Genomic DNA, 56533 nt, shown 5'->3' on the forward strand with positions numbered 1-56533 from the left:
TCTCAAGGATCGGATGCTCCTGCCTTTGGCCATCACGACCGCCCTGCAGGGCAACTTCTCTAACTTACCACTTCTTCGGTTCTTGTCAAGTCGAACCAGGAGCTGATCTGAGTGGACCGGAGTCCGTCTGATCCTCACCGCTTCGATGACCCGAGAGCTGGGAAGTTCCAACCTAGTCTTGAAGTGAGACGATCTCAAGTGTGAGTTTGACTCACGTGGAGATGCTCGGCTTTTGGCTGGGTATCAGTCCCACTTGAGGCCGGGAAGCTCTTCCGCTTCCCGCACCTTTGGGGTGACGAGTGATTACTTTACGCAGACCGCCAGGGGCTGGCAAATCATCGCTGCATCCCGGGCGTGTCGCCCGGATCCACGCGCTTCAGTCCCGATCAGCGTCACCGATGCCGAGGACGGCCGCTGAGCCGGAGCCGGCCGCGACGACCGTCGCGACGGCGAGTGGGCTTCCGCCCCAGGCGGTGAACGAGTACTCGTCTCCGGCGGAGTCGACCGACCAACCGCGCTCGCCCGTGGTCGCGTCGATGCCGACGAGCGTGCCGTCGAGCGTGAGCAGGAGGGTCCGGTCGCTGTATCCGACGAGGCTGCCCTCGGCGTCCTGCTCCTCGTATCGGATCTCACCGTCTCGAGCGCCGACCCCGGTGTATCCGCCTTCGCCGTCGCCGAGCATGATCGTGTCGCCCACGGTGTAGGCGCCGTCCCACGTGCTCGTCAGTCCGCTGCGCCACTCGACCTCGCCGGATCGCGGGTCGAGGCGGCGGACCCGCTCCCCCGACTGGTCGGCGACGACCAACAGCCCGCTCGCGTCGAGCACCACCGGCAGCGCCCCGGTCGCCTTCCAGCGCTGGGCGCCGGTGCGGTCGTCCACCCCGCGGATCGTGGTGTCGTTGCCGGAGTAGTCGATCGCGACGAGATCGCCGCCCACCTGCTGGTAGTACCAGGAGAGGTCGCCCTGCCAGTCGATGGTCGATCCGTCGTCGAGCGAGTAGACCGCACCGTCGTAGAAAAGCTTGTCGCCCGCGGTGGTCGCCCGCTCGCCGGCATCACCGTTGACCTCCCAGACCGGGTCGGTCAGGTCCGTCGACCGGTAGCGGCCGACCGTCCCGGTGCCGTCAGCCGTGGTCGACGAGATGAGCAGGTCTCCCTCGAGACCCGGGACGAACGCCGCCGGTGCAGCGAAGTCGGCGAAGCCGATCCCCTCGACACTCGAGTGCTCTTGCGAGGTGGACACCACGTGCCCGTCGCGACGGCTCACGGCAACCATGAGGTCACCCTGGCTGAGCACGATCGCGGCCGCATCCGGTGGGGAGACGACCACCGGTGCGTCGAAGCGGTCGAACTCCGGAGAGAGCTCGGTGACGCGACGGTCCCAGAGGGTGTGGCCGTTCGCCGTGTTCACCAGGGAGACCACCGTCTCGCCCGGAGCGTCGTCGAGGGTCGTCTGATCTAGTGGCCGGTCGGTCGACCACACGAGCAGCGCGGTGTTGGGGCTCGCGGTGTACCCGTTGAGGTAGAGCTCGTCGCCCGCGGGCACCTCGTCATCCAGCGGATGCGCGAGTTCCCAGGTTCCGACGGTCGGCTTCGTCGGGAGGTCGCGGAGGAGCGCGAGCCCCTCGACGCGGTGGGGAACGGCCGCGACCACGATGAGCACGACCGCGACGATCGCAGCGACCACGGCGAGCGCGAGTCCGCCGAGGAGGAACCATCGTCGGCGCGAGGTGGTCCGCTTGACCGTGGTGGGCAACGAATCAGGGTGCCAGAGGGCGCGGGGCGCAGTCGGTTCCCCAGGTGCCTCCCCCGCGGCGGTCGCCGAGACAGGTTCGGCCGCAGCGGCTGTCGCCGGGAGCAGAGTCGACGCCTGCGACGGCGTCGGGTTGGTGGACTCGGGGTCCGGGACCGGTGTCGTCACCGCGATCGCCGGGATCGACGTCGCGATACCGGGGGGCGTGGGCTCAGTGGTGTCGACGTCCGGCGACGGCAGCCGATCGGCTTCACCCGCCGGGGCATCGGTCTCGACGTGGGGTGCATCGGTCTCGACGAGGTCGCCGTCGTCGGCCGGCGTGGGCCGGTCGTCCGCCGACTCCGACTCGGGCTCGTCCGCCGGCTCCGACTCGGCCGCCGCCTCGGCCTCGGCCGGTGTCTCCACCGTCGACAGCTCGCCCGTGCGCAGCGGCAGCATGGCCCCACAACTCGGGCACACACCGTCGCGACGGTCGACGATCTCGGTCCCGCACGCCTCGCAGAGCTGCACTCGGAGCATCCCCTTCAGGTTCGATGACGACGACGATGCCGTCGTCGGCGGATCAGGCGGGCGCTCCGTCGAGGAACAGCCCGGCGAGGGTGCGCTTGCCGCGGCGCAGCACGGCCACCCCGCCCGTGAGGAAGCGGTCGTCGAGGGTCGCGTCGACGTCGTCGATCTTGCGGTTGTTCACCGAAACCCCTCCCTGGGCGACCGCGCGTCGAGCCTCACCGAGGCTCGAGCACAGCTCCGTGTCGACGAGCGCCTGGATGACGAGCGTCTCCGCGGCCACCCGCGCGTTCGGCAACTCCGTGACGGCCGACCGCAGCGTGTCCGCGTCGAGAGCGTCGAGATCGCCCTGACCGAAGAGCGCGGCCGACGCGGCGATGGCCGCATCCGTCGCGGCGACCCCGTGGACGAGCGCGGTGACGGCGTAGGCGAGGGTCTTCTGCGCCTCACGCTTGAACGGTTCCGACTCGGTCGCAGCCGCCAGTCGCTCGATCTCCACCCGATCGAGGAACGTGAACACCTTCAGCCGGGCGATGACGTCCGCATCGTCGGTGTTGACCCAGAACTGGTAGAACGCGTACGGGCTCGTCATGCTCGGGTCGAGCCAGACCGCGTTGCCTTCGCTCTTCCCGAACTTCGTGCCGTCCGAGTTCGTGATCAGCGGAGTCCCGATCGCGTGGACGGTCGCCCGCTCGACCCGGTGGATGAGGTCGGTGCCGCTCGTGAGGTTTCCCCACTGGTCGCTCCCGCCGGTCTGCAGGACGCAGCCGTATTCGCGGTACAGCTCGAGGTAGTCCATCCCCTGGAGGATCTGGTAACTGAACTCGGTGTAGCTGATCCCCGCCTCCGAGTTGAGGCGGGCGCTGACCGCGTCCTTCTTCAGCATCGTGCCGACGCGGTAGTGCTTGCCGATCTCCCGCAGGAAGTCGATCGCCGAGAGCGGTGCGGTCCAATCGAGGTTGTTGACCATGCGCGCGGCGTTGTCGCCCTCGAAGCTGAGGAAGCGTTCGATCTGCGCGCGGAGCGATTGCACCCACTCGGCGACGGTGTCCGGCGTGTTCAGCGTGCGCTCGGCGGTCGGTCGTGGGTCGCCGATGAGGCCGGTCGAACCGCCGACGAGCCCGAGCGGGCTGTGTCCGGCCAGCTGCAGCCGACGCATGACGAGCAGCTGGACCAGGTTGCCCAGGTGGAGGCTCGCAGCCGTCGGGTCGAACCCGCAGTAGTAGGTGATCGGCGCTCCACCGAGCAGACGCTTCAGCTCCTGCTGATCCGTCGACACGTGGACGAGCCCGCGCCAGACGAGTTCGTCCCAGACGTCCTCGAAGGTCGGATCGTTGCGCTGGTCAGGAAGAGCGAGGTTCGACACGCTTGCAAGGCTATCAGCGCGGCATCGGCTGCCGGATCGGGCGCATCGGCACCGGCGCGATCGCGGCGATCGTGGCGTGCAGGAATTCCTTTCATTCGGCAGAGTTGTGGAAATACCTGCATGTTGCGGCTAGGGTGATCGAGCCGACCACCGCCGAGAGGAGAGCCGTGTACGTGCTGACCGTCGATCAGATCGCGAGCCGGACCGGCCCTGATCGCGCTGCCGGTGTCATCGAGTCGATCAACGACCGGTTCCCGGAGAGCCTGCTCCTCCAGGCCGAACGCACGGCGGGCGACGAGTTCCAGCTCGCCACCGAGAACGCCGAGGTCGCACTCGGCATCGCACTCCACCTCCTCCGGGATCGCGGCTGGAGCGTGGGCATCGGACAAGGCGACGTCCGGCGTCCGCTCCCCGATTCGACCCGAGCCGCGACCGGTCAGGCCTTCTACGCCGCGCGGGAGGCCGTCACGCGGGCCAAGCGGGCGCCCTTCCGGTTCGCGCTCGAGGCGGCCGACCAGCAGGGCGGCGCCGACGTCGAAGCGCTCATCGTACTCCTCCTCCACCTCCGCGACCGGCGGACCGCCGGCGGATGGGAGGTCGCAGACCTGCTCGCGGCCGGCGTGACCCAGTCCGAGGCTGCGGCACGACTCGGCATCACCGAGAGTTCGGTCAGTCGCCGGGTCGCGGCCGCCGGAGTCCGAGCCGAAGCCGCGGCGACCACCGCGCTCATCCGCCTCCTGGCGAAGCTCGACCAGGACGCCTCCGTGCACCACCCCGACGACCGAAAGGACGAGCGATGAACCTCGTCACGCTCACGCCCATCACCTGGCCGACCGTCATCGGCCTCCTCGGAAGCGCGCTCGTCTTCCTCCTGCTGGCCCGGGTGCTGAGCGCGCGTCTCGCGGATCGTCTCATGGTCGTGGCGGCTGCCCTCATGGTGATCGGGGCCCTCCTGGTCGCGCTCGTCCCCTCGGTTCCGCCGACCGGTCCGGCACTCGTGCTCCTCGGCGTCTTCGTCCTCGCCGTCGCGGTCGCCGGCGGTGGTCCGATCGCCTCCTTCGTCCTCGCCCTCGCGACGAAGGGCAGCGTCGCCCCCGGGATCCACGGCGGCATCCTCGTGGAGCACCGGAACCCGAGCGCCTCGCAGGTCGTCGGACGTCCGATCGAAGTGCTGCGCGGCGGGACCGCGATCGGGATCCTGGAACGGCTCGCCCTCGTCGCCGCGTTGTTCTCCGGCTATCCGGAGGCGATCGCGGTCATCGTCGCGGTGAAGGGTGTCGGACGCTTCACCGAACTCGACTCGGCCGAGGCGCGCGAGCGGTTCATCATCGGCTCGCTGGCCAGCCTCCTCTGGGCTGCCGGGGTGGCGTCGATCCTGCTGCTCGCGCGAGGCTGAGCCGGCGGGTCAGTCCACGGCCCTGGGCGAGCGGCGGTAGGGCGAGACGGTCGTCTCGCCCGGGAGCACGAACCGCCACGGGTAGGCGGCTCCCCCACCGACCCCGCTGACGCCCGTCCGCGGACCGGTCGCCGAGGCGAGCGGGCGCTCGGGCAGGAGCAGGTCGAAGGGCGGCTCGGCGAGGTCGTCACCCGACTGGTCGAGCGCGATCCCGAGCGCCACGGTGAGCCGCGCCGGTCCTCTGGCCAGGTCGCGATCCGGCACCCGTTCACCGCGTCGCAGCCGCGCGAGCTCCAGGCCCGCGACGACCTCGCCGGCGCGCAGGAGGACGGCCGACGCCGTGCCGACCGGTGAGCACACGACGTTGATGCAGACGTGCATGCCGTAGCTGAAGTACGCGTACAGATGCCCGGGCGAACCGAACATCGGACTCGTGCGCGGGGTCGGACCACGGTGCGCATGGGATCCGGGATCCTCGCCGACCCCGAGGTAGGCCTCGACCTCGGTGAGACGGACCGACACGGTGCCCTCGGGCGTCGTGTGGGACAGCACCGCTCCGAGCAGCGCGGGCGCGACCTCGAGGGCCGATCCCGAGGTCAGCGCCCGCAGCGGACCGGCCGTCGTCATCGGACCCCGCCCCGTCTAGAGCGAGAGGGCCTGCGACAGCGCGCCCACCCGCCCGACGAGCGTCACGAGCTGGTCCTGGACCCGCTCCGGCGCAGTCCCACCGGCGCCGAGTCGGCTACCGATCGAGCCGTCGACGGTCAGGACGCTCCGCACGGCCGGCGTGAGATGTTCCGAGACACCCGCCAGTGCGGCGTCGTCGGGTTCGTCGAGTGCAAGGCCGCGCTCCTCGCAGTACCGCACGAGCTCGCCGCTGATCTCGTGAGCGTCGCGGAAGGCCACACCCTGCTTGACGAGCCACTCGGCGACGTCCGTCGCGAGGGAGAACCCCTCCGGTGCGAGCTCGCGCAGCCGTGCCGTGTCGAAGCGGAGCGTCGCCACCATCCCGGTGAACGCCGGCAGCAACACCTCGAGCTGGTTCACGGAGTCGAACACCGGCTCCTTGTCCTCCTGCAGGTCGCGGTTGTACGCGAGCGGCAGCGCCTTCAGCGTCGCCAGCAACCCGGTCAGGTTCCCGATGAGTCGCCCGGACTTCCCGCGGGCGAGTTCGGCGATGTCGGGGTTCTTCTTCTGCGGCATGATGCTCGAGCCGGTCGAGTAGGCGTCGTCGAGGGTCACGAACCCGAACTCACGGGTGTTCCAGACGATGATCTCCTCGGCGAACCGGGACAGGTTGATCCCGATCAGCGAGGTGATGAACGCGAACTCGGCAACGACGTCGCGGCTGGCGGTGGCGTCGATCGAGTTCTCGGTCGGGCGATCGAGCCCGAGCTCGTGCGCGACGAGCACCGGGTCGAGACCGAGGGAACTGCCGGCGAGCGCTCCGGAACCGTACGGCGAGGCGCTCGCCCGGGCGAGCCAGTCGCGGAGCCGTTCCAGGTCGCGGGTGAGCGGCCAGGCGTGCGCGAGCAGCTGGTGGGCGAGCAACACCGGCTGGGCGTGCTGCAGGTGCGTGCGGCCGGGCATCACCGCGTCGGGGTGTGCTTCGGCCTGGGAGACGATCGCGTCGATCAGGTGGATGACGTCGCGGGCGATCACCCGTCCGTGATCGATGAGGTAGAGGCGCACGAGCGTCGCGATCTGGTCGTTCCGGCTTCGTCCGGCGCGCAGCTTCCCACCGAGTTCCTTGCCGCCCCGTTCGACGAGCCCGCGTTCCAGCGCCGAGTGGACGTCCTCATCGCTCTCGGCCGCGACGAACGTCCCGTCGGCCACGTCGGCGTCCAGGACGTCGAGGGCGGCGAGCATCCCGCGAAGCTCGTCCTCGTCGAGGTACCCCGCCGACGCGAGCGCCTTGGCATGGGCACGGGAGCCCGCGATGTCGTATGCGGCGAGGACCCAGTCGAACTGTGTGGACTTGCTCAGACGGGCGAGTTCCGGCGACGGTCCGCTCGCGAAGCGTCCACCCCAGAGGGCCCCGGATTCGCCTGCTCGGTTCTGCTGATCTGCCACGATGGGCCTCCTGTAATGCTGACGTCCGGAGTGCTCCGGACTGGTCGGTCGGCCGCAGCCGGGGAAGGGTCAGGCCGCGGAGCCGGCGTGCTGCTGCTCGAGCAGCCACACGAGCAGGGCCTTCTGCGCGTGGAGGCGGTTCTCCGCCTCGTCCCAGATGATGCTCTGCGCACCGTCGATGACCTCGGCCTCGACCTCGAAGCCGCGATCGGCGGGCAGGCAGTGCATGAAGACGGCGTCGGACGCTGCGAGCCCCATGAGCCTGCGGTCGACGCGGTAGCCGCCGAAGATGGCGACGCGTTGCGCCTTCTCGTCCTCCTTGCCCATCGACACCCAGGTGTCGGTGATCATCACGTCGGCATCCGCCGCCGCAGTGTCGGGGTCGGTGGTCACGAGCACGGAGCCGCCCGTCGTCGCGGCGATGCGCTCCGCGTCGGCGACGACGTCCGCAGCCGGGGCGAACTCGGCCGGGGCGGCGATACGGACGTGCATCCCCGCCGTCGCACCGGCCAACAGGTAGGAGTGGGCCATGTTGCTCGCACCGTCGCCGAAGAACGACATCGTCAGACCGGCGAGCTCGCCCTTGTGCTCGCGGATCGTGAGGAGGTCGGCGAGGAGCTGGCACGGGTGGAAGTCGTCGGACAGCGCATTGACGACGGGCACGGTCGTCCCGGCCGAGATCTCCTCGAGACCGGACTGGGCGTAGGTCCGCCAGACGATCGCCGCGACCTGACGTTCGAGGACGCGAGCTGTGTCGGCGGCCGTCTCCTTGCCGCCGAGCTGGCTGTTGGCCGTCGAGATGATGAGCGGTGATCCGCCGAGGTCGGCGATCCCCACGGCGAATGAGACGCGTGTCCGCGTCGAGGACTTGTCGAAGATGACCGCGACGGTCTGCGGGCCTTCGAGCGGCTTGCGCGACCAGCGGTCGCGCTTCAGCTCGGTGGCGAGGTCGAGGATCTCGGCCTGCTCGGCCGGGCTGAGGTCGTCGTCGCGGAGGAAGTGACGGGTCATGGCTGGTGGTCCTGTTCGTGTGGGTCGATGGCCGGTCAGGCCTGGACGGCGTCGAGCGCCGCGCGGAAGAGGGAGGTGAACTCGTCGATCTCGGCGTCGCCGATGATGAGCGGCGGCGCGATCCGGATGCTCGTCGCGTTCGGGGCGTTGACGATGAGCCCTCGGTCGAACGCCGCGGCCGACAGCTCGGCCGCCACCGGGGCGCTCAAGCCGATGCCGATGAGCAGCCCGTGTCCGCGGACCTCCTCGACGAGCGGGGAACCGATGGCGGTGATGACGGCCCGCAACTGCTCACCGCGCGCAGCGGCGTTCTGCACGAGACCGGCGTGCTCGATCTCCTCGAGCACCGCGTTCGCCGTCGCGGTCGCGAGCGGGTTGCCGCCGAAGGTGCTGCCGTGCTGGCCGGGTCCGAACAGCTCGGAGGCGGCGCCGAAGGTGACGAGGGCGCCGATCGGCATGCCACCGCCGATCCCCTTGGCGACGGTGATCGCGTCCGGGACGATGCCGTCCCGCTGGAACGCGAACCACTCCCCCGTCCGACCGGCCCCGGTCTGGATCTCGTCGATGATGAGCAGCACGCCGTGCGCCTCGGTGAGTGCCCTGGCACGGGCGAGGTAGCCCTCCGGCAGGTCGATGACGCCGGCTTCGCCCTTGATCGGTTCGAGGATCAGCGCGGCGACCCGGTCGTCGATCGCCGCCTCGAGTGCCTCGATCGTGGTCGGGATGTGCTCGACGCCGCCCGGGAGCGGGTGGAACCCCTCCTGCAGGGCAGGCTTGCCGGTCAGGGCGAGCGCGCCGAAGGTCCGCCCGTGAAAGGAGTTCTCCAGGGTGAGGACCCGGGTCCGCGATCCGTCGCCGTGGTTGAGTCGGGCGAGCTTGAACGCCGCCTCGTTCGCCTCGGCACCGGAGTTCGCGAAGTACACCCGACCGCCCTCGTCCGCTCCGGCGAGACGCTTCAGCCGGGCCGCGAGCTCGAGCTGCGGCGGACTCGAGAAGTAGTTGGAGACGTGCGCGAGCGTGCTCGCCTGTCGCGTGATCGCACCGACGAACGCCGGATGCGCATGTCCCAGTGCGTTCACCGCGATGCCCGCGAGGAAGTCGAGGTAGCGGTTGCCCTCGGCGTCCCAGACATGGCATCCCTCACCGCGCGTCAGCATCGCGATCGGCGTGTTGAACGTGCGCATCATGTCGCGGTCGACGCGGCTCTTCCAGTCGCTCATGAGTCCTCCGGGACGACCTCGGTGCCTGAGCCGTTCTGGGTGAACACCTCGAGCAGGATGGAGTGGGGTACGCGGCCGTCGATGATGGCAGCCTTGGCGACCCCGCCGTCGACGGCGTCGAGGCAGGCGGTCATCTTCGGGATCATGCCCGATTCGAGCGTGGGCAGCATGGCTCGGAGCTCACTCGTCGTGATCTGCGAGACGAGCGAGTCGCGGTTGGGCCAGTCGCTGTACAGCCCCGCGACATCGGTCAGGATGACGAGCTTCGCGGCACCGAGTGCCACGGCGAGCGCCGCGGCGGCCGCATCGGCGTTCACGTTGAGCGTCTGGCCGGGCTGGTCGAGGTCGGGGGCGATCGAGGAGACCACCGGGATGTTGCCGGCGTCGAGGTAGGCCTGCACCGAGGTCGGGTCGACGCTGACGACGTCGCCGACGAGCCCGATGTCCACGGTCTCGCCGTCGACGACGATCGAGCGACGACGCCCGCCGAACAGGCCCGCGTCCTCGCCGGACAGTCCTGCGGCGAGCGGGCCGTGTTCGTTGATCCGCCCCACAAGCTCGGGGTTGACCTGACCGGTGAGGACCATGCGGACGACCTCCATAGCCTCGGGCGTCGTGACCCGGTACCCGCCGCGGAACTCGCTGTGGATGTCGAGCCGCTCGAGCATCGCGGAGATCTGCGGGCCTCCACCGTGCACGACGACGGGCTTGAGCCCCGCGTAGCGCAGGTAGACCATGTCCTCCGCGAACGCCTGCGCGAGCTCGTCGCTCACCATCGCGTTGCCGCCGAACTTCACGACGATCGTCTGGTCGCGGAAGGTCTTCAGCCAGGGAAGCGACTCGATGAGGGTGGCGGCCTTGATCGCCGCCTCCTCGGGAGAGTTGTCTCGATACTGGGTCATCATCAGCTCGCGTACGCGCTGTTCTCGTGCACATAGTCGTGCGTGAGGTCGTTCGTCCAGATGGTGGCTCCCGTGTCACCGGCGTGGAGGTCGATGAGCACGTGCACGGCGCGCGGTGAGAGGTCGACGAGGTCGCGCGACTGATCCGGCTCGCCGGCGGTGCACACCTGGACGCCGTTCATGGCCACGTCGATCCCGTACGGGTCGAACTCGGCGCCCGTGGTCCCGACGGCCGCGAGCACCCGGCCCCAGTTCGGGTCGTTGCCGAAGATGGCCGCCTTGAAGAGGTTGCTGCGGGAGACCGCGCGGGCGACCTCGACCGCGTCGTCCTCGGACACCGCGCCGACGACCTCGATCGCGACGTCGTGGGCCGCGCCCTCGGCATCGGCTTGCAATTGCAGGGTGAGGTCGCGGCACACCTCCGTCAGCGCCTCGGTGAAGGCGGACAGCTCCGGGGTGACGCCGCTCGACCCGGACGCGAGGAGCGACACCGTGTCGTTGGTGGACATGCAGCCGTCGGAGTCGAGGCGGTCGAAGGTGACACGGGTCGCGCTGCGGAGCGCCTGGTCGAGCTGCGCCGGCTCGAGCACAGCGTCGGTCGTGATGACGACGAGCATCGTCGCGAGCCCGGGGGCGAGCATGCCCGCACCCTTCGCCATGCCGCCGACGGTCCATCCGTCCGCGCTCCGAACGGCCTGTTTCGGCTTCGTGTCGGTCGTCATGATCGCGGTCGCCGCGGCGAGGCCGGCCGCTTCGCTCGCACCGTCCTCGTCGGCGACCGCGCGGGTGGCGTCCCAGACGCCCGCGGTCAGCTTGTCGAGGTCGAGCTGTTCGCCGATGAGCCCCGTGGAGCAGACGAGGACGTCGCCGGCCGAGATCGCGAGTCGCTCTGCGACGGCCTCCGCGGTCGCGTGCGTCGTCTGGAAACCGCGCGTCCCCGTGTAGCAGTTCGCGCCGCCAGAGTTCAGGACGATCGCCGAGACGATGCCGTCCTGCATGACCTGCTCGCTCCAGAGGATCGGGTTGGCCTTGCACCGGTTGCTGGTGAACACCGTCGCCGCATGCTGCAACGGACCGACGTTCTGGACGACCGCGAGGTCGAGGCCCCCGGAGGTCTTGAGACCGCAGGCGACGCCCGCCGCGAGGAACCCTGCTGCTGCTGTCACACTCACGGTGCCACTCCATTCACACTCAAGCCGGTCGTCTCGGGGAGCCCGAGCGCGATGTTCGCCGATTGGATCGCCGCGCCGGCGGTCCCCTTCACGAGGTTGTCGACGGCGGTCACGACGACGACCCGTCCCACCGTCTCGTCGACGGCGAGTCCGATCAGCGCGGTGTTGGCGCCGAGGACGTCGGCCGTCCGGGGGAACGAGCCCTCGGGCAGCACCTGGACGAACGGCTCGTCGGCGTAGGCCGTCTCCCAGGCCTCGCGGACCGCTGCCGCCGTGGTGCCCGGGACGATGCGTGCCGTCGAGGTGGCCAGGATGCCGCGCGACATCGGGACGATGACCGGGGTGAACGAGATGGACGCGCGATCGGCACCGGCCGCCCGGAGGCTCTGCGTGATCTCGGGGATGTGCCGGTGGGTACCGCCGACGGCGTACGGGTTGGCCGTGCCGAGCACCTCGCTCGCGAGCAGGTTGACCTTCAGGCTCTTCCCTGCACCGGACGGCCCGACGGCGAGCACGGAGACGAGGTCGAGCGGCTCGATCACCCCCGCGGCGATGCCGGGCGCGAGGGACAGGGCGACGGTGCTCGCGTTGCATCCGGGAGCGGCGATCCGCTTGGCGCCCACGAGTGCGTCGCGCCCCCGACCGGTGGACGTCTGGAGCTCCGGCACGCCGTAGGCCCAGGCGCCGAAGTAGTCGCCGCCGTAGAAGGCGTCCCAGTCGGCTTCGTCGACGAGCCGGTGGTCGGCTCCGCAGTCGACGACGAGGGTCTCCGGCGGAAGCGACGCCGTGACCTCACCCGACTTGCCGTGCGGCAGGGCGAGGAAGACGACGTCGTGTCCCGCGAGCACCTCCGGCGTCGTCGCCTCGAGGACGAGATGCCGGAGTGATCGGAGGTGTGGCTGGTGGTCGACGAGCGGTTGACCGGCGTTCGCGTGCGCGGTCACCGTCCGGACGTCGAAGTCGGGGTGGTCGGCGAGCAACCGAAGCAGCTCGCCTCCTGCGTAGCCGGATGCTCCGGCCACCGCTACAGAGAAGGACATGGCTCTACCTTATTGAGTGGACGCTCGAGGGGCGGAGGCGGCGACTCCTGGACGACTGCACGGTCACCTGGACCGTGCGAGCACCGGGGTCGCCTATCGTCGCTCTGCGGTAGCGCGTGCGGACACGGGACGGCGGAGGGCGCGGAGCGTGATCGCCCGCGAAGAACCCTGTGCCTGGAAACGTGCCATGTCGAGAGCGTACTACGACGACGAGGATGCCGACGAATCCGCGCCCGGCGCAGCCCGCTCCGCGATGAGCGCGGCCTGGACCCGCGACCGTGCATCGAGCTTCACGAGGATCCGGGACACGTGCGTGCGGGCCGTCGCCTCCGACAGCCCGAGCGCGGTCGCGATCCCCGCGTTGCTCAGTCCAGCGCGCAGCTGCTCGAGGACTTCACGCTCCCGCGGTGTCAGTGTGGCCAGACCGGGGTGCGGCAGCGCCGGCTCCGGCACGACCGGAGGTCTGGCCGCGGCGAGACGTTCGAGGACTCGGCGGGTCACCTCAGGGGCGAGCACCGCCTCGCCCGCATGCACTCGTCGGATCGCGTCGACGAGGCCGGCAGCGGAGACCGTCTTCACCAGGAAGGCGTTCGCCCCGGCCGCCAGCGCCTCGTCGACGTACCGGTCGAGCGCGAAGGTCGTGAGCATGATGATGCTCGGCGGTGGGGTGGCCGCAGCGAGGATGGCCGGGATCGCGTCGATGCCGGAGGCACGCGGCATCTGGACGTCGAGCAGCACGACGTCCGGTCGATGTCGCGCGGCTTGCGCGACGACGGCCTCCCCGTCCGCCGCCTCGGCGACGACCAGGATGTCGTCCGGCTCGTCGAGCAGCGCTCCCAGACCCGCTCTGACGGCGGCATGGTCGTCCGCGATGAGGACCGTGATGGTCATGACGCCCCTCCTGCGGTGACGACCGCGGGGGTGGTCGGTGACACGGGGCTCGGCACGGTGAGCGCCGTCCGCCAGTCCGGACCGTCCGGCCCCGCGACGAGGTCGCCTCCGATCAGACGTGCCCGCTCGGCCAGGCCGACGAGGCCGACCCCACCGGACCCGGCGAGCACCGAAGAGGAGATCGCCGTCGGCAGCGGGTTGCTGAGCGTGACGGACAGGGCACCGGGCGGGAGCGAGACCTCGACCCGCACGGAGGCACCCGGTGCGTGCTTCGCGGTGTTCGTCAGGCCTTCGACGAGCGTGCGGAGCCCGACGATCGAGGTCTGCGCGGGGACCTCGGCGAGCGCCGCGTCGTCCGGTGCCCGTACCTCGACCTCCAGTCCGTTGGCACGGGCGACCTCGACCGCGCGGCGGACCGACTCGGCCGTGAGTCGGTCCGGTGCCTGGGTCGGGTCGTCGGCCGACTGGTCACCGCGGAGCACGTCGATCATGGTGCGCATGTCGGCGAGCGCGTCGAGACTGCTCGTCCGGACGAGTGCGAGACTGCGCCGCAGCGCCACCGGGTCGGTGCCGTCGCGTCGTTCCAGGGCCGCCGCCGACTGCATCGCGATCGCCGAGAGGTGACCGGCGATGACGTCGTGCAGCTCCCGACTGAGCTCGAGCCGTTCACGGGTCACGGCGTCCTGCCGGAGTGCAGCCGCCGCCTGGGCGATCGTGTCCGCGCGCTCCCGCTGGCGTTCGGCCTCGAGACGGGGGTACCGGACCATCCTGCCGTACCAGATCGAGCTCGCCAGGATGACCGGGACGATGATGAGCGAGCCGAGGACCACTCCGCGACCGAGCCGGGTGACGGCCTCGACGTCGTCGGTGAACCAGATCACCGCGAAGACACCGACGGACACGACGGCGAGCGCGGTGCAGGCGAACGCGGCGACGTCCATGACCCGGGACCGCGAGTAGAGCGCCGCCGCATAGGCGAGGTCGGACACGACGATGAGCATCCCGAGGCCGCTGCCTCCGGTGGTGAGCGCCTCGGCGAGGGCGATCAGGACGCCGACGGCCAGCGTGGTCAACGGGCGTCGACGGCGGAGCAGGTGCACCGCCAGGATGGCCGCGAGGAAGACGAGAGTGAGGAGGAGCGGCGGTTCCGATACGGTCGTCCCCCAGGGGACATGGATCCCGAGGAGGGCGAACAGGAGTCCCATGGCCGCGCACACCGTGGTGATGACCGGCTCGCGGTGTCGATCCACCCATGCGCGCGGTCCTTCGAGAGCAGCCATGCCTCCATCACACCAGCTCGGGCCGCGCGGCGCGAGCGCCGGAGGGACGAGCCCGCGTACGCAGTTCCGCTGACCCCGTCGCCGGAGGATCAACAGCACGGTCGATGCGGCACGGCATCACCCCGCGACACCATCGGAACATGGACAGCTTCACTGAACTCTTCGGCACGAGCCCACTCATCTGGGCCATCCTCGGCGCGGAGGCCGCGTTCTGGATCCTCCTCTTCGGCGGGCTCGCGGTCCGCTACCTCCTCCGGCGACGCCGGCTCAGCGCGATCATGTTGATCGGTGTACCGGTCGTGGACCTCGTCCTCCTGGTCCTGACCGCGACCGACCTCGCGTCCGGCGAGGAGCCCAACGTCACGCACCTCCTCGCGACCATCTACCTGGGCTTCACGGTGGCGTTCGGCCACGCGCTCATCACGAAGGCGGACGTCTGGTTCGCACACAGGTTCGCCGGCGGTCCAGCACCGCGGCCGAAGCCGAAGTCCGGGCCCGCGTACGTCCGGGCCGCCTGGTCGGAGTGGCGTCGGGTGGTCCTCGCCGTCGCGATCGCGGTCGCCGGGCTCCTCGCGATGCAGACCATGGTCGGCTGGACCGTCCCCGCGTCCTTCGCCCTCGCGAACGAGGATGTCATCTGGGGCATGATCATCAAGCTCGTCGCGATCTCCGGCATCTGGTTCGCCGCAGGCCCGGTGTATGCCGTCCTCTTCCGGAGTTCCGCGCCCGCGCCTGACACCACGGAGCGGGTTTCAGATTCCGTTCCAACATCTCAGGGGCGTCCCTAACGGCGCTCTATCTCATATCTGAGATAGAGTGACGACATGGAAGACACGGCAACGTTTGAACGAACGGACCCTGCGGCACCGCTCCGGCAGGTCGGAGCACTCATCCGCGGCGCCCGTCAGGGACGCAAACTCACCCAGGCCCAGCTGGCGGAACGCGTCGGCACGAGCCAGAGCGCGATCAACCGGATCGAGCAGGGCAGTCAGAACATCAGCATCGACCTCCTGAGCCGGATCAGCACCGCGCTCGAGAGTGAGATCGTCAGTTTCGGCGAACAGAAGAAGAACTCGCACCTCCGCGTCCAGGGCGGCAGACAGCTGCACGGGACCATCGCGGTGCGTTCGAGCAAGAACGCCTCGGTCGCGCTCCTGTGCGCCGCGCTCATGAACCGCGGCCGCACCACGCTGCACGGCATCGCCCGGATCGTCGAGGTCGACCGCATCATCGACGTCCTGCGCAGCCTGGGCGTCTCCGTGGTCTGGTCGCCCGACGGCCAGGACGTCGAGATACACGTCCCGGCCGACCTCTCACTCGAGAGCATCGACGAGGACGCCGGTCGCCGGACCCGCAGTGTGCTCATGTTCCTCGGCCCGCTGCTCGGCCGCTACGACACCTTCGCCCTCCCCTACGCCGGTGGTTGCGACCTCGGGACCCGGACCGTCGAACCGCACCTCATCGCGCTCCGGCCGTTCGGCTTGTCCATCGAAGCGACCGCCGGCTGGTACCAGGCCACCGTCGCCCCCGACGTGCCCGAGGAGCTGAGCGTCGTGCTCACCGAGCGCGGCGACACCGTGACCGAGAACGCCATCATGGCCGCCGCGGTACGCGACGGTGTGACGACCATCCGCAACGCCAGCCCGAACTACATGGTGCAGGACCTGTGCTTCTACCTGGAGCTCCTCGGCATCACCATCGAGGGCATCGGGAGCACGACGCTCCGGATCACCGGCCGCAGCGTCATCAACGAGGACGTGGACTACTGGCCGAGTGAGGACCCGGTGGAGGCGATGAGTCTACTCACCGCCGGGATCGTCACCGACTCGGAGATCACCGTCACGCGCGTGCCGATCGAGTTCATGGAGATCGAGCTCGCGACGCTCGGCGAGATGGGACTGCGCTACACCCGCTCCCCCGAGTACGCAGCCGCGAACGGTCGGACCCGTCTCGTCGACGTCACCGTGCACCCCTCGAAGCTGCACGCCCCGATCGACAAGATCCACCCCATGCCGTTCCCGGGGCTCAACATCGACAACCTCCCGTTCTTCGCGGTCATCGCGGCGTGCGCCGAGGGCGACACGCTCATCCACGACTGGGTGTACGAGGGCAGGGCGATCCACCTCACCGACCTGACGCGACTCGGCGCGAACGTCCGCCTGCGCGACCCGCACCGCATCGACGTCTCCGGGCCGACCCACTGGTCCGGCGCCGAGGTGAGCTGCCCTCCCGCGCTGCGACCGGCCGTCGTCATCCTGCTCGCCATGCTCGCCGCGAAGGGCACGAGCGTGCTCCGGAACGTCGACATCATCGCTCGCGGGTACGAGCAGCTGCAGGAGCGGCTCATCACCCTGGGTGCGTCGATCGAGACCTTCCGCGACTGAGTCGTCCCGTCCGACGGACGCGGCCCCGCAGATCGTCGATCCGCGGGGCCGCTGTCGTCCGGTACGACCGGCTCAGTCCCGGATGCTCGCGCCGAAGCGCTCGGCCGCCACTGCCGCGCCGGCGAGCTTCGCGTCGCTCGCCTCCGCCGCGGTGAGCGTGCGGTCCGGCGCGCGGAACCGCAGCGCGAAGGTCAGACTCTTGCCACCCTCGGGCACGCCCGAACCGCGATAGTCGTCGACGAGGCGGATGTGCTCGAGCAGCGAACCGGCTCCGACCCGGACGGCGTCGAGGACCTCGCCGGCTGAGACGGTCGCCGGGACGAGCAGCGAGAGGTCCTGCGTCGCAGCGGGAAGGGTTCCGATGCCGACGGCCTCGGGCAGTGCGTCGCCGAGCGCGATGATGCGATCCAGGTCGAGTTCCGCGACCGCCACGACGCGCGGCAGGTTCGCCTCCTCGGCGACGGCCGGGTGCACCTCCCCCGCGTACCCCACCAGGACGTCGCCGACATGCAGCGCCGCAGTCCGTCCGGGGTGCAGTGCCTGGTGGCTGCCCTGGGAGACGGTGATGTCGACACCGGTCGCCACCGCGACGGCCTGGACGGCCTCGAGCGCCTCCGCGATACCGGCCGCGACGGCGGGCTGGCCCGGCTGCTTCGCGACGGCGTTGCCGACCGCGAGGAATCCGAGATGACGCGGTTGGGCCGGGACGCCCGCCTCGAGCTCCTCGAGCTGGGCCTCGCTCGGACGGACCGCCGCCTGCGGGAGTTCGGCCTGGCCGAACGCGCCGTGACGGGACGGACGGAACACCGCGCCGACCTCGAAGATCGAGAGGTCGGTCAGACCGCGCGAGACGTTCCGGTGGGCCACGGCGAGGAGACCCGGCAGGATCGACGCGCGGAGGAAGGGGGCCTTCGCGTCGAGTGGGTTCGCGAGCTTCACGGCTGGGAACGCACCCGGCTGCGGAGCGCCGAACCGCGCGTTCTCCTCGGCGGAGACGAACGGATAGGCCAACACCTCGGTCGCGCCGCCGTAGGCGAGCGCGTCGGCGACCCCACGGCGCAACCGCTGCGAACGCGAGAGCCCGCGTCCCGGAGGCGCGACGGGGAGCACAGACGGGATGCGGTCGTATCCGAGGATCCGCGCCACCTCCTCGGCGAGGTCCTCCTTGCCGGTGATGTCGTGGCGCCAGCTCGGCGGCGTCACGAGCAGGCCGCCATCGGTAGCCTCGACGGCCGCGCCGATCTCGGCGAGCGCGGATCGTGTCTCGTCCGCTCCGAACGTGACGCCGATGAGGCCGTTGATGTAGTCGTCGGGGAGCAGGATCGGCTCGCGATCCGGCGCCGTGGTGACGGTGGAGCCGAGGTCGTCCGTCCGGCCGCCGGCCAGGTCGACGAGCAACTGCGCGACGCGACCGGCGGCCGCGACGGCGATCTGTGGATCGACACCGCGCTCGAACCGCTTGGACGCCTCGCTCGGCAGCTTGTGGCGACGCGCGCTCCGCGCGATGGACACCTGGTCGAAGTTCGCGGCCTCGATGAGGACGTTGCGCGTGGCATCGGTGATCTCGGTGTCGAGGCCACCCATCACGCCCGCGAGCCCGATCGGGCCCGAGTCGTCGGTGATCAGCAGGTCCTCGTCGTGGAGCTTCCGCTCCTGGCCGTCGAGCGTGACGAAGGTCTCGCCGGACCGCGCGCGCCGGACGACGATGCCGCCAGTGAGCTTGTCGAGGTCGTACCCGTGGATCGGCTGCCCGAGCTCGAGCATGACGTAGTTCGTGATGTCGACGACGAGCGACAGCGAGCGGATGCCGGCGAGCTTCAACCGGGCAACCATCCACGGCGGGGTCGGCTTCGTCGGGTCGACGTCGCGCACGACGCGGGTGACGAACACGCTCGACCCGACGCGACCGCGGATCGGCCCCGCATCCTCGATCGTGACGGGGAAGCCGTCGAGTGGCCCGGTGAACGCCTCGGGGACGCTCGCCGCCGGGTCGCGGAAGGCCGCACCGGTCGCGTGCGAGTACTCGCGTGCGACCCCTCGGATCGAGAACGCGTAGCCGCGATCGGGCGTCACGTTGAGCTCGACCGCGGCGTCGTCGAGACCGAGCAGGCTGATCGCGTCGGTGCCGACGGGTGCCTCGACCCCGATCGTCGAGAGACGCAGGATCCCGTCGTGGTCCTCACCGAGGCCGAGCTCGCGAGCCGAGGCGATCATGCCGTCCGACACGTGGCCGTAGGTCTTGCGAGCGGCGATCGGGAACGGACCGGGCAGCACGGCGCCGGGCAGGGTGACGACCACCTGGTCGCCGACGAAGAAGTTGCCGGCACCGCAGACGATGCCCCGTACGGCCCCGTCGGCGTCACCCTCGGCGACGCGGACCTGGCACCAGCGGATGGTCTTGCCGTTGGACTGCGGCTCCTCGACGAACTCGAGGACCTCGCCGACCACGATGGGACCGGTCAGCTCGAAGCGGTGGACGTCCTCCTCCTCGAGCCCGACGCGCACGAGCGCGGCGTGGACGTCTTCGGGGGTGGTCCCCGGGGCGAGTTCGACGAACTCCCCGAGCCAGCTCAATGGAACACGCACGACTACACCACCATCCCGAACTGCTGGGAGAAGCGGACGTCGCCCTCCACCATCTCTCGCATGTCCTGCACGCCGTCGCGCAGCATCAGACCGCGCTCGACCCCCATCCCGAAGGCGAAGCCCGAGTAGACCTCGGGGTCGATACCGGCGGACCGGAGCACGTTCGGGTTGATCATGCCGCACCCACCCCACTCGATCCAACGCGGTCCGTCCTTGAAGGTCGGGTGCCAGAAGTCGAGCTCGGCGCTCGGCTCGGTGAAGGGGAAGTAGCTGGGACGCAGGCGGACCTTCGCGTCGTCGCCGAAGACGCTCTTCACGAAGTGGTCGAGCGTTCCGCGCAGGTGCGCCATCGTCAGGCCCTTGTCGACGGCGAGACCCTCGAACTGCATGAAGACGGGCGTGTGCGTCGCGTCGAGCTCGTCCGTGCGGTAGACCCGCCCGGGGGCGAGCACGTACACGGGGAGCTCGCGCTCGAGCAGCGAGCGCACCTGGACCGGCGACGTGTGCGTCCGCAGGACGAGGTGCGACTCCAGCGGCTCCACGAAGAAGGTGTCCTGCATCGCGCGGGCCGGGTGGTCGGCGTCGAAGTTCAGGGCGTCGAAGTTGAACCACTCGCTCTCGACCTCGGGCCCCTCGGCGATCTCCCACCCCATGCCGACGAAGATGTCGGACACGCGGTCCTGGAGGAGAGTGAGCGGGTGCCTGGCCCCGACCGACCGACGCAGCGGCACGGCGGTGACGTCGATCGCCTCGGCTGCGAGTCGTGCCTCCGTCTCCGCGGCGACGATCTCGCCCTCGCGCTCGCTCAACGCCTTCGAGACGCGCCCGCGGGCCTGACCGACCAGCTTGCCGAGCGCGGCCTTCTGGTCGTTCGGCACGCTGCGGAGCGACCCGTTCAGGGCGGCGAGCGGTGACGCTTCGCCGGCGTGGGCTGATCGGACCGCTTTCAGGGCGGCCGAGTCGGTGGCTGCGGCGATCGCTTCGAGAGCGGCGTCGACCGCGGCGTTCACCGCTGGTTCGGAGATTGAGGATGCGTCGGACACGAGAGCCAAGTCTACCCAGGCGGTCGGCCCACATGGGCGACCGTCCTCGCCCCGACGGCGGCCCGATCGCCTGGGCTCCGTCGGGACGAGGTCAGACGCTCGCGCCGGACGACTGGTTCCCCGCCTGGATGCCGAGGATCTTGGTCGTCGTGTCCTCCGTCACGGCCTGTTCCTTCGGCGTCCGCGGCGACCGTCGGGTACGCACCTCGACGATCTTCGCGACGCCCGAGAGGATCAGGCAGAGCACGATGTAGATCGAGCCCATCACGATGATCGAGGGGATGATCGGGCTGCCGTAGAGCGCCTGCGACCCGAACTGCTTCGCGAGGTAGAGGAGCTCCTGATAGGTGATCAGGAAGCCGAGTGCCGTGTCCTTGAGGGCGACGACGAGCTGGGCGATGATCACCGGCAGCATCGCGCGGATCGCCTGCGGGAACAGGATGAGGCGCAGGACGGCGGACTTCCGCAGGCCGATGGCGTAGGCGGCCTCGCCCTGCCCCTTCGGCAGCGACTCGATGCCCGCTCGGAAGATCTCGGAGAACACCGCGCCGTTGTACAGCGTCAGCGCGATGGCGACGGCGACGAACGGCGTCACGAAGGTGAAGCCGAGGGGCGGCAGCCCGTAGTACATGAGCATCATCAGGATGAGGACCGGGACCGCCCGGAAGAACTCGATGAAGATCGTGAAGGGGACGCTGATAATCTTGTGGTCGGACAGTCGGCCGATCGCCAGCACCAGTCCGAGGACGACGCTGCAGACGGCGGCGACCGCGAACGCGGACAGGGTCGCACCCGTCGCCTGGAGGATCTGCTCCCAGACACGCGGGAAGCTGAAGAGCTTCCACTTCGAGGCGGTGAACTGTCCGGTCTCGATGAAGCGGAAGACGACGAAGGCGAGGATGCCGGCGACGACGAGCACCGTCGCCGCACCGATCCAGCGATAGCGGACGATGGCCTTCGGGCCGGGGGTGTCGAACAGGACGGAGCTCATCGCGCGATCCTCCACTTCTTCTCGAAGGCCCGTTGGGCGAGGGACAGGAGCGACACGAGCGCCACGAAGATGAGGGCGACCCACAGGAGACCGACGAGCAGCGGCTCACCGCGCTCTGACAGGTTCGCGCGGATCGCGCCCGCTTCGGCGACGGAGAAGCCGGCGGCGACCGTCGTGTTCTTGAGTAGGGCGATGAGCACGCTGAACAGCGGAGGCAGCACGGCACGGAACGCCTGCGGCAGGATGACGAGCGTCATGGTCTGTCCGAACGGCAGCCCGATCGCGCGTGCGGCCTCGGCCTGACCGATCGGCACCGTGTTGACGCCGGACCGCAGGACCTCTGCGACGTAGGTCGCGGTGTAGAGGCTCAGCCCGATGATCGCGAGCGTCGTGTAGCTCACTTCGGGGAGCCCGAGCTTCGGGTAGCCGAAGGCGAAGAAGAAGAGGATGAGGGTCAGCGGGGTGTTGCGCACCGTGTTGACGTACACGGTGCCGAAGAGGCGCATCGCAGGGACCGGCGAGACCCGCATGGCACCGACGATGGTACCGAGGATGAGCGCGAAGAACCCCGACACCACGAAGAGCAGCAGGGTGTTGCGGAAGCCCGTGACGAAGAGGTCGAGGTTGTCGAGCAGGACGTTCATGTCGCGCACGCCTTTCGGGAGGGGGACGCCCCTGGCGGGCGCCTGGGCGGAGTCGACGGGACAGCTCCCCCGGACGGCCGCTGGTCGGCGGCCGCCCGGGGCGCTGCTTAGTAGTCGTCGACCGCCGGCTGGGTCACCTTGGTGCCGGAGGCGCCGAGGGTGGCGTCGTAGATCTTGGTCCAGGTGTCGCCGCCATCGGTGAACATCGTGTTGATGAAGTGGCGGAGGGCGTCGTCACCCTTCGGCAGACCGATGCCGTACAGCTCGGTGCTGAACGGCTCGCCCACGACCTTGAGGTCGTCGGGGAACTGCGCCGCGTACCCGATCAGGATCGCCTGGTCGGTCGTGACCGCGTCGACCTTGCCGTCGTTCAGGGCCTCGACACACTGCGAGTAGGTGTCGAACTCCTCCGTCTTGGTGTCGGGGAAGTTGTCCTTGATGTTCTGGATGGGCGTGGAGCCCGTCGCCGAACACACGGTCTTGCCGGCGAGGTCGTCCTCGCCCTTGATGTCGTCGTTGTCCGCGGCGACGAGCAGGCCCTGGCCGGTCTCGAAGTACGGTCCGGCGAAGTCGATCTGCTCCTTGCGCTTGTCGGTGATCGAGTAGGTGCCGACGTAGTAGTCGATGTCACCGTTCACGATGGCCGATTCGCGGTTGGCGCTCGGGATCGCCTTGAACTCGATCTTGTCGGCTTCGAAGCCGAGCGACGCGGCGATCCAGGTGGCCATCTCGACGTCGAAGCCGGAACGCTCGCCGGTGGCGGCGTCGAGGTATCCGAGACCGGGCTGGTCCTCCTTGACACCGATGCGAACCTTGTCGGCCTTCACCATCGCGTCGTACGTGGGGCTGCCCTCGAGCTGGACGTCGGAGGCGACCTCGAAGAGTGCGCCGCCGTCGGACGCGCCGTCGGTCGATCCGGTGCCGGCGTCGCCGCCGCTGCACCCGCTGAGCGCGAGCGCTGCTGCAGCGACTCCCGCGGTGATGAACATGAGCCTCTTGCGCATGTTTTCCTTCCTTCCTTGGTGCCCGGGACGGGCCGATCGGTTGGTCAGTTCCGGGTCGCCGCGCGGGTCGCGCGATCCGGAGTCGGATGGGTCAGTGGGTGAGGAGCTTCGACAGGAAGTCCTTCGCCCGCTCGGATTGCGGGTTCGTGAAGAACGACTCGGGGTCGGTGTCCTCGAGGATCTCGCCGTCGGCCATGAAGACGACGCGGTCGGCGGCCTTCCTGGCGAAGCCCATCTCGTGGGTGACGACGATCATCGTCATGCCCTCGCTGGCGAGCTGCACCATGACGTCGAGGACCTCGTTGATCATCTCGGGGTCGAGGGCCGAGGTCGGCTCGTCGAACAGCATGACCTTCGGCTTCATCGCGAGGGCGCGGGCGATCGCCACGCGCTGCTGCTGCCCGCCGGACAACTGTGCCGGCAGCTTGTCGGCCTGCACGCCGATGCCGACGCGTTCGAGCAGCACCTTCGCCGCATCGTCGGCGTCGCGCTTCTTCTGCTTGCGCACCTTGATCGGGCCGAGGGTGACGTTCTCGCGGATCGTCTTGTGCGCGAACAGGTTGAACGACTGGAACACCATGCCGACGTCGGCGCGCAGCTCGGCGAGCTGCTTGCCCTCCTCCGGCAGCTTCTTGCCGTCGATCCGGATCTCCCCCGAGCTGATCGTCTCGAGCCGGTTGATCGTCCGGCAGAGGGTCGACTTGCCGGACCCGGACGGTCCGATCACGACGACGACCTCACCCTTGTTGACGGTGAGGTTGATGTCCTTCAGGGCGTGGAACTCGCCGTAGTGCTTCTCGACGTTCTCCATGACGACGAGGGGCTCGCCGCGCCCTGCCTGGATCGGGTTGCTCGTGGTCTCGTATGCGCCGGCGGCACCATGCGAGGCTGCTGCATCGGGTTCCGTCGGGCCGGAGTTCGGGGACACTGTTGGCTCCATGTAACCCAAACTAGGTGACCGTGTGTTTCGTGCGCATGACGGAAGCGCTACGGTTACCGTTTCGTAACCTCGACGGTAGACGCCTCAGGCGCTCACGCGTGCTGCGCGAACGCGCTCTCGAAGACGCACACCGATGCCGCCGTGGCCAGGTTCATGCTCTCGGCACGGCCGTAGATCGGTACCGTAACCGCACGGTCGACGAGCTCGAGGTGCTCGTCGGTGAGTCCCCTGGCCTCGTTGCCGAACACCCATGCCGTCGGCCGCGCGAGCACACCTTCCGACCGGGCCACGAGGAGGTCCTCGCCCTTGATGTCGGCCGCGAGCGTCTGCAGTCCCGCTGCACGGGCCCGTTCCAGCACGGCGGGCAGCTCGACACCGACCGCGACGGGCAGGTGGAAGAGCGAGCCGGTCGTGGAGCGCACGACCTTCGGGTTGTAGAGGTCGACGGTCCGTCCGCTCAGGACGACGGCGTCCGCGCCGGCGGCGTCGGCGGCTCGGATGATCGTCCCGAGGTTGCCCGGATCGCGGACCTCCTCCAGGATGACGACAAGCTGCGGCTCTCCGGCGAAGATGTCCTTGATCGAGGTCGGGAACTGCTGCGCGACCGCGATGAACCCCTGCGGGGTGACGGTGTCGGCCATCGACTCGAGGACCTGCTCGGTGACGAACTCGACCTCGAGTCCCGCACCGGCGGCCGCGGCCCCGATCTCGGTGTAGCGCTCGAGGGCCGTCGGCGTCGCGTACAGCTCGAGGATCAGGTCGGGCCGGAACTGCAGGGCCTCCGAGACCGCCTGTGGTCCTTCGAGGAGGAACAGGCCGGTCTCCTGTCTCGCCGGACGCTTGGCGAGTTTGGCGACGGAACGGACGCGCGGTGACCGCGGATTGTCAAGCACGCACCCATCCTATTGGTNAACACGTCGTCCGGTCGGACGCAGGGCTTCCGACTACGCGGAGACCTTGGGCGCCGAGGTGTCGGCGGGCAGCGCGGCCTTAGCCGACGCGACGAGGGCCGCGAAGGTGGCGGGCTCGTGCACCGCGAGGTCCGCGAGGATACGGCGGTCGACCTCGATCCCGGCGAGGCCGAGACCCTGGATGAAGCGGTTGTACGTCATGCCGTTGGCACGCGAAGCCGCGTTGATGCGCTGGATCCAGAGGCGACGGAAGTCACCCTTGCGCGCACGACGGTCGCGGTACGAGTAGACGAGGGAGTGAGTGACCTGCTCCTTGGCCTTGCGGTACAGACGCGAACGCTGACCGCGGTAACCGGCGGCGCGCTCGAGGATGACGCGACGCTTCTTGTGAGCGTTGACCGCCCTTTTGACTCTTGCCATGTTCCTAGTTCCTTACGGGTAAACGGTCTAGCGACCGAGCAGCTTCTTCATGACCTTGGCGTCGGCGGGCGCCAGCACCTGGTCCTGGTTCAGGCGACGGGTGCGACGGCTGGACTTGCTCTCCAGGTTGTGTCGCATACCGGCCTGCTGCTTCATCAGCTTGCCGCTGCCGGTGACCTTGAATCGCTTCTTGGCCCCGGAGTGGGTCTTCTGCTTCGGCATGGGATTCCTCGTTTCTTATCGGTTCTCGTCGGTGGATGACTCCACCGGAGCAGCCTCGTCGGCTTCGTCGGCTTCAGCCGGACGTGCCTTGGATGCCGCACGTTGTGCGTTGGCTTCGGCTTTCGCCTCGGACTTGTTCTTGAGTGGACCGACGACCATCACCATGTTGCGACCGTCGACCATGGGGGTGGACTCGACGGTGCCCCACTCGGACACGTCCTCGGCGAACTTCTGGAGCAGGCGGACGCCCTGCTCTGGGCGGGACTGCTCGCGGCCGCGGAACTGGATCATGGCTTTCACCTTGTCACCGGCCTTGAGGAAGCCCTCGGCGCGCTTGCGCTTGGTCTCGTAGTCGTGCTGATCGATCTTGAGGCGGAACCGGACCTCTTTGAGGATCGTGTTCGCCTGGTTGCGCCGGGCCTCTTTGGCCTTCTGCGCAGCCTCGTACTTGAACTTGCCGTAGTCCATGATCTTCGCGACGGGCGGCTTGGAGTTGGGTGCGACCTCGACGAGGTCGAGATCCGCTTCCTGCGCGAGGCGAAGGGCGACCTCGATTTTGACGACGCCGACCTGTTCTCCGCCGGGACCGACGAGTCGGACCTCCGGGACGCGGATACGGTCATTGGTACGGGGATCGCTGATGCGGAGCTCCTCTGACTGGGTGGGATGCCACGCGACCAGGTCCGATACCTGCGACGCGACGAAATCGGTTCACCACACACCCGTACCCTCCGCCGGTGTTCAGAACACCTGTCGGAAGGCACCACGCCCGACGACCCGAAGCGGTGAAGCGACAGGCGGAGCGTGACAACCCGGTAACCTTGTGAAGCGGTCAAGCGCGGGTGGGAGAATCTCCTCTTTCGTACCGAGACATGTCTCGGAGCACCGCACGAGTCTAACAGAGGATCCACGTGAACAACACCACCAGCCCGTACGACCACGACGACGAGTCGGGAGGGGCCGATCAGGCCACCCGGGACATCGCCGACGTTCCCGCCGTCGAGGTCATCACCACCGCCGCCGTGCACCTCATGAGCGCCGCAGCGGTCAAGTGCGGCCTCGCGGACGCCCCCGACGCCCAGACGGACCTCGACGAAGCCCGCAAGCTCATCAACGCCCTCGCCGGGCTCATCACCGCGGGCGCCCCGGAGATCAGCGACATGCACGCCCGGTCGCTGCGCGACGGCCTGCGATCCCTGCAGCTCGCCTTCCGGGAGGCGTCCACCATCCAGGATCCCATCGGCAAGGGTCCCGGCGAGAAGTGGACCGGCCCGGTCACCTGATCGCAGCGCGGCGCTCCGCCTCGCCGATCAGTCGGCGGGGCGGAGCGACACCGCGAGCGAGTCGACGCGCGTCGCGATGACCTCGTCCGCGGCCCAGCGCTGAGCCAGCCGCGCGAGCACTGCGTCGAGCTCCTGCTGGGTCAGTCCCTGCAGCAGGCCGAGCTCGACCACGAGCTCGGATCCGGCGAGCTTCGCCTCAGGATCTCCGGCTCGCAGGCGCACACTCACGACCGCGAGCTCCTGCTCGATCGACCGCTCGAACGCGTCGCGCACCAGCGGGTCCGCGAAGCTGGGCGTCCACGGCTGCGACTGCGCGATCGCCCACAGCGCGGGGCGGCGTACGGCGAACTCGGTGCTCGACGTCGGATCGAGGACCACCACGTCCGTCTGCTCGCTCGCGGCCGCCAGGGCGACCCGGACGCCGTCGGCCGGGATCGGCCTCGCCGTCCGGTTCCAGGCGGACATCGCCTGCACCGAGCTGAACACCGGGAGCACGGTGCGGCCGTCCGGACCGGTCACGGTCACGATGGACAGCTCCTGCGACTTGTCGACCAACTGGCCGTGCTCGTTCTCGCCGGCCTCACCGAGGTGGGCCACGAGCGGGATGAGCAGACGGGAGTCCCGGAACGCGTCGACGACCTCGGCCTCCCCGACCTCGCCTGTCCGGAAGCGTCGGAGGGACTCGATCAGCCGCTCGGGCGCACTGCCGTCGTCACCGGAACTCGCGTTCGGCTGGAAGCTCCGACCGGCCCAGGGCTGGCCGGCCGAATCGGCGCCACCCATCGCACGCTGGGCATGCCCGCCCGACGGACCGTGCCGGTCGGGCGCGGAGGATTCGTCAGCGGCCCGAGACATCCAGCGCCTCGGCCAGGGTGAACGCGCCGTTGTAGAGCGCCTTCCCGATGATGGCGCCCTCGAGCCCCAGGGGGACCAGCTCGCGCAGCGCGACCAGATCGTCAAGGCTCGAGATGCCGCCGGAGGCCACCACCGGCCGCTCCGTGCGCTCGAGCACCTGTCGGAGCAGTTCGATGTTCGGCCCCTGCATCGTGCCGTCCTTCGTGACGTCCGTCACGACGTAGCGTGCGCAGCCCGCCTCCTCGAGACGGTCGAGGACCGTCCACAGGTCGCCGGCGTCCTGCGTCCAGCCGCGAGCGGCGAGCGTCGTGCCACGGACGTCGAGGCCGACCGCGATCGCCTCGCCGTACTGGGCGATGACACTCGCGGCCCACTCGGGGTTCTCGAGCGCCGCGGTCCCGAGGTTGACGCGTGCGACGCCCGTCTCGAGCGCCTGCTCGAGGGAGGCGTCGTCGCGGATGCCGCCCGACAGCTCGATGTTGACGCCGCGCGCCTTCGAGATGACCTTGCGGATGATCGACCGGTTGTCGCCACGACCGAACGCGGCGTCGAGGTCGACGAGGTGGATCCACTCCGCCCCCTGGCGAGCCCAGTCCAGGGCCGCGTCGACGGGCTCGCCGTAGTTCGTCTCCGAACCGGCCTCGCCGCGCGTCAACCGGACGGCCTTGCCGTCCACGATGTCGATCGCGGGGAGTAGCGTCAGTCCGGCCGTCGTGTTGAACTCGTTCATGATCCACCGTCTCTTCGGGAGCTGCGAGCCCCTCGGTTCCCGGCGCACAGCATGCCTCGTGGCACAAGCACCTGATCCTAGTCGGCTACAGGGTGCCGAGCCAGTTGGACAGCAGACGGATACCGGCGTCGCCCGACTTCTCCGGGTGGAACTGCGTCGCCGACAGCGGACCGTTCTCGACGGCCGCGAGGAACGGCACGCCGTGGGTCGCCCAGGTGAGGCGCGGCTCGGGGAACGGCGGCATGACCTCGAGGGTCCACTGCTGTGCGGCATAGGAGTGGACGAAGTAGAAGCGCTCGTCGGCGAGGCCGTCGAAGAGCACGGACCCCGCGTCCGGCGACACCGTGTTCCAGCCCATGTGCGGCAGGACGGGCGCCTCGAGTTCGGTGACCGCGCCGGGCCACTCCCCCAGGCCCTCGGCCTCGGAACCGCGCTCCAAACCACGCTCGAACATGACCTGCATCCCCACGCAGATGCCGAGGACGGGACGGCCTCCCGCGAGACGACGGTCGATGACCTCGTCGCCGTGGGAAGAACGGAGGGCGCCGATCACCGCATCGAAGGCACCGACCCCTGGCACGACGAGACCGTCGGCGGCCTGGGCGGCCTGGCGGTCGCCCGTCAGCACGACGTCGGCGCCGGCGAGCTCGAGGGCCTTGACGGCGGAGTGCACGTTGCCGGAGCCGTAGTCGAGGACGACCACCGACGGGCGTGCACTCACAGCGCGCCCTTCGTCGACGGGATGCCCTGGACCAGCGGGTCGAACGCCTTCGCCTGCCGGAAGGCCCGCGCGAACGCCTTGAACTCCGCTTCGGCGATGTGGTGCGGATCGCGACCGCCGAGGACGTTCACGTGCACGGTGAGGCCCGCGTTGAAGGTGATCGCCTCGAAGACGTGACGCACCATCGAACCCGTGAAGTGCCCGCCGATGAGGTGGAACTCGAATCCGGCCGGTTCCCCGCCGTGCACGAGGTACGGACGACCGGAGATGTCGACCACGGCCTGCACGAGCGCCTCGTCGAGCGGGACCAGCGCGTCGCCGTACCGAGAGATGCCGGCCTTGTCGCCGAGCGCCTGACGGATCGCCTGGCCCAGGACGATACCGACGTCCTCGACCGTGTGGTGGACGTCGATGTCGACATCGCCCGTCGCACGGACGGTCAGGTCGGTCAGCGAGTGCTTCGCGAAGGCCGTGAGCAGGTGGTTGTAGAACGGGACGGAGGTCTCGATGCTGCTCGTGCCGGTGCCGTCGAGGTTCAATTCCAGCTCGATGCTGGACTCGCTCGTCGCGCGCTGGATCCGGGCCGTGCGCTGCTGGGTGGTCATGGGATCCAGTGTATCGAGCGCACCGGCGCTGCACGCCGTGTGTCGACGGGTGGGCATCGTCGCGTCATGCGGCTGCACCAGGGCGTGGCGACGCCTATCGTTGAGAGGTCATGACTTCCACACCCAGCATCGCCCCGGCCGTCCCACTCGACGCGACGGAGATCGCCGCTCTCCGTGAACGGTTCCCGATCCTCGCCCGGGAGATGAACGGACACCCGCTCGTCTATCTGGACTCCGGAGCCACCTCGCAACGCCCGATCGAGGTCATCGACGCGGAGCGTGACTACGCGACGCACCAGAACGCCGCCGTCCACCGTGGCGCCCACCTCCTGGCCGCCGAAGCGACGGAGCTCTTCGAGGACGCGCGCGCGACCGTCGCCGCGTTCATCGGTGCCGACGAGCGGGAACTCGTCTGGACCTCCGGCGCGACCGCAGCCCTCAACCTCATCGCCGGGGCCATCGGGAATGCGAGCGCCGGCCTCGGTGGTGCCGCCGCCGAGCAATTCCGCCTCGGCCCAGGCGACGAGATCGTCGTCACGGAACTCGAACACCACGCGAACCTCATCCCCTGGCAGCAACTCGCCGCACGCACCGGTGCGACCCTCCGTCACCTGCCGGTCGACGACGACGGCGTGCTGCGTCTCGACGCCGCAGGCGACGTCATCGGCGAACGCACGCGCATCATCGCGTTCGCACACGTGTCCAACGTCACCGGGGCGATCGCGCCGGTCTCCGAGCTCGTCGCCCTCGCCGAACGCGTCGGCGCGCTGACCGTGCTCGACGCCTGCCAGTCCGTCCCGCACCTGCCCGTCGACGTCCCGTCCCTCGGGGTCGACTTCCTCGTGTTCTCCGGCCACAAGATGCTCGGTCCGAACGGCATCGGGGCCCTGTGGGGTCGCCGCCGGCTGCTCGATGCCCTTCCCCCCTTCCTCACCGGCGGGTCGATGATCACGACCGTCACACTCGACGGCGCGGAGTTCCTGCCCGCCCCGCAACGGTTCGAGGCCGGGACCCAGCCGGTGTCGCAGGCGATCGCCCTCGCGAGCGCCGTCCGGTTCCTGCAAGCGGTCGGCATGGACCGTGTCCACGCCACCGAGGCGGCCTACGGACAGCGACTCGCGGCCGGACTCGCCGCCATCCCCGGCGTCACGCTCATCGGCCCGCCGCCCGGAACTCCTCGCGCCGGGCTGGCGAGCTTCGACCTCGCCGGCGTGCACGCCCACGACGTCGGTCAGTTCTTCGATGATCGCGGCATCGCGGTGCGCGTCGGTCACCACTGCGCGCAACCACTCCACCGCCGGTTGGGCCTCACCGCGTCCACCCGCGCGAGCAGCTACCTCTACACGACGGAGGCCGAGATCGACGCCTTCCTCGAGGCCGCCACCCTCGTCGGTCCGTTCTTCGGGGTGTCCCGATGAGCGGCCTGGAGAGCCTCTACCAGGAGCTCATCCTCGACCACGCCCGCCAGCGCCACGGCTTCGGGTTGCGGGACGCGCCCGCCGCCGAGTCGCACCAGCTCAACCCCACCTGCGGCGACGAGGTCACCCTGCAGCTCCACCCCGGGCCCGACGGTCGTCTCGCACCGATCGCCTGGGAGGGGCACGGCTGCTCGATCTCGCAGGCGTCGAGCTCCTGCTTGAGCGACCTCGCGGCAGGCCTCACACCGGCCGAGCTCCAGGCCCTGGTCGACGAGTTCCGGACGGTCATCCGCTCGCGGGGCACGCTCGAGTTCGACGAGGAACGGTTCGGAGACGCCGCGGCGTTCAGCGGCGTCTCGCGCTACATCGCCCGCGTGAAGTGCGCCATGCTCCCCTGGGTCGCCGCAGAGGAGGCCATCTCCCGCCTGCCGTGAGCAGGCGCCCCACCTCCGCCCGGCCGAGGGCTGGTCAGACGGGGCTGATCGCCGCCAAGGCCTCGAGGAACGCGGTCGTCTCCGCTTCGGTGCCCGCGGTCACCCGCAGGTGGTTCGGGATGCCGACGTCACGGATGAGGATCCCGCGCGCGAAGAGCGCCTCGAACGCCGCGTGCGGATCGGCCACGCCACCGAACAGGACGAAGTTGGATCCGCTCCGCTTCGGGTCGTAGCCGAGACGTCCGAGCTCGACGACGAGGCGATCGCGCTGGGTCCGGATGTCGTCGACCATCGCCAGCATCTCGTCGGCGTGCCGCAGTGCGGCGGTCGCGGCCGCCTGCGTCAGGGCGCTCAGGTGGTACGGGAGCCGGACGAGTCTCAGTGCGTCGACGACCGCAGGGTCGGCGGCGAGGTACCCGAGACGGACCCCGGCGAAGGCGAAGGCCTTGCTCATCGTCCTGGAGACGATCAGGCGCGGACGCCCCTCCAACAGCGTGAGCGCGCTCGCCTCGTCGTCAGGAGCGAACTCCGCATACGCTTCGTCGACGATCACCATGCCCCGCGACGCCTCGTACACCGCGGTGATGGTCTCGAGCGACAACGGTGTTCCGGTGGGGTTGTTGGGCGAGCAGAGGAACACGAGGTCGGGATCCGCCTCGGCCACCTGACGCGCGGCGGTCTCGGGCGAGAGCTCGAACTCGGCGTCGCGCGTCGCGGGGATCCACCTGGTGCCGACGCCGGCGGCCAGGAGCGGATACATCGAGTACGTCGGCGTGAACCCGAGGAGCGATCGCCCGGGACCACCGAAGGCCTGCAGGATGTGCTGCAGCACCTCGTTCGACCCGTTCCCCGCCCAGATCTGCTCCGGGGTCACCCCGCGACCCAGGTATCCCGCCAGCGCCTCCCGGAGTTCCGTGAACTCGCGATCGGGGTACCGGTTCACCGTGAGGACCGCGGAGGCGAGCGAGGCGACGATGTCGTGCGCGACCGCCTCGGGGATCGGGTGTGTGTTCTCGTTGACGTTGAGCGCCACCGGCACCAGGGCCTGGGGAGCGCCGTACGGGCGCTGTCCTCGGAGGTCGTCGCGGATGGGGAGGTCGTCGAGAGCGGTCACCTCACAATGCTAGCCACTCCGACCGGCGCGCTCACTCCGCCTGACGCTCCCGACGAAGGACCTCGTGCCGGGGGCTCGCCGGGTTCAACAGCGAGTGGCGTCGCCCGTAGGCGAAGTACACGATGAGACCGATCACGAGCCAGACCCCGAACCGCAGCCAGGTCTCCCAGTGCAACTGCAGGATCAGGAAGCCGGACGCCAGGACGCCGAACGCCGGGACGAACGGCATCAACGGCAACCGGAAGGAGCGGGGCTCGTCCGGCTTCGTGTACCGGAACACGATCACCGACACGCAGACCACGATGAAGGCGGCCAGGATGCCGATGTTCGTGAGGTCGGCGACCTGCTTGATCGGGAACACCCCGGCGAAGACGGCTGCCGCGCCGCCGGCGATCCAGGTCACCCGCTGCGGCACGCCTCGCCGGTCCGTGCGCGAGAACCACCGAGGAAGGAGACCGTCGCGACTCATCGAGAACCAGACGCGGGTGACGCCCAACAGGAACGTCAGCATCACGGTGAGGATCGACAGGACGGCGAACACGGAGATGATCGTCGCCACCACGGGCAGGCCGACGCTCTGGAACGCCGATGCGAACCCGGCGGTGGGGTCGATGTCGGTGTAGTTCTGCATGCCGGTCAGCACGAGGGTGGCCGCGACGTACAGGAGCATGGCGACGATGAGGGAGAGGATGATCGCCTTCGGCATGTGCTTCTTGCCGTCTTTCGCCTCCTCGGCCGCCGTACTCATCGCGTCGTATCCGAAGACCGCGAAGAAGACCGTCGCGGCACCGGCGAACACCGGCCCGAAACCGCTGGGGAGGAACGGATCGTAGTTCTCCCCGTCGATGTAGAAGACCCCGAGGCCGATGATGAACAGGATGAGCAGGACCTTGATGCCGACCGCGATGAGCTCGAATCGACCGAAGGCCTTCGTCCCGCGACTCAGGATGAAGGTCACGAAGAGACAGACGAAGATGGCGGGGAGATTGACGAGGCCGCCCTTCCCCTCGTCGGCGGTCGAGGTCATCCAGGCCGGCATGTGGATCCCGATGCCGGACAGGAAGGCGTCGAAGTAGCCGGAGATCCCGATCGCGACCACCGCGACGATCGCGATGTACTCGAGCAACAGGTCCCAGCCGATGAACCAGCCGATGATCTCGCCGAGCGCCACATACCCGTAGGTGTAGGCGGACCCGGCTCTCGGGATCATGCCGGCGAACTCCGCGTACGACAACGCCGCGGCCGCGGAGGCGAGACCCGCGATCAGGAACGAGAAGAGGACGGCTGGCCCGACAGCGGGCGAGGTCTCGCTCCCATGAGCGACGAGTCCGGCGAGGGAGAAGATCCCCACCCCGATGATGCCACCGACCCCGATGGCCGTGAGTTGCCAGAGCCCGAGGCTCTTGAACAGCTTCGAACCGGAGGTCTCATCCTCGATCTCCGCGATCGGCTTCTTCCGGAGCAGCGAGCGGCTCCGATCGTCTGTACTCATGCTTGCCTCCGACGATGCTGCGGGCGTCGTTGCACCGCGCCATCGACGATAGCTGAGAACCAGCGCGGAGTGACCCGCCGATTGTCGGCCTACTCGGCCGCGTACCGCTGCGGGATCGCCAGGCGCTGCCCGGGCTCGACACCGGCGGTGCTGAGCTGGTTGAGGTTCATGATCTCGGCGATGACGTCGCGCGGGTCGGCGTCGGGCGCGATGGACTCGGCCAGCTGCCAGAGCGACTCGCCCGGGTCGACCGTGATGTACGTGAACGTGGCTCCCGCCGCCGCTGTGTTGGCCGCGGCACCGCCTGCGGAGAGTCCGACGACCGCGACGCCGATGACCAGCGGGATGGCGGCGAGCGTGGTGAAGACGACGCGGCCGCGCTTCGTCAGGCGGAGTCGGCGTGTGGACGGTGCGTCTGACGCCGGTGTCTGCGCCGTCCGTGCGGGAAGCGCCCGGTGGGACCCGATCAGTGCTGCGCTCATGTCAACCCTCCAAGAGTGTGCTCATCATGTGATGAGGACTCGTACCCGACACTCGACCAGGAGTGCCGGATACGAACCTGTGTTCCGAATATATCTTCGATTGTTCGAATACTCAACCCTGTCTTCGTACCTGAGACGCGCGGGATCGGCGACACGCTCGAACAGATGTTTGTCTGGACGAGCTGGTGCGGATACAGTTTCGAGTGTTGGAAGCAGTACACCACCACCCACCGACATCGGTCACCGACAGCCGATCAGGGCAGGAGCGAAGATGGCAGCGAACACGGCGGGCGACGGAGCCCGGGAGCGCCAGATCGGCGGCACCCGGCGACGGAAGAGCCTGAGCGACAAGCAGCTGGCGATCCTCGACGTCATCCAGCGTTCGGTCTCACAGCGCGGATATCCGCCGAGCATGCGCGAGATCGGCGACGCCGTCGGGCTCGCCTCCCTGTCGAGTGTCACGCACCAACTCGGACAGCTCGAACTCAGCGGATACCTCCGACGCGATCCCAACCGTCCCCGCGCCATCGAGGTGCTCATCGACCTGCCGAGCGCCGTCGAGGGGAGCGATCCCGACTCCGCTCCCCCGGTCGGCGACGCCGCCATGGTCCCGCTCGTCGGTCGCATCGCCGCCGGCATCCCGATCACGGCCGAGCAGCAGGTCGAGGAGATCTTCCCCCTGCCGCGTCAGCTGGTCGGCAAGGGCAGTCTGTTCATGCTGAAGGTCGTCGGCGACTCGATGGTCGACGCCGCGATCTGCGACGGCGACTGGGTCGTCATCCGCGAGCAGAAGACCGCCGAGAACGGCGAGATCGTCGCGGCGATGCTCGACGAGGAGGCGACCGTGAAGGTGTTCCGCCAGCGCGACGGTCACACCTGGCTGCTCCCCCGGAACTCGGCCTTCGAACCGATCCTCGGCGACCACGCCGAGGTCCTCGGCAAGGTCGTCGCCGTGCTCCGGACGGTCTGACCGACCGGACCACTCCGCGACACCGACGAGGGCCGGGACGATCCGTGGATCGTCCCGGCCCTCGTCCGTACCGGACCGACGACGTCAGCCGGTCGCACCGACCCGTGCGCGGACCGCACGCGTGGCCTCGACGATGTTGGCGAGGGAGGCGACCGTCTCCTCGTACCCTCGCGTCTTGAGTCCGCAGTCCGGGTTCACCCAGACCTGTCGCTGCGGGATCCCCTCCAGCGCGATCTCGAGCAACGCGGTCACCTCCGCGACGCTCGGCACCCGAGGCGAGTGGATGTCGTAGACGCCCGGGCCGATGCCGTGGTCGAAACCACTCGCCCGGATGTCGGACACGACCTCCATCCGAGACCGTGCCGCCTCGATGCTCGTCACGTCGGCGTCCAGACGCCGGATCGCGTCGATCACCACCCCGAACTCGGAGTAGCAGAGGTGGGTGTGGATCTGCGTCTCGACGCGCACGCCCGCGGTCGCCAGCCGGAAGGAGCCCACCGACCAGTCGAGGTACCGCCCCTGGTCGGCCCGCCGGAGCGGCAGCAGCTCGCGGAGTGCGGGTTCGTCGACCTGGATGATGCGGATGCCGGCCCGCTCCAGGTCGGCGATCTCGTCACGCAGGGCGAGGGCGACCTGGTTCGCCGTCTCGGCGAGCGGTTGGTCGTCGCGCACGAACGACCAGGCGAGGATCGTCACCGGGCCCGTGAGCATGCCCTTCACCGGCTTGGTGGTCAACGACTGCGTGTAGGCCGACCACTCGACCGTGATCGGCGCCGGCCGCGAGACGTCACCCCACAGGATCGACGGACGGGTGCATCGCGAACCGTAGGACTGCACCCACCCGTGCTCCGTCACGGCGAACCCGTCGAGGTGCTCGGCGAAGTACTGGACCATGTCGTTGCGCTCGGGCTCACCGTGGACGACGACGTCGATGCCGAGGTCCTCCTGCAGCGCCACGACGCGCCCGATCTCCGCGCGCATCGTCGCGACGTAGGCCTCCTCGTCGAGCGTCCCGGCGACCCGCTGCGCACGGGCACGACGGATGTCGCCGGTCTGCGGGAAGGAGCCGATCGTCGTCGTCGGGAAGAACGGCAGGCCGAGCGCCTGCTCCTGCGCCGTGGCGCGCTCCTGGTAGTCGTCTCGGGTGAAGTCCTCTGGTGCGAGCGCTGCTGCCCGTGCGCGGATGGCGGCATCGACGACCCCGGGCGCGGCCAGCCGATCGTCGAGCGCGGCCGACGCTGCGGTGAGCTCGGCCGCGATGGACGCACGCCCTTGGGTGAGACCGCGTGCGAGGACCGCGATCTGATCCACCTTCTGGTCGGCGAATGCGAGCCAGCTCCGGAGACGGGGGTCGAGCTTCGTCTCCACCGACACGTCGTGCGGGACGTGCAGGAGCGACGTCGAGGTGGACACCGCGAGCTGAGGGAAGCGCTCCGCCGCGCTCGCGAGCAGGTCGGCCGCGGCCACGAGGTCGCCGCGCCACACGTTGTGGCCGTCGATCACTCCCGCGACGACGGTCTTCGTGGCGAGTCCGGGAGACGAGTCCGGCAGGCCTCCTCGGACGAGGTCGACACCGACAGCCTCGACCCCCGAGTCGGCCAGCACCGGGAGGGCGTCGCCCAAGGCGCCGTAGGGAGCCGCGACGAAGATCGACGGACGGTCGGACACGGCGGACAGGACGGCCGTCGATCGTTCGAGCGCCGCGAGGACCGTCGACCTCGGCACGTCGAACGTCTCCGAAACGAGTGCGGGTTCGTCGAGCTGCACCCAGGGCGCGCCGGCAGCGGCGAGGCGCTGGAGGAGTTCCGCGTAGACGGGCAGCAACGCCTCCAGTCGATCGATCGGGGCGAATCCCGCTGAGGCCCCCTCGGCCGCCTTGGACAGCAGCAGGAACGTCACGGGGCCCACGATGACCGGCCGCGTCACGTACCCCTCGGCGAGGCCCTCGCGGAACTGCTCGACCACTCGGTCGTCGGAGAGCGCGAACGGCGTCGACTCGCCGATCTCCGGGACGAGGTAGTGGTAGTTCGAGTCGAACCACTTCGTCATCTCGAGCGGGGCGAGGTCGCCGGCGCCACGAGCGATCGTGAACGCCCCGGCGAGGTCGACCCGACCGTCGGCCCCGACGAGCGACGAGAAGCGCTCCGGGACGGCGCCGACGGTGAGCGCGGCATCCAGGACCTGGTCGTAGAACGAGAAGCTCTCGGGGATCGCGGCGTTCGTCGGGTCGAGGCCGAGCCCCGCGAGGCGGGCACGCGTGGCGGCGCGCAGCTCGGAGGCCGTCCGCTCGAGCGCTTCGGCGTCGATCCGGCCGGCCCAGAAGGACTCGACGGCGCGCTTCAGCTCCCGGTTCGGCCCGATGCGCGGGTAGCCGAGGATGGTGCCGACGGGGAATGCGGAGGTGGGGTTCATCGTGCGTCCTTGCTGGTGAGTGGATCGGGGATGGGATGACGGACCGGTCGGTCGCCTTGCACGGGGATGCCGGCACGGTGCAACACGTCGAGCACCGTCCGATGCTGGTTGAAGGCGTAGAGGTGGACGCCCGGCGCGCCGCCCGCGACGACGTCGCGGATGAGTCGGGCGGAGTAGTCGATGCCGATGTCGATCCGTCCCGCTTCATCCGGCTCGACCTCGAGCGCGATGGCCAGGTCGCTCGGGAGCGCCTCGCCACTCAGCTCGAGCACCCGACGCAACCGCGCCGGACTCGTGATGGGCATCACGCCCGGCAGGATGGGCATGGTGACGCCGTGACGTCTCGCACGTTCGGCGAAGGCGAGGTAGTCGTCGGCATGGAAGAAGAGCTGGGTGATGGCGAGCGTCGCCCCCGCCGCCTGCTTGGCCAACAGGGTGTCGAGGTCCTGCGTCGTCGACCGTGAGCGCGGGTGACCGTTGGGGAACGCGGCGACCGCGATCCGCGGCCGATGGCGTCGCCCGAGCTGCACCGCGCCCGGCAGACCGACCAGCGACCCCTCGGCGTAGGGCTCGTGCTCGGCACTGACCCGGCCGATGAGCTGCACGAGTTCCGCGGCACTCCCCAGATCACCGAGGAAGGCGTCCCCCTCGACGGCTCCGGCGGGCGGGTCGCCGCGAAGGGCGAGGAAACTGTGCACCCCGGCATCGAGGAAGTCCTTGATGAGTCGGCTGGCTTGCGCGTGCGTCGAGCCGACGCACGTGAGATGGGCCATCGGGTCCACCGAGGTCGACGTCCGGATGCTCCGCAGCACGTCCAGGCTCGCCGTTCGCGAGGAACCACCGGCGCCGAAGGTGACCGAGATGAACTCCGGCCCGGCGGCGGCCAGGTGCTCGACCGTCCGAGCGAGCGCGAGGCCGCCGTCGAGCGTCTTGGGCGGGTACAGCTCGAACGAGAAGGGGGTGCGCCCGGGACAGGCGGGCTCCGTCGTGATCATGAGGTCTCGTCTCGGTGGCAGCGGATCGAGAGCCGGCGACCACGCAGCACGCAGCGGTTCCGCTGGTGTGTCGTGGGCGGGTGCCGGGCTCGGCTGTCGCTCCGAATCCGCCGGTGAGGGCGGGTACGATGCGCACGACGATAGCAACGCCCGACGATCCGCGCGACGGACATCTGTCCGACAGCGTCATCCTGCGACACATTCCCCCGGCGGCGCTCCGGTCCTACGCTGATGCCATGACCGTGGGCACCAGGCACCGGGGCGACGAGCGCCGAGTACCCGGTTCGCGCGTCATCGCGTCCTGCGTGGCGGTGGTGATCGCCCTGTCCGGGTGCACGACCGCCGGCTCGCCCGTGCCGACGGCGACACGCGCAGCCTCAGCGGAGGACCTCGTGGTCGAGTTCCGTCAGAACCGGGACCAGTACGCGAGCGACGCCGCGATCGTCCGGGTCGGCAACCGTGGCGACCACGACATCACGATCGTCGGACTCGAGCTGGCGGGGTCGGCGTTCACCGCGACGACCGTCCGGGACCGCTCCTCGACGATCCGCGCTGGACAGACCACGGACCTCGCCGTCGAGCTGCCCCCGATCGACTGCGACGCCCGGGACGGGGAGTCGCAGGTCGATCTCCTGCTCCGACTCGACGACGGCGCGGTCCTGTCCGCCGCCGACCTCCCCGATCCGACGGACGCGCTGCCGCGGATCCGTGCCGCCACGTGCACGGTGGCGGCGGTGCAGCGCATCGCCGAGGTGGCGGCCGCACCCGGGATCCGCCTCGAGGGAGCCGGGGCCACGACGGTCGCCGTCCTGACGATCACGGCCGTGCCGACCGGCGCTCCGGGCCGGCTGGAGCTCGTCGCGCTGCGGTCGACGGTCCTGTTGCGACCGGCGCCGACCGACGGCGGCGGTGACCCACCCCAGGACTGGCCGCTCAGCTTGACCGTCGACGCCGCAAGCGGTCCGCAGTCCATCGAACTGCGGATCGTGCCGACCCGGTGCGACCCGCACGCCCTGGCCGAGGACAAGGTGGGAACGCTCTTCCCACTCGTCGTGCGGATCGACGACGGCCCGGAGGCGGTCATAACCCTGCCGCTCGACGCCGACACGGCGGAGGCGCTCAAGGACGCCGTCCGCGCGCGCTGCGCGTGAGGGGTCGGGTCAGCCGGCCACGGCGGGTGCCGGGACGACCTCAGCGAACGGCGCGAGGGCGGCGGCGAGTTCCGCACCGACCAGGGCGTGCACGATCGTGCCACGCTCGTCGTAGTCCGTCGACAGCACCTTGCCGCGTTCGTGCAGCAGCGTGACCAGGTCTCCGCGGTCGAAGGGCACGATGACGTGGACCTCGTTGCTCGGCGACGGGATCAGCGTCTCGATGCGCTCCATGAGCTCGTCGATCCCGAGACCGGTGCGGGCCGACACGAAGACGGCGTCCGGGACGAGACCGCGGAGCACGAGCAGCTGGCCGTCGTCCACGAGGTCGGCCTTGTTGAACACGACCAGCTCGGGGATGTGCCGAGCTCCGACCTCACCGATGACATCGCGCACGGTGGCGATCTGGCCGGCAGGATCGGGGTGCGCGGCATCGACGACGTGCACGATGACGTCGCTGTCGGCGACCTCCTCGAGCGTCGAGCGGAAGGCCTCGACCAGCTGGTGCGGCAGGTTGCGCACGAAGCCGACCGTGTCGGCCAGGGTGTACTCGCGTCCGTCGGAGGTCACGTTGCGTCGGACCGTCGCGTCGAGCGTCGCGAAGAGCGAGTTCTCGACCAGGACGCCGGCCTTCGTGATGCGGTTCAGCAGGCTCGACTTGCCGGCGTTCGTGTACCCCGCGATCGCGACCGACGGCACCGTGTTGCGGCGACGGTTCGCCCGCTTGGCCTCGCGCGCCGGCTTCATCGCCGTGATCGACTTGCGCAGTTTCGCCATCCGGGTGTGGATGCGGCGTCGGTCGAGTTCGATCTTCGTCTCACCGGGGCCCCTCGACCCCATACCGGCGCCGGCACCACCGACCTGGCCACCGGCCTGACGGCTCATGGACTCGCCCCAGCCGCGGAGGCGGGGCAGGAGGTACTCGAGTTGGGCGAGCTCGACCTGTGCCTTGCCCTCCCGGCTCTTCGCGTGCTGGCTGAAGATGTCGAGGATGACCGCCGTGCGGTCGATCACCTTCACGCCGACCGCGTCCTCGAGGGCGCGACGCTGGCTGGGTGCGAGTTCCGTGTCGGCGATCACCGTGTCGGCGCCGAGCGCCTGGACGATGGACTTCAGTTCCTGGGCCTTGCCTCGACCGAGATACGTGCTCGGGTCGGGGTGCGGTTTGCGCTGCAGGAGCCCGTCGAGCACGACGGCACCGGCGGTCTCCGCGAGCGCTGCGAGTTCGCGCAGGGAGTTCTCCGCGTCGTGGAGCGCACCCTGCGGGTAGACGCCGATGATGACGACGTTCTCCAGCCGGAGCTGCCGGTACTCGACCTCGGTGACGTCCTCGAGCTCGGTCGAGAGCCCGGCGACGCGACGGAGGGCCTGTCGGTCCTCGCGGTCGTACTGCTCGCCGTCGTCGGAGCTGCCGCCCGAGGCATCACCCGTCTGCAGGGCCGCGGCACCGCTGCCGAACAGGGTGTACCCGCTCGATCGGGACGCGGCGCTCGTGAGCACGCGCGCGACGACGTCGTCGGGATCGGTGACCGAGGCGTCGTCCACCACCGCCTCGACATCGACATCGGTGTCGTCTGCGTGGTCCTGGGGTGCGTCCATCGGTGGTCTAGGCATCGCGTTAACCCTACTTCCTCCTGGTCCGGTACCGTTCCTGTATGTCGAACGAGCACTACTTCACCGCCGAACCCGCGAGCGAGTTGCAGCTCAAACCGATCACCGCACGCCTCGGCGGCGTCGACCGTTCGCTCGTCTCGGCGGGTGGCGTCTTCAGCCCGGGCCACCTCGATCAGGGCACCCAGGTGCTGCTCGCGAACACCCCTCCTCCCCCGCCGACGGGCGACCTCCTCGACATCGGCTGCGGCTGGGGCCCGATCGCCCTGTCGCTCGGGCTCGCGTCGCCGGACGCGACCGTCTGGGCGGTCGACGTCAACGAACGGGCGCTCGACCTGACCCGGATCAACGCGGAACGCCTCGGACTCGTCAACATCCGTGCCGTCCTCCCCGACGACGTCCCCGACACGGTCCGCTTCGCGACCATCTGGTCGAACCCGCCGATCCGCGTCGGTAAAGATGAGCTGCACCGCATGCTCATGCACTGGTTGCCACGGCTCGAGGACGAGGGTGACGCCTGGCTCGTCGTGCAGAAGAACCTCGGCTCGGACTCACTGCAGAAGTGGTTGCAGGAGCAGCTGCCGACGTCGTTCCACGTCGGACGTGCGGCCATGGCCAAGGGCTTCCGCGTCCTGCACGCCCGGCGCCGGGAGCTCCGTTCGGCCTGACCGGCTCAGGCCAGGGTGATCGTCCCGGAGTAGACGAGCGTCGCCGGACCGGCCAGCACCACGTGCTCGCCGTCTGCGCCGGGAACCATGCGCACCCCGAGCACCCCGCCCGGCACCTCGACGCGCCAGTCGTTCGGAGCCGCCGCGCCCGCCCAGTGGCGGAACGCGAGCGCCGCGGCAGCCGTCCCGGTGCCACAGCTCAGGGTCTCACCGCTCCCGCGCTCGTGGACACGCATGCGGATCCGGGCCACGCCGTCGGCGATGAGCGGCTCACCCGGGACGACCAACTCGACGTTGGCACCGTGCGGCGGCACGGGGTCGAGCTGTGGGACGTACTCCAGTTCCGCTCCGTCGAGTTCGGCGGCGTCGGCGACCGCGACGACGATGTGCGGGTTGCCGACGTCGATCCCGATCCCCGGGCGTGCCACGGGCAGCCCCTTCACCCGGACGAGCGTCTCCCGCTCGTCGAGGCTCCAGCGGCCGAGGTCGACGACGTAGCCGAGCGGGTCGTAGCCGACCATCCGGACGCCGGCGCGCGTGCCGATGGCGAGCTGTTCGCCGGGGGCCAGCTCCACGAGCCCGCTCTCGAGCAGGTAGTGCAGGAACACCCGGATGCCGTTGCCGCACATCTCCGCGACCGAACCGTCGGCGTTGTGGTAGTCCATGAACCACTCCGCGGCAGGGTCTTCAGCGAGCACGGCCGCCCCGGCATCGAGGTGCGCGGACCGGACGGCGCGGATGACGCCGTCAGCACCGATCCCGAAGTGCCGGTCGCAGAGCGCCGCGATCTGGCCCGGATCGAGGGCCTCCTGGCCGTCAGGATCGGAGAAGAGCACGAAGTCGTTGCCCGTGCCGTGGCCCTTCGTGAAGGAGAGTGTCGACGCCATCCGACCAGTCTACGGGCGCACTCGGCGGGCCAGCTCACTCGCCTCGGCGCTGCAGCCCTCCACCCAGGTGATCGCCGGATAGCGCTTGAACCAGCTGACCTGACGGCGCGCGTACCGCCTCGTCAGGCGCTGGGTCTCGGCGATCGCCTCCGCTTCGGTGAGCTCCGACCGCAGTTGCGCCACCGCCTGCGCGTACCCGATCGCACGGACGGCGGTCACACCCTGCTCGAGGCCGTGCTCGAGCAGCTCGGCCGTCTCCGCGACGAGTCCCGCGTCCCACATCATCTCGACGCGCCGGTCGAGGCGCTCGACGAGGACCTCTCGCGGTGTCGAGACCCCGATGACCTCGACCGGCCGCCACGGGACGGGGCGTTCCGGAAGCGCTGCACCGTGGCCGCGCTCGGCCAACTCGTGGACTTCGAGTGCGCGCACGACCCGACGGGCGTTCGCCGCATCGATGCGGTCGGCGGTCGTGGGATCCGCCAGGCGGAGCCGCTCGATGAGCGCCGGGAGCCCCTCCTCCTCGAGTTCCCGTTCCAGGCGCTCGCGCAGGGCGCGGTCTCTCGGCGGGAACCGGAAGTCGTGGATGACGCTCGAGACGTACAGCCCGGAACCGCCGACGAGGATCGGCGTCACCCCACGCGCGGTGAGCTCGTCGATCACGGCACGGGCCGTCGGCTGGTACCAGGCGACGGACGCCTCCTGCGTGACGTCCAGGACGTCGAAGAGGTGGTGCGGGATCCCGCGCCGCTCCTCCATGGGCAGCTTCGCGGTCCCGATGTCCATGCCGCGATAGAACTGCATGGCATCGGCGTTGACGATCTCGGCTGGACGCCCCGCCTCGCGGAGAGCGGTCGCCAGCTCGAGCGACAGTGCGGACTTCCCCGTCCCGGTCGCTCCGACGACCGCGAGGAAGCCGGTCACCGACGTTCGCCGTCGCTCGGGTCGTAGATGGGAGACGTGGTCACGCCGACGGTCGTTGCCCCGATGCGCAGGCCCGGCAAGCCGAGGGAGACGCGGCCTGGCTCCGCAGCACCCGTCGTCGTCGGCACACCGCAGGAATCGGCCTGAGCTCGATCCCAGGCGTCTCCGGCACGCGTCCGACGGACCCGCAGTGGCTCACCGCCCGGTGCGTCGGCGATGAGGTGGAACGACGCCGCCTCGGTGATGGTCACGGTCACGACGTCGCCCGGTCGCGGCACCTCGGAGCCCGCCGGCACCTCGAAGTGGACGAGCCGGGAGTCCTCGGCCCGCCCGCTCAGTCGATGCGTGGTGTCGTTCTTGCGACCCTCGCCGACCGCGACGAGCAACTCGACCTGCCGGCCCACCTGGCGCTGGTTCTCCTCGAGACTGATGCGGTCCTGCAACGCGATGAGTCGCTCGTACCGCTCCTGCACGACGGCCTTCGGGACCTGATCGGGCATGGTGGCCGCCGGTGTACCCGCTCGGATCGAGTACTGGAAGGTGAAGGCGCTGGCGAACCGAGCGGCCTCGACCACGCGGAGCGTCTCCTGGAAGTCCTCCTCCGTCTCGCCGGGGAACCCGACGATGATGTCGGTCGAGATGGCCGCGTGCGGGATTCTGGCACGAACCCGGTCGAGGATCCCGAGGAAGCGCTCGGACCGGTAGGAGCGACGCATCGCCTTGAGGATGCGGTCGGAACCCGATTGCAGCGGCATGTGCAGTTGCGGCATCACATTCGGCGTCTCGGCCATCGCGTCGATCACATCGTCGGTGAAGGCGGCCGGGTGCGGGCTCGTGAACCGGACGCGCTCCAGGCCCTCGATCGTGCCGGCCGCCCGCAGGAGCTTGCCGAACGCCTGACGATCCCCGAACTCGACACCGTAGGAGTTCACGTTCTGCCCGAGCAGCGTCACCTCGATGGCGCCGTCCTCGACGAGCGCGCGCAGCTCACCGAGGATCTCGCCCGGACGACGGTCCTTCTCCTTGCCACGGAGCGACGGCACGATGCAGAAGGTGCACGTGTTGTTGCACCCGACGGAGATCGAGACCCAACCGCTGTAGCTGGAATCGCGTTTGGTCGGGAGGGTCGAGGGGAAGGTGTCGAGCGACTCCAGGATCTCCAGCTGGGCCTCGTCGTTGTGCCGGGCCCGCTCCAGCAGCGACGGCAGTGAGCCCATGTTGTGCGTCCCGAAGACGACGTCCACCCACGGGGCCTTCTGGAGGATGACCTCTTTGTCCTTCTGCGCCAGACAACCGCCGACGGCGATCTGCATGCCGCTGCGCTGCTTCTTGATCGATGCCAGGTGGCCGAGGTTGCCGTACAGCTTGTTGTCGGCGTTCTCGCGGACCGCGCAGGTGTTGATGACCACGATGTCGGCCTGCTCGCCGTCCGCCTTGACGTAACCGGCTGCCTCGAGCGACCCGCTGAGCCGCTCGGAGTCGTGCACGTTCATCTGGCACCCGTAGGTGCGGACCTCATAGCTCCGCTGCCGACCTGACTCGTCGATCGCGGCGGGTGAGGCGCTGATGACCGTGGGCGTCTCGACGATGCTGCTCATACCGGCAGTCTACGCGCGGCCTGAGATGCCTCCGGTCAGCGGAAACTCACGCCGGAACGCTTCGACCCCGACAGGGCGCGCGAGCACGCCTCACGGATGATCGCCGAGCCGTATCCGCGTCTCGCGAGATAGGCCGACAGACGTCGCTCGGCCGTCGCCTGATCGAGGGAGCGCAGTTGACCGGCGCGCTTCTCGGCGACGACGAGCGCTCGTCGGAGCTCGTCGTCGTCGTCGATGGCTTCGAGGGCCTCGGAGACGATCGAGGCGTCGATGCGTCGCGAGGAGAGTTCGCGGCCGATCACCGCACGGGACTGCCCCTTGCGGGTGTGCAGGCTCTCGACGAGCTGACGCGCGAGTTCGGCGTCGTCGAGATAGCCGCGTCGGCGGAGCTCGGCGAGGACGTGCTCGACCTCGTCGGGTGCGGCGTCGTGGCCGCGGAGGAGTTCCGCGATCTCCCACTCGGAACACCCGCGGCGAGCGAGTCGTCGCACCGCGAGCAGGTCGAGTTCGGCCAGCCGGACCTCCGGATCGACCGGAGCCTCGACCTCATCGGCTTCGGCGCGGTCGTCTGCGTCGTCGTCTTCCGGCGCCTGGACGGCCGAGGTCCAGGCGAGCGTCCGCGGGGCGGGCGCGGGTGGTGTCGTCGGGCTCGTCGCCGCGGGGGCATCGCTCGATGCGTCGCCCGGCGGGGTGGTCATCGTCTCGGCGCGCTCGGTGGACGTCCGCCGCAACGGAGCGACGGGACGCGCGACGGGCGCGGCCACGACCGGAGCCTCGTCGGGCTGCCCGACGAACCAACCGTCGGGCTCGGCAGCGGCATCTGGCGCCGGACGGCGACCGAACAGCGAGGTCACGGGGGCCACGTGCTCCGACGACTCGTCGGCCGGACCGGCGGGAGGGAAGGAGACGACCATGGTGACCTCGCTGTTCGGGGCGCGCGTTACGCGCTACGCTTCGCGGCGGACTTCGGTGCGCCGGCGGCTGCGAGCTGCGGGGCTCCACCGGTCGCCGCCTCGAGCGCCGCGGCCTCGGCAGCAGCGACCTCGGCTGCGGCTGCATCCGCGGCCTTCTTGGTGGCGGCACCCTCGGCACCGACACCGAGCTTGCCGAGGATCCGGCGCTCGATCTCAGCGGCGATGTCCGGGTTCTTCAGCAGGAAGTTCCGGGCGTTCTCCTTGCCCTGACCGAGCTGATCGCCCTCGTAGGTGTACCAGGCGCCGGCCTTCTTGACGATGGCGTGCTCGACACCGAAGTCGATCAACGACCCTTCGCGGGAGATGCCCACGCCGTACAGGATGTCGAACTCGGCCTGCCGGAAGGGCGGAGCCATCTTGTTCTTGACGACCTTCACGCGCGTGCGGTTACCCACGGCCTCCGTACCGTCCTTCAGCGTCTCGATGCGACGGATGTCGAGTCGGACCGAGGCGTAGAACTTCAGGGCCTTACCACCGGCGGTCGTCTCGGGGCTGCCGAACATCACACCGATCTTCTCGCGCAGCTGGTTGATGAAGATCATCGTCGTGTTCGTCTGGTTCAGACCACCGGTCAGCTTGCGCAGGGCCTGCGACATGAGGCGGGCCTGCAGACCGACGTGCGAGTCACCCATGTCGCCCTCGATCTCGGCGCGGGGCACGAGCGCGGCGACGGAGTCGATCACGATGAGGTCGATGGAACCCGAGCGCACGAGCATGTCGGCGATCTCGAGCGCCTGCTCACCCGTGTCGGGCTGGGAGACGAGCAGCGAGTCGATGTCGACGCCGAGCTTCTTGGCGTACTCGGGGTCGAGTGCGTGCTCCGCGTCGATGAAGGCGGCGATGCCGCCGGCACGCTGGGCGTTCGCGATGGCGTGCAGCGTGAGCGTCGTCTTACCCGAGGACTCAGGCCCGTAGATCTCGACGATGCGGCCTCGCGGGAGCCCTCCGATGCCGAGCGCGACGTCGAGGGCGATCGAGCCGGTTGAGACGACCTCGACCGGTGCGCGCTCGTCGCTGCCGAGGCGCATCACCGAGCCCTTGCCGAACTGACGGTCGATCTGGGCGAGTGCGGTTTCGAGGGACTTCTCGCGTTCAGCTGGACTTGGCATGGTGTGCTTCTCTCTGCTCGGTGTCGGGTGCCTATAGGCTGTCGCCGCGTGTTCCGGGACCCGCTTCTGCTGAAGGTCGGGGCCCGAGGGCGACAAGGCGTCGGTCGTTCCTGATGTCTCCGACGGTACGCGCCACCACCGACATACACCGGCGGACGGCCCGATCCGTGCAGAACGCACTCACGAATGATCCTGTGGAGGACACTAGCACCACTAGAACGGATGTTCGATACCGATCGGGCGGCGTGTCGAAGACCGCTTCGCCCGTGGCCCTGGACGCGCTACGCGCCCGGCTGCAGTCGTCCGACGCCGTGGCGTCGCTCGTCCGGCACGTCGGTCGCGGTGCAGAGCGCGATCCAGACGTCGCGGGGCGGGACACCGGCGCGCAACGCCTCCTCGGCGGTCTTCGAGCCGAACTCGGTGAGTCCGAGGTCACCGGTGAGTACCGCTCCGTAGGCCGCGCCGAACTCGTCGGCGACGGCCGTCCTGAACTCACTCAGCTTCATTCCTGCTCCTGTCCCTTCCTCCGTCGTCCGTCCGGACGCGGAAACGCCCCGGGAGAGGGATCCCGGGGCGTTCTGCTGCCGTGCTCGCTCGATCAGCGGGAGACGAGTTCGTCCAGCTCGTTGACCAGTTCGTCCGGAACGGTGTCCGGGATGTTCGGGGAGAGACCCTCGATGACCGCGAGGCGGTCTCCGACCTCTCGCATGATGACGGAGATGGGGGTGTCGAGGGCGTCGGCCACCGATGCGAGGATCTCGCTCGATGCCTCCTTCTGGCCTCGTTCGACCTCGCTCAGGTATCCGAGTGCGACGCTCGCCTTGCTCGCCACCTGGCGCAGCGTGCGACCCTTCTGCAACCGGAAGTCCCTCAGCACGTCGCCGATCTCTTGACGGACTAGAACCACGTGACCCTCCCTCTGTGCTCTACGACCTCGTGTCGTACAGCGCTCTGCTTCTGCAACGCGGATTCACGTCGTCCCAGCTGATCGCCGTCTCGTTCGTGGATGGCCAACATTACAACCACCGTATGCCGAACAGTAACCAGGATCACTGGGCTTTTCTTGTGAATACGTCATCTGTAACGCGATGGAAACGGACGGTATTCCGCCGATCGGAGTCGGCGTTCACTCGAGTGCGCCGAGTTCGCGCACGAGGGCTTCCAACGCCAGCTCGACGGTCCGGTGTCGGATCTCCTGACGGCCTCCGTCCAGGGTGAGCGGCACCACCCGTCCACCCGCTCGCGTCACGATCCCGACGAAGACCGCCCCGACGGCCTGGCCGTCCTGCGGGTCAGGCCCGGCGACGCCGGTCGTCGCGATACCGACGTCTGCCGGAAGCCCGTCGATCGCCAGGGCACGGCGCACGCCGTCGGCCATCTGGAGGGCCACCTCCGGGTGCACGGCGCCATGGAGCGCGAGGAGGCCGGCGTCGACTCCGAGCAACGAGTGCTTCAGGCGGGTGTCGTAGGCGACCACACCGCCTCGGACCGTGGCGGACGCACCGGGAACGCTGATGAGCGCCGCGGCCAGCAGCCCGCCGGTCAGGGACTCCGCGACACCGATCGTCAACCGGGCGTTGATGAGGGCGTGGACCGCCGAGGCGGCACCGGCATCGGCCGACTCGACGGCATCGGACGTCATCGCTTGACCTGCCGGTCGGCGCGCGACCCCCGGACGGCGGTGACGACGTAGTCGATGCCGCTCGCGATGGTCAGGAGCACGGCGATGGTCATGAAGACCCCGTTCACCCAGAGCACCCAGTCACCGAGGAGCACCCAGAACGGCGCGAGGGCGAGTGAGATCGCGACGGCCTGTGCGAGAGTCTTGAGTTTCCCCATCCACGCGGCGGCGACGACATGGTCGGAGATCACGATGAAGCGGTGGACGGTGATGCCGATCTCGCGCACGAGCACGACGATCGTGACCCACCACGGCAGTTCGCCGAGGATCGACAACGCGACGAGCGCTCCGCCCGTCAGCACCTTGTCGGCGATCGGGTCGAGGATCTTGCCGAGGTCCGTCACGAGGTTGCGACTGCGGGCGATGTGCCCGTCGATGCCGTCGCTCGCGATCGCGACGACGAAGAGCAGGGCCGCCCACCACCGCAGTGCGCCGTCGGATCCGTCGTCCGCCAGCAGCATCCACATGAACACGGGCGCGAGCACGATCCTCGCGACGGTGATCGCGTTCGGGAGGTTCCAGTTCGAGATGCGCGGCGCAGCAGCCGACGCGTTCGATGCCGTCATGTCTACTCCCGACCGGTGAGACTCCAGGCGTCTTCGTCAGAACCGCCCTCGACCTCAGGATAGTCCTGGAACTGGGCCTCGACCGGGTCCGCACCGTAGCGGTCGGGCTCGACGCCACCGGCGGCACCGACGACCGGGGCGGCCACGGCGGCTGTCGAGGCCGCCGCTGCGGGGGCCGGAGCGGCCGAACCGTCGTCCTCGCCGCGCAGACGGGCCAGGACCCCCGGCAGCTGCTCGGCGGTGACGAGGACGTCGCGGGCCTTCGAGCCCTCGGACGGGCCGACGATCTCGCGAGACTCCATGAGGTCCATGAGCCGGCCGGCCTTCGCGAAACCGACCCGGAGCTTCCGCTGCAGCATCGACGTCGATCCGAACTGCGTCGACACCACGAGCTCCGCTGCAGCGAGCAGGAGTTCGAGGTCGTCGCCGATGTCCGCGTCGATCTCCTTGCGCTCCGCGACGGCCTGGACGTCCTTCCGGTACTCCGGCCGCGCCTGGTTCGTGACGTGTTCCACGACCCGCTGGATCTCGTTCTCGCCGACCCATGCACCCTGCACGCGGATGGACTTGTTCGCACCCATCGGCAGGAACAGGGCGTCGCCCTGACCGATGAGCTTGTCGGCGCCCGGCTGGTCGAGGATGACCCGCGAGTCGGTGACGCTCGTGACGGCGAAGGCGAGGCGCGAGGGGACGTTCGCCTTGATGAGGCCGGTGACGACGTCGACCGACGGACGCTGCGTCGCGAGGACGAGGTGGATACCGGACGCACGGGCCAGCTGCGTGATGCGGACGATGGAGTCCTCGACGTCGCGGGGGGCGACCATCATCAGGTCGGCGAGCTCGTCGACGACGACCAACAGGTACGGGTAGGGCTTCAGCACGCGTTCGCTGCCCGCGGGGAGGACGATCTCGTTGGCCACGACGGCCTTGTTGAAGTCGTCGATGTGCCGGTACCCGAAGCTCGCGAGGTCGTCGTACCGCATGTCCATCTCCTTCACGACCCATTGCAGCGCTTCCGCCGCCTTCTTCGGGTTCGTGATGATGGGCGTGATGAGGTGCGGGACGCCCGCGTACGGCGCGAGCTCGACGCGCTTGGGGTCGATGAGGACCATGCGCACCTCGCTCGGCTTCGCGCGCATGAGCAACGAGGTGATCATGGAGTTCACGAAGACCGACTTGCCGGAGCCGGTGGACCCGGCGACCAGGAGGTGCGGCATCTTCGCGAGGTTCGCGACGACGTAGCCGCCGCCGACGTCCTTGCCGACGCCGATCGTCATCGGGTGGTTGCTGTTCGTGGCCGCCGTCGAGCGCAGGATGTCGCCGAGGGTGACGATCTCGCGGTCGGTGTTCGGGATCTCGATACCGATGGCGCTCTTCCCCGGGATGGGCGAGAGGATGCGGACCTCGTTGGACGCCACGGCGTAGGAGAGGTTCTTGCTGAGCGCCGTGACGCGCTCGACCTTGACGCCTGGGCCGAGCTCGATCTCGTACTGCGTCACGGTCGGGCCGCGGGAGAAGCCGGTGACCTTCGCGTCGACGCCGAACTGGTCGAGGACGCTCGTGATCGCGGCGACCGCTTCGTCGTTGGCCGCACTGTGGGTCTTCGCGGGCTCCCCCGCCGCCAGCGTCCCTGCGGACGGGAGACGGTACGGCGTGTCGTCCTGGCCCTGCTGCGCCATCGGGCGCGCCGAGAAGTCGATCTGGTCGGGTGCGCCGAGGAGCGCCGGATCGAGGTCTTCGATGACCTCGGTCGCGCCGGGGATGCTGTCGTCGTGCAGACCCGTCTGCGGCTTGATCTCGCCCGTGTTGAACCGCTTGACGGCGCTCTCCGCCGCTTCGAGGTCGCCGAGGAGCTCGGAGCCGAAGGCGTCGTGCACCGGCGCGGCTTTCGGCGACGCGGCAGGCGCGGCCACCGGTTCGAGCGGCGAGTCGAATCCGCCGGACGGCTTCTCGAGGCCGAGGAGCTCGGTCATGTTGTCGCCCATGAGCGGGTCCTCGAACGTCGGGTCGTCCTCGCGTCGGCTCGTGTTGCGACGCCACCACGGCAGGGCCGCCGGCTCGTCGGGTTCCTCGTCGAGGTCGTCGAGTCGCTTCGTCCGCGCACTCTTCGGCTCTGCGGGCTCTCCCTCTGGTGCCTCCGGCTGCTCGCCGAACATCCAGGTGGAGAACTGCCGCACGCGGGCACCGACGCGGTTCGGCGGCGTCTTGGTCACGATGAAGAGACTGAGGAGGATCAGGAGCGAGATGAGGACGGTCGCGCCGATCGGGGTGATGATCGCGGCGAGCGGAGCGCCGAGGATCCACCCGAGGAGACCGCCGGCCTGCGCCAACGCGGGCAGGCCCTGACTCGGGTTCGGCTGGCCACCGTGGATGTGACAGAGCGCCGAGATGCTGATCAGGAGCAGACCGAGGCCGATGCTGATGCGACCGTTGTCGTCGACCGAGGCCGGGTGCCGGAACAGCCAGACCGCGAAGACGATCATGATGACCGGGAGCACGAAGGCGAGTCGGCCGAAGAGGCCACCGAACGACCAGGCGTCAAAGGTCTGGGCGACCGGGTCGGCCGCGCCGAACCACTCGACGACGGCACCGACGACGGCCAGGAGGAAGAGCAGGAAGGGGAAGCCGTCGCGACGGTCCTCCTTGGCGATGCGCTCGGGACCGAGGGCGCGGACCGCTCCACCGACGCCGTGCGCGAGACCGAGCCACATCGAGGTCAGCACACTGCGCTGCTCCTCGGCGGCCGGATAGGCGACGGTCTTCTGCTGCTTCGTCGTCGACGCGCCCGCCTTGGGGCCGGGCTTGGTGTTCGTCTTCGTGCTCGTGGTGCGCGACGAAGCGCCACTCGGCGAGGAAGCGCTGCGCGAACGGCTGGTCGAGTTGGAACGTGCGGCCATGCGTTCACGGTACTCGTCGCCACCGACGCAGCCCGGCAAGCTGGCGGGGTGTCCACGATCCGCGATCCGCCGGGCGGTCAGCGCAGATTCAGGACCATCGTGTCGCGGGTCCCCCGCCGGTCCACGGTCGCGAACCCCTCGGTGCGGTACAGCGAGACGGCGTGGTTCGCCCGCTCCACGCTCAGGCTGATGCGCTGGTACCCGGCTGCTCTGGCGAGCTGCACGGTCGAACGGAGCAACTGCCGTCCGACGCCCTGGGCGCGGTGGATCGGGCTGACCCCGAGGATGAGTTCGGGGACCCCGCCCGCCACATAGCCGAAGCCGGGTGCATCGGACGGGAAGAGTCGATACCAGCACGCGCCGACGGGCGCTCCGTCCTGCCCGACGGCGACGACCCCGGCGTCGCCGGGTCGACGCCAGCCGTGCACATACCGGGTGTGCTGCGCATCGGCGAGGACGGCGGACCGGGGACGCGGCGCGACGGCGTTCCAGTTCGCCGCCTCGACCATCATGTCGGTGAGGACGCGCACATCAGCCACCGCGGCTTCGCGGATCGAGTAGACCGCCATGGACGGATGGTACGCCAACGGTGTTTCGAGCAGATGACGCGTGAGGGGTCGCTGGCGCTCAGTACCGGATGGCGTCGATCACCTTCACGCGGACGGCGACGAGCGCCGGGAGGAGCCCGGCGATCGCCCCGACGGCCGTGGCGCTGACCAGCCCGAGGACCGCCGCCTCGATGGGGAACGGCGGGAAGTCCGTCACGAGCCCCTGACCGATGAACTGCTCGACGATCGGACTCTTCACGACGGCGACGGCGAGCATGACACCGATGACCCCGGCGACGAAGGTGGCGACGACACTCTCCATCATCACGGCGAAGAACACCCGCGGCGCGGTCGCCCCGAAACTGCGTCGGATCCCGATCTCGCGGATCCGCTGGCGGACGGTGACGAGCGAGAGGTTGATCAGCCCGAGGGCCCCGAGCAGGAGGATGAGTCCGGCGACGGCACCGACCACGAGCTTCAACGACAGGAGCGGGTCCTCCCCCGTCTGGCCGAAATCGTTGCGGAACACGTCGACGCTGTACGCGTCACCGAGTTCGGCACGCAGGTCGGACTGGATCCGCTGGGTGAAGGCTTCGGCGTCCGCGTTCGGGACCCAGAACTCGAACTGCGGCAGCTGACCGGGCTGGCCCATGCCCTCCTCGGCGCCGGCCACCGGACCGATGAGCGCCGTCCCCGCTGGCAGGATCGACAGCTGCGGTTCGGTGTCCCACTCGTTGCTCGCGTACACCCCGACGATCACGGCCGTGACCGGGTGTTCACCGTGGACCGTGACCGTCGGGTGCGCCTCGATGGGCGGCGACCCGAGGCGCTGCCAGAACGCCGGGTTCACGACGATCGCGGGTGCGAGGCGGTCGCCGTCGTCCTCCTGGAACCAGGTGCCCTCGTCGAGTCTGATGCGGTGCATCTCGCCGTACGGGACATCGACGACGGTCGCCGGTACCGCAACCGTCCCATCGGCGAACTGCACGTTGAGCTGGGTGCTGCCGGATTGCGAGACGTACCCGATGCCGTACCGCTCGGCGAGGTCGTGCACCGCCGTGATGTAGGTCTCCGGGTCGGGTTGCTCCGTTCCGGTGCCGTAGGCCGATGCCATGAGCGTGGCGGGTCGGCCACCGTAGCGTTCCTGCGACTCGGTCTGGGCCTGCGCCGCGAGCGACGACATGCCGACCATGCTCGTGAGGGCGCACACCGCGACGCCGACGCCGATGAGCGACAGGATGACCCGGCCACGATGGATCCGCAGCTCCTGGGCGGCCTCGACGACCGCTCCGACGATCGAGGTCAGGATCCTAGACATCCGCGGCCTCCAGTTCGTGATCGGGGGTGAGCACGCCGTGGTCGAGACGGTGGTGGGTCGTCGCGAGTCGGGCGATCGCCCGGTCGTGGGTGATCGTCACGAGGGCGGCGCCCGTGGAGCTCGCCACCTCGTCGAGCAGGGACATGACGGAGGTGCCGGTCTCGACGTCGAGAGCGCCGGTCGGCTCGTCCGCGAGGATGAGCCGTGGCCCGCGGACAAGCGACCGTGCGATGGCGACGCGCTGCTGCTCGCCGCCGGACAGTTTCGTCGGCATCGCGTCGAGGCGGTCGCCGAGTCCGACGCGTTCGAGCATCGCGGCGGCGATCTCGCGGCGACGCCAGAACGAGCGTCCGCTCGCGTAGAGGAGCGGCGTCGTGACGTTCTCGAGCGCGGTCCGGCCCGGCAGGAGGTTGAACTGCTGGAAGACGAAGCCGATCTGGGCTCCGCGCAGGCGGTCGCGCGCACCGGACCCGAGACGCTCCGCCGGCCGGCCGTCGAAGACGAGCGATCCGGAGGTCGGCTTGTCGAGCAGGCCGAGCAGGTTCAGGAGCGTCGACTTGCCCGAACCCGACCGACCGACGATGGAGACGCGATCGCCCTCGTGCACCTCGAGGTCGACGCCGTCGAGGATCGTCAGCGGCGGCGCATCGGGGATCTGGACGACCCTGGTGATCCCGCGGAGTTCGAGGAGCGTCACCCGACCGACCCGTCGCAAGCCATGCTGCCGTCCGGAAGCGTGGTGCAGCCTTCGGGCGCGGGTGCGACGGCTCCAGGGACGAACTGGAGCACCGAGTCGCCTTCGGCGACACCGTCGACGATCTGCACCTGCTGCCCGTCGTTCAGTCCCAGCGTGACCGGCCGTTCCTCCTGCGCACCGTCGGCGCCGACGACCCAGACGGTCCCGGTCCCGGCAGAACCCTTGACCGCGGTCGTCGGGAGCACGAGGACGTTCTCGGCGACGCCGCCCGCGAGTTCGATCGTCGCGGCGAGTCCGGCGAAGACCCGGACGTCACCGGGCACCGCGCAGGTGACGGCGGTTCCGCCGGCACCGGGTGTCTGCCCGGATCCACCGCCCGTCGTCGGCTCCTCCTCGTCGCCACCACTCGACGGCGTCGTGACGCGCACCGCCGGACAGACGAACGGGGCCGGGCCGCCGTTGATGGTGACCGTCGCCTCGCCGGGGATGGTGAGCAGACGGTACTGCTTGTCGGCGCTCAACGCCCCGGTGATGGAGAACGTGGCCGGCGACACCTGCGCCACCGCGTCGCCGATCTGCACCGACTGCCCGTGGATGAGCTTGACGTTGCCGAGGGTGCCCGCGACCGGCGCGGTCA

General features: G+C 69.5%; 55 protein-coding genes (1 of these 55 cut by a window edge). 10 read left to right on the forward strand and 45 right to left on the reverse strand.

Features of this window, described 5'->3' with window-relative positions:
* Window positions 1-376: 376 nt before the first annotated feature.
* Entirely contained in the window at window positions 377-2272 is a 1896-nt protein-coding gene (locus tag IFR14_RS12620) for an outer membrane protein assembly factor BamB family protein (protein ID WP_191941325.1), read from the reverse strand.
* 43 nt (window positions 2273-2315) lie between these two features.
* Complete coding sequence (gene tyrS, locus IFR14_RS12625) at window positions 2316-3626, reverse strand: tyrosine--tRNA ligase (RefSeq protein WP_191941326.1); 1311 nt, start codon at window positions 3624-3626, stop codon at window positions 2316-2318.
* A 167-nt stretch (window positions 3627-3793) separates the two neighbouring features.
* On the opposite strand from tyrS, the gene IFR14_RS12630 reads away from it, so the two are divergent.
* Together IFR14_RS12630 and IFR14_RS12635 are read left to right on the forward strand one after the other, a co-directional pair.
* Entirely contained in the window at window positions 3794-4426 is a 633-nt protein-coding gene (locus IFR14_RS12630; RefSeq protein WP_191941327.1) for a DNA-binding protein, read from the forward strand.
* Window positions 4423-5022: a hypothetical protein gene (locus IFR14_RS12635; protein ID WP_191941328.1), complete on the forward strand. Its 600-nt coding sequence runs from the start codon at window positions 4423-4425 to the stop codon at window positions 5020-5022. The genes IFR14_RS12630 and IFR14_RS12635 overlap by 4 nt, the downstream gene beginning before the upstream one ends.
* Window positions 5023-5031: 9 nt before the next feature.
* Here the strand turns inward: IFR14_RS12635 and IFR14_RS12640 are convergent, their stop codons facing one another.
* The 9 genes from IFR14_RS12640 to IFR14_RS12680 all read right to left on the reverse strand — a co-directional run bounded on the left by IFR14_RS12640 (window position 5032) and on the right by IFR14_RS12680 (window position 14611).
* Complete coding sequence (locus IFR14_RS12640) at window positions 5032-5649, reverse strand: DNA-3-methyladenine glycosylase (RefSeq protein WP_191941329.1); 618 nt, start codon at window positions 5647-5649, stop codon at window positions 5032-5034.
* A gap of 15 nt (window positions 5650-5664) precedes the next feature.
* Complete coding sequence (argH, locus tag IFR14_RS12645; RefSeq protein ID WP_191941330.1) at window positions 5665-7095, reverse strand: argininosuccinate lyase; 1431 nt, start codon at window positions 7093-7095, stop codon at window positions 5665-5667.
* A gap of 69 nt (window positions 7096-7164) precedes the next feature.
* The gene (gene argF, locus IFR14_RS12650) at window positions 7165-8106 is read right to left on the reverse strand and encodes an ornithine carbamoyltransferase (protein ID WP_064294412.1); all 942 of its coding nucleotides are present in this window, start codon (window positions 8104-8106) and stop codon (window positions 7165-7167) included.
* 35 nt (window positions 8107-8141) lie between these two features.
* The gene (locus tag IFR14_RS12655) at window positions 8142-9326 is read right to left on the reverse strand and encodes an acetylornithine transaminase (protein ID WP_191941331.1); all 1185 of its coding nucleotides are present in this window, start codon (window positions 9324-9326) and stop codon (window positions 8142-8144) included.
* Window positions 9323-10231 (reverse strand): acetylglutamate kinase, encoded by a 909-nt coding sequence (gene argB, locus IFR14_RS12660; protein ID WP_446728084.1) that lies wholly within the window; start codon window positions 10229-10231, stop codon window positions 9323-9325. Before argB ends, IFR14_RS12655 begins: the two co-directional genes overlap by 4 nt.
* On the reverse strand, window positions 10231-11400 hold the full coding sequence (gene argJ, locus IFR14_RS12665; protein WP_079707059.1) for a bifunctional glutamate N-acetyltransferase/amino-acid acetyltransferase ArgJ: 1170 nt from the start codon (window positions 11398-11400) through the stop codon (window positions 10231-10233). The genes argB and argJ overlap by 1 nt, the downstream gene beginning before the upstream one ends.
* Window positions 11397-12440, reverse strand: a complete 1044-nt coding sequence (gene argC, locus IFR14_RS12670; protein ID WP_064294415.1) for an N-acetyl-gamma-glutamyl-phosphate reductase — start codon at window positions 12438-12440, stop codon at window positions 11397-11399. The genes argJ and argC overlap by 4 nt, the downstream gene beginning before the upstream one ends.
* Window positions 12441-12641: 201 nt before the next feature.
* Window positions 12642-13331 carry a response regulator gene (locus tag IFR14_RS12675; protein ID WP_191941332.1) on the reverse strand — a complete coding sequence of 230 codons (690 nt, stop codon included), beginning with the start codon at window positions 13329-13331 and terminating at the stop codon, window positions 12642-12644.
* Entirely contained in the window at window positions 13328-14611 is a 1284-nt protein-coding gene (locus tag IFR14_RS12680) for a sensor histidine kinase (RefSeq protein ID WP_191941333.1), read from the reverse strand. The genes IFR14_RS12675 and IFR14_RS12680 overlap by 4 nt, the downstream gene beginning before the upstream one ends.
* 140 nt (window positions 14612-14751) lie before the next feature.
* Between IFR14_RS12680 and IFR14_RS12685 the strand changes: the two genes are divergently transcribed.
* Window positions 14752-15399: a hypothetical protein gene (locus IFR14_RS12685; RefSeq protein ID WP_191941334.1), complete on the forward strand. Its 648-nt coding sequence runs from the start codon at window positions 14752-14754 to the stop codon at window positions 15397-15399.
* A 36-nt stretch (window positions 15400-15435) separates the two neighbouring features.
* Window positions 15436-16995 carry a helix-turn-helix domain-containing protein gene (locus tag IFR14_RS12690; protein WP_079707064.1) on the forward strand — a complete coding sequence of 520 codons (1560 nt, stop codon included), beginning with the start codon at window positions 15436-15438 and terminating at the stop codon, window positions 16993-16995.
* Between the two features lie 72 nt (window positions 16996-17067).
* Here the strand turns inward: IFR14_RS12690 and pheT are convergent, their stop codons facing one another.
* The 10 genes from pheT to infC all read right to left on the reverse strand — a co-directional run bounded on the left by pheT (window position 17068) and on the right by infC (window position 26437).
* The gene (gene pheT / locus IFR14_RS12695) at window positions 17068-19581 is read right to left on the reverse strand and encodes a phenylalanine--tRNA ligase subunit beta (RefSeq protein ID WP_191941335.1); all 2514 of its coding nucleotides are present in this window, start codon (window positions 19579-19581) and stop codon (window positions 17068-17070) included.
* A gap of 2 nt (window positions 19582-19583) precedes the next feature.
* Complete coding sequence (gene pheS / locus IFR14_RS12700; RefSeq protein WP_191941336.1) at window positions 19584-20624, reverse strand: phenylalanine--tRNA ligase subunit alpha; 1041 nt, start codon at window positions 20622-20624, stop codon at window positions 19584-19586.
* 91 nt (window positions 20625-20715) lie between these two features.
* A complete protein-coding gene (locus IFR14_RS12705; protein WP_191941337.1) occupies window positions 20716-21615 on the reverse strand; it encodes an amino acid ABC transporter permease in 900 nt (299 codons plus the stop codon).
* Window positions 21612-22259: an amino acid ABC transporter permease gene (locus IFR14_RS12710; protein ID WP_124769498.1), complete on the reverse strand. Its 648-nt coding sequence runs from the start codon at window positions 22257-22259 to the stop codon at window positions 21612-21614. The genes IFR14_RS12705 and IFR14_RS12710 overlap by 4 nt, the downstream gene beginning before the upstream one ends.
* Before the next feature lie 107 nt (window positions 22260-22366).
* On the reverse strand, window positions 22367-23263 hold the full coding sequence (locus IFR14_RS12715) for a glutamate ABC transporter substrate-binding protein (RefSeq protein WP_191941338.1): 897 nt from the start codon (window positions 23261-23263) through the stop codon (window positions 22367-22369).
* 91 nt (window positions 23264-23354) lie between these two features.
* A complete protein-coding gene (locus tag IFR14_RS12720) occupies window positions 23355-24074 on the reverse strand; it encodes an amino acid ABC transporter ATP-binding protein (protein WP_079707380.1) in 720 nt (239 codons plus the stop codon).
* A gap of 221 nt (window positions 24075-24295) precedes the next feature.
* The gene (locus IFR14_RS12725; RefSeq protein WP_191941339.1) at window positions 24296-25096 is read right to left on the reverse strand and encodes an RNA methyltransferase; all 801 of its coding nucleotides are present in this window, start codon (window positions 25094-25096) and stop codon (window positions 24296-24298) included.
* A gap of 51 nt (window positions 25097-25147) precedes the next feature.
* Window positions 25148-25534, reverse strand: coding sequence for a 50S ribosomal protein L20 (gene rplT, locus IFR14_RS12730; protein WP_064294422.1), 387 nt, complete (start codon window positions 25532-25534; stop codon window positions 25148-25150).
* A gap of 27 nt (window positions 25535-25561) precedes the next feature.
* Window positions 25562-25756, reverse strand: a complete 195-nt coding sequence (gene rpmI, locus IFR14_RS12735; protein ID WP_056012069.1) for a 50S ribosomal protein L35 — start codon at window positions 25754-25756, stop codon at window positions 25562-25564.
* Between the two features lie 15 nt (window positions 25757-25771).
* Entirely contained in the window at window positions 25772-26437 is a 666-nt protein-coding gene (gene infC, locus IFR14_RS12740; RefSeq protein ID WP_194719021.1) for a translation initiation factor IF-3, read from the reverse strand.
* A gap of 230 nt (window positions 26438-26667) precedes the next feature.
* Between infC and IFR14_RS12745 the strand changes: the two genes are divergently transcribed.
* On the forward strand, window positions 26668-27039 hold the full coding sequence (locus IFR14_RS12745; RefSeq protein WP_056012072.1) for a DUF1844 domain-containing protein: 372 nt from the start codon (window positions 26668-26670) through the stop codon (window positions 27037-27039).
* A 27-nt stretch (window positions 27040-27066) separates the two neighbouring features.
* Here the strand turns inward: IFR14_RS12745 and IFR14_RS12750 are convergent, their stop codons facing one another.
* The 4 genes from IFR14_RS12750 to hisB form a co-directional block, all read right to left on the reverse strand.
* Entirely contained in the window at window positions 27067-27894 is an 828-nt protein-coding gene (locus IFR14_RS12750; RefSeq protein ID WP_446728085.1) for an SseB family protein, read from the reverse strand.
* Window positions 27878-28624, reverse strand: a complete 747-nt coding sequence (gene priA, locus IFR14_RS12755) for a bifunctional 1-(5-phosphoribosyl)-5-((5-phosphoribosylamino)methylideneamino)imidazole-4-carboxamide isomerase/phosphoribosylanthranilate isomerase PriA (RefSeq protein ID WP_079707068.1) — start codon at window positions 28622-28624, stop codon at window positions 27878-27880. Before priA ends, IFR14_RS12750 begins: the two co-directional genes overlap by 17 nt.
* Before the next feature lie 85 nt (window positions 28625-28709).
* On the reverse strand, window positions 28710-29345 hold the full coding sequence (gene hisH / locus IFR14_RS12760; protein ID WP_137243219.1) for an imidazole glycerol phosphate synthase subunit HisH: 636 nt from the start codon (window positions 29343-29345) through the stop codon (window positions 28710-28712).
* Window positions 29342-29950, reverse strand: coding sequence for an imidazoleglycerol-phosphate dehydratase HisB (gene hisB / locus IFR14_RS12765; protein ID WP_079707070.1), 609 nt, complete (start codon window positions 29948-29950; stop codon window positions 29342-29344). The genes hisH and hisB overlap by 4 nt, the downstream gene beginning before the upstream one ends.
* A 110-nt stretch (window positions 29951-30060) precedes the next feature.
* On the opposite strand from hisB, the gene IFR14_RS12770 reads away from it, so the two are divergent.
* The gene (locus IFR14_RS12770; protein ID WP_191941340.1) at window positions 30061-31368 is read left to right on the forward strand and encodes a SufS family cysteine desulfurase; all 1308 of its coding nucleotides are present in this window, start codon (window positions 30061-30063) and stop codon (window positions 31366-31368) included.
* Entirely contained in the window at window positions 31365-31802 is a 438-nt protein-coding gene (gene sufU / locus IFR14_RS12775; protein WP_191941341.1) for a Fe-S cluster assembly sulfur transfer protein SufU, read from the forward strand. Before IFR14_RS12770 ends, sufU begins: the two co-directional genes overlap by 4 nt.
* Before the next feature lie 34 nt (window positions 31803-31836).
* Here the strand turns inward: sufU and IFR14_RS12780 are convergent, their stop codons facing one another.
* From IFR14_RS12780 to IFR14_RS12790, 3 genes are all read right to left on the reverse strand, one after another.
* A complete protein-coding gene (locus tag IFR14_RS12780) occupies window positions 31837-32916 on the reverse strand; it encodes a histidinol-phosphate transaminase (protein WP_191941342.1) in 1080 nt (359 codons plus the stop codon).
* Window positions 32917-32947: 31 nt separating this feature from the next.
* The gene (locus IFR14_RS12785; protein ID WP_191941343.1) at window positions 32948-34408 is read right to left on the reverse strand and encodes an amino acid permease; all 1461 of its coding nucleotides are present in this window, start codon (window positions 34406-34408) and stop codon (window positions 32948-32950) included.
* Window positions 34409-34497: 89 nt separating this feature from the next.
* Window positions 34498-34890 (reverse strand): LysM peptidoglycan-binding domain-containing protein, encoded by a 393-nt coding sequence (locus IFR14_RS12790; RefSeq protein ID WP_191941344.1) that lies wholly within the window; start codon window positions 34888-34890, stop codon window positions 34498-34500.
* 271 nt (window positions 34891-35161) lie between these two features.
* On the opposite strand from IFR14_RS12790, the gene lexA reads away from it, so the two are divergent.
* On the forward strand, window positions 35162-35860 hold the full coding sequence (gene lexA / locus IFR14_RS12795; protein WP_071262299.1) for a transcriptional repressor LexA: 699 nt from the start codon (window positions 35162-35164) through the stop codon (window positions 35858-35860).
* Window positions 35861-35944: 84 nt separating this feature from the next.
* Here the strand turns inward: lexA and metE are convergent, their stop codons facing one another.
* Together metE and IFR14_RS12805 are read right to left on the reverse strand one after the other, a co-directional pair.
* On the reverse strand, window positions 35945-38272 hold the full coding sequence (gene metE / locus IFR14_RS12800; RefSeq protein ID WP_191941345.1) for a 5-methyltetrahydropteroyltriglutamate--homocysteine S-methyltransferase: 2328 nt from the start codon (window positions 38270-38272) through the stop codon (window positions 35945-35947).
* Entirely contained in the window at window positions 38269-39267 is a 999-nt protein-coding gene (locus tag IFR14_RS12805; RefSeq protein ID WP_137243226.1) for a methylenetetrahydrofolate reductase, read from the reverse strand. The genes metE and IFR14_RS12805 overlap by 4 nt, the downstream gene beginning before the upstream one ends.
* Window positions 39268-39503: 236 nt before the next feature.
* Here IFR14_RS12805 and IFR14_RS12810 point away from each other — a divergent pair, with 236 nt between their 5' ends.
* On the forward strand, window positions 39504-40418 hold the full coding sequence (locus IFR14_RS12810; RefSeq protein WP_191941346.1) for a hypothetical protein: 915 nt from the start codon (window positions 39504-39506) through the stop codon (window positions 40416-40418).
* A 9-nt stretch (window positions 40419-40427) separates the two neighbouring features.
* Here IFR14_RS12810 and hflX read toward each other — a convergent pair whose 3' ends face one another.
* Complete coding sequence (gene hflX, locus IFR14_RS12815; protein ID WP_228498742.1) at window positions 40428-42032, reverse strand: GTPase HflX; 1605 nt, start codon at window positions 42030-42032, stop codon at window positions 40428-40430.
* A 41-nt stretch (window positions 42033-42073) separates the two neighbouring features.
* On the opposite strand from hflX, the gene IFR14_RS12820 reads away from it, so the two are divergent.
* Window positions 42074-42697: a class I SAM-dependent methyltransferase gene (locus tag IFR14_RS12820; protein ID WP_137243227.1), complete on the forward strand. Its 624-nt coding sequence runs from the start codon at window positions 42074-42076 to the stop codon at window positions 42695-42697.
* Between the two features lie 5 nt (window positions 42698-42702).
* On the opposite strand, the gene dapF is transcribed toward IFR14_RS12820, so the two are convergent.
* From dapF to IFR14_RS12890, 14 genes are all read right to left on the reverse strand, one after another.
* Window positions 42703-43584, reverse strand: coding sequence for a diaminopimelate epimerase (gene dapF / locus IFR14_RS12825; RefSeq protein WP_086473874.1), 882 nt, complete (start codon window positions 43582-43584; stop codon window positions 42703-42705).
* Between the two features lie 9 nt (window positions 43585-43593).
* Entirely contained in the window at window positions 43594-44508 is a 915-nt protein-coding gene (miaA, locus tag IFR14_RS12830; protein WP_191941347.1) for a tRNA (adenosine(37)-N6)-dimethylallyltransferase MiaA, read from the reverse strand.
* On the reverse strand, window positions 44505-46106 hold the full coding sequence (miaB, locus tag IFR14_RS12835; RefSeq protein ID WP_191941348.1) for a tRNA (N6-isopentenyl adenosine(37)-C2)-methylthiotransferase MiaB: 1602 nt from the start codon (window positions 46104-46106) through the stop codon (window positions 44505-44507). The genes miaA and miaB overlap by 4 nt, the downstream gene beginning before the upstream one ends.
* Window positions 46107-46141: 35 nt before the next feature.
* Window positions 46142-47020 carry a regulatory protein RecX gene (locus IFR14_RS12840; RefSeq protein WP_191941349.1) on the reverse strand — a complete coding sequence of 293 codons (879 nt, stop codon included), beginning with the start codon at window positions 47018-47020 and terminating at the stop codon, window positions 46142-46144.
* 26 nt (window positions 47021-47046) lie between these two features.
* Window positions 47047-48189: a recombinase RecA gene (gene recA / locus IFR14_RS12845; protein ID WP_079707085.1), complete on the reverse strand. Its 1143-nt coding sequence runs from the start codon at window positions 48187-48189 to the stop codon at window positions 47047-47049.
* A 281-nt stretch (window positions 48190-48470) separates the two neighbouring features.
* The gene (locus tag IFR14_RS12850) at window positions 48471-48695 is read right to left on the reverse strand and encodes a DUF3046 domain-containing protein (RefSeq protein ID WP_079707086.1); all 225 of its coding nucleotides are present in this window, start codon (window positions 48693-48695) and stop codon (window positions 48471-48473) included.
* A 92-nt stretch (window positions 48696-48787) separates the two neighbouring features.
* A complete protein-coding gene (locus tag IFR14_RS12855) occupies window positions 48788-49096 on the reverse strand; it encodes a helix-turn-helix domain-containing protein (protein WP_056012120.1) in 309 nt (102 codons plus the stop codon).
* Window positions 49097-49315: 219 nt separating this feature from the next.
* Window positions 49316-49831: a CinA family protein gene (locus IFR14_RS12860; RefSeq protein ID WP_191941350.1), complete on the reverse strand. Its 516-nt coding sequence runs from the start codon at window positions 49829-49831 to the stop codon at window positions 49316-49318.
* Window positions 49828-50436 carry a CDP-diacylglycerol--glycerol-3-phosphate 3-phosphatidyltransferase gene (gene pgsA / locus IFR14_RS12865; protein ID WP_137243233.1) on the reverse strand — a complete coding sequence of 203 codons (609 nt, stop codon included), beginning with the start codon at window positions 50434-50436 and terminating at the stop codon, window positions 49828-49830. The genes IFR14_RS12860 and pgsA overlap by 4 nt, the downstream gene beginning before the upstream one ends.
* 2 nt (window positions 50437-50438) lie before the next feature.
* Complete coding sequence (locus tag IFR14_RS12870; RefSeq protein ID WP_137243234.1) at window positions 50439-53333, reverse strand: FtsK/SpoIIIE family DNA translocase; 2895 nt, start codon at window positions 53331-53333, stop codon at window positions 50439-50441.
* Window positions 53334-53410: 77 nt separating this feature from the next.
* Window positions 53411-53902, reverse strand: coding sequence for a GNAT family N-acetyltransferase (locus IFR14_RS12875; RefSeq protein ID WP_086473880.1), 492 nt, complete (start codon window positions 53900-53902; stop codon window positions 53411-53413).
* Between the two features lie 58 nt (window positions 53903-53960).
* Window positions 53961-55199 carry an ABC transporter permease gene (locus IFR14_RS12880; protein WP_138944604.1) on the reverse strand — a complete coding sequence of 413 codons (1239 nt, stop codon included), beginning with the start codon at window positions 55197-55199 and terminating at the stop codon, window positions 53961-53963.
* Complete coding sequence (locus IFR14_RS12885) at window positions 55192-55896, reverse strand: ABC transporter ATP-binding protein (protein WP_191941351.1); 705 nt, start codon at window positions 55894-55896, stop codon at window positions 55192-55194. Before IFR14_RS12885 ends, IFR14_RS12880 begins: the two co-directional genes overlap by 8 nt.
* Window positions 55893-56533: the 3' portion of an efflux RND transporter periplasmic adaptor subunit gene (locus IFR14_RS12890; protein ID WP_124769515.1), read on the reverse strand. It continues 352 nt past the right edge of the window; only the last 641 of its 993 coding nucleotides appear in the window; the start codon falls outside the window, past its right edge — the gene reads right to left on this strand; its stop codon occupies window positions 55893-55895. The genes IFR14_RS12885 and IFR14_RS12890 overlap by 4 nt, the downstream gene beginning before the upstream one ends.

It is taken from the genome of Plantibacter sp. CFBP 8775 (assembly GCF_014839505.1).
GTDB classification, from domain to species: Bacteria; Actinomycetota; Actinomycetes; order Actinomycetales; family Microbacteriaceae; genus Plantibacter; species Plantibacter auratus.

Excerpts from the sequence above, each read along its gene's own strand:
- IFR14_RS12620 (WP_191941325.1), bottom strand. The coding sequence starts at position 2,272 with ATGCTCCGAGTGCAGCTCTGCGAGGCGTGCGGGACCGAGATCGTCGAC.
- IFR14_RS12635 (WP_191941328.1), top strand. The coding sequence starts at position 4,423 with ATGAACCTCGTCACGCTCACGCCCATCACCTGGCCGACCGTCATCGGC.
- IFR14_RS12640 (WP_191941329.1), bottom strand. The coding sequence starts at position 5,649 with ATGACGACGGCCGGTCCGCTGCGGGCGCTGACCTCGGGATCGGCCCTC.
- argF (WP_064294412.1), bottom strand. The coding sequence starts at position 8,106 with ATGACCCGTCACTTCCTCCGCGACGACGACCTCAGCCCGGCCGAGCAG.
- IFR14_RS12655 (WP_191941331.1), bottom strand. The coding sequence starts at position 9,326 with ATGAGCGACTGGAAGAGCCGCGTCGACCGCGACATGATGCGCACGTTC.
- argB (WP_446728084.1), bottom strand. The coding sequence starts at position 10,231 with ATGATGACCCAGTATCGAGACAACTCTCCCGAGGAGGCGGCGATCAAG.
- argC (WP_064294415.1), bottom strand. The coding sequence starts at position 12,440 with ATGTCCTTCTCTGTAGCGGTGGCCGGAGCATCCGGCTACGCAGGAGGC.
- IFR14_RS12675 (WP_191941332.1), bottom strand. The coding sequence starts at position 13,331 with ATGACCATCACGGTCCTCATCGCGGACGACCATGCCGCCGTCAGAGCG.
- IFR14_RS12680 (WP_191941333.1), bottom strand. The coding sequence starts at position 14,611 with ATGGCTGCTCTCGAAGGACCGCGCGCATGGGTGGATCGACACCGCGAG.
- IFR14_RS12685 (WP_191941334.1), top strand. The coding sequence starts at position 14,752 with ATGGACAGCTTCACTGAACTCTTCGGCACGAGCCCACTCATCTGGGCC.
- IFR14_RS12690 (WP_079707064.1), top strand. The coding sequence starts at position 15,436 with ATGGAAGACACGGCAACGTTTGAACGAACGGACCCTGCGGCACCGCTC.
- IFR14_RS12705 (WP_191941337.1), bottom strand. The coding sequence starts at position 21,615 with ATGAGCTCCGTCCTGTTCGACACCCCCGGCCCGAAGGCCATCGTCCGC.
- IFR14_RS12710 (WP_124769498.1), bottom strand. The coding sequence starts at position 22,259 with ATGAACGTCCTGCTCGACAACCTCGACCTCTTCGTCACGGGCTTCCGC.
- IFR14_RS12715 (WP_191941338.1), bottom strand. The coding sequence starts at position 23,263 with ATGCGCAAGAGGCTCATGTTCATCACCGCGGGAGTCGCTGCAGCAGCG.
- IFR14_RS12720 (WP_079707380.1), bottom strand. The coding sequence starts at position 24,074 with ATGGAGAACGTCGAGAAGCACTACGGCGAGTTCCACGCCCTGAAGGAC.
- rplT (WP_064294422.1), bottom strand. The coding sequence starts at position 25,534 with ATGGCAAGAGTCAAAAGGGCGGTCAACGCTCACAAGAAGCGTCGCGTC.
- rpmI (WP_056012069.1), bottom strand. The coding sequence starts at position 25,756 with ATGCCGAAGCAGAAGACCCACTCCGGGGCCAAGAAGCGATTCAAGGTC.
- IFR14_RS12750 (WP_446728085.1), bottom strand. The coding sequence starts at position 27,894 with ATGTCTCGGGCCGCTGACGAATCCTCCGCGCCCGACCGGCACGGTCCG.
- priA (WP_079707068.1), bottom strand. The coding sequence starts at position 28,624 with ATGAACGAGTTCAACACGACGGCCGGACTGACGCTACTCCCCGCGATC.
- hisB (WP_079707070.1), bottom strand. The coding sequence starts at position 29,950 with ATGACCACCCAGCAGCGCACGGCCCGGATCCAGCGCGCGACGAGCGAG.
- IFR14_RS12770 (WP_191941340.1), top strand. The coding sequence starts at position 30,061 with ATGACTTCCACACCCAGCATCGCCCCGGCCGTCCCACTCGACGCGACG.
- sufU (WP_191941341.1), top strand. The coding sequence starts at position 31,365 with ATGAGCGGCCTGGAGAGCCTCTACCAGGAGCTCATCCTCGACCACGCC.
- IFR14_RS12785 (WP_191941343.1), bottom strand. The coding sequence starts at position 34,408 with ATGAGTACAGACGATCGGAGCCGCTCGCTGCTCCGGAAGAAGCCGATC.
- IFR14_RS12790 (WP_191941344.1), bottom strand. The coding sequence starts at position 34,890 with ATGAGCGCAGCACTGATCGGGTCCCACCGGGCGCTTCCCGCACGGACG.
- lexA (WP_071262299.1), top strand. The coding sequence starts at position 35,162 with ATGGCAGCGAACACGGCGGGCGACGGAGCCCGGGAGCGCCAGATCGGC.
- metE (WP_191941345.1), bottom strand. The coding sequence starts at position 38,272 with ATGAACCCCACCTCCGCATTCCCCGTCGGCACCATCCTCGGCTACCCG.
- IFR14_RS12805 (WP_137243226.1), bottom strand. The coding sequence starts at position 39,267 with ATGATCACGACGGAGCCCGCCTGTCCCGGGCGCACCCCCTTCTCGTTC.
- IFR14_RS12810 (WP_191941346.1), top strand. The coding sequence starts at position 39,504 with ATGACCGTGGGCACCAGGCACCGGGGCGACGAGCGCCGAGTACCCGGT.
- hflX (WP_228498742.1), bottom strand. The coding sequence starts at position 42,032 with ATGCCTAGACCACCGATGGACGCACCCCAGGACCACGCAGACGACACC.
- IFR14_RS12820 (WP_137243227.1), top strand. The coding sequence starts at position 42,074 with ATGTCGAACGAGCACTACTTCACCGCCGAACCCGCGAGCGAGTTGCAG.
- dapF (WP_086473874.1), bottom strand. The coding sequence starts at position 43,584 with ATGGCGTCGACACTCTCCTTCACGAAGGGCCACGGCACGGGCAACGAC.
- miaB (WP_191941348.1), bottom strand. The coding sequence starts at position 46,106 with ATGAGCAGCATCGTCGAGACGCCCACGGTCATCAGCGCCTCACCCGCC.
- IFR14_RS12840 (WP_191941349.1), bottom strand. The coding sequence starts at position 47,020 with ATGGTCGTCTCCTTCCCTCCCGCCGGTCCGGCCGACGAGTCGTCGGAG.
- recA (WP_079707085.1), bottom strand. The coding sequence starts at position 48,189 with ATGCCAAGTCCAGCTGAACGCGAGAAGTCCCTCGAAACCGCACTCGCC.
- IFR14_RS12850 (WP_079707086.1), bottom strand. The coding sequence starts at position 48,695 with ATGAAGCTGAGTGAGTTCAGGACGGCCGTCGCCGACGAGTTCGGCGCG.
- IFR14_RS12860 (WP_191941350.1), bottom strand. The coding sequence starts at position 49,831 with ATGACGTCCGATGCCGTCGAGTCGGCCGATGCCGGTGCCGCCTCGGCG.
- pgsA (WP_137243233.1), bottom strand. The coding sequence starts at position 50,436 with ATGACGGCATCGAACGCGTCGGCTGCTGCGCCGCGCATCTCGAACTGG.
- IFR14_RS12870 (WP_137243234.1), bottom strand. The coding sequence starts at position 53,333 with ATGGCCGCACGTTCCAACTCGACCAGCCGTTCGCGCAGCGCTTCCTCG.
- IFR14_RS12875 (WP_086473880.1), bottom strand. The coding sequence starts at position 53,902 with ATGGCGGTCTACTCGATCCGCGAAGCCGCGGTGGCTGATGTGCGCGTC.
- IFR14_RS12880 (WP_138944604.1), bottom strand. The coding sequence starts at position 55,199 with ATGTCTAGGATCCTGACCTCGATCGTCGGAGCGGTCGTCGAGGCCGCC.